We start from the raw sequence: 55,479 nt of genomic DNA, 5'->3' as shown, positions 1-55,479 counted from the left end.
TGACGATCTGGCGCACGGTGTCGTAGACGATCTTTTCGCCTTCGGAGGTGTTGCCATCGTTGATGACCTTGGCCTTGTCGATCAGTGTGATCCGGTCCTGGCCTGCGTTGTACTGGATGGTCACGGCATAGGCCTGGACGATAGGCTTGGTCGCCGAAGGCTTCTGCTCGTAATAGGCCAGGTTGCCGACCGAGGTGAAAACATCGACTTCGCCCTGGGCATTGCGTGTGATGGTCACGGTGTTGCCGGTGATCTTCATCGAGCCCTGGGTGATGATGACATTGCCCTTGTAGGTGGCAACACCCTGCTTGTCGTCGAGCTGCGCATCGTCCGACTGGATATGAATCGGCTGGTCACGGTCTGTGGGCAGGGACCAGGCGCTCGCGCTTCCCAGTGCTGCGCCCAGGCCGAGCAAGAAAGGAAGAGTTTTAACGAGCCTCATACTGTCCTCTTACGTTGGACAGCAGGTCCATCCTGCCGTCGTTCAAATACGCTTTCATCCCTTTGGCCGTAGTGACACCGCCGCCGGCGTCGATTCTAACGGCTTGCTCGGTCTGCGCATATTGCTTCTGTGGGAATACGGTCATTCGAGTGCTGGTAATGACAGTCGAACGTTTCTTTTCATCGGTACGCGATACACGCACATCGTCGATCAGCTCGACCTGCTCGCCGCCGGGTGAGACTTCACCGCGCGCGCTCTGCACGTGCCACGGGAACGCCGTGCCACGGTACATCTGCAGGTCCGGCCGGGTCAGCAGGGTGACATCGGAGGCCTTGACGTGTTCGACCTTGTCGGCCGTCATTTCGTACTGCACCTTGCCGTCGGGCAGGTACTGCACGCTGCGCGCGTTCAGGGCGTAGTAGTCGATGGCGGTTTCGTCAGGCATCACGGCAGGTTGTTCCATGAAGCTCTCGGGGCTGACATTCCAGTAGCCGACCGCCGCCAGCAGGAATGCCAGCACGCCGAGTATCAGGAAGGTCCGAATTTTTTTGCTGAGCATGAGCGAAGTCTACAAGTAGGCGGCGTGGGCCGCTTCAAGGTTGCCCTGGGCGTTCAGGATCAGCTCGCAGAACTCGCGTGCTGCCCCTTCACCGCCCCGGGCGCAAGTGACGCCGTGGGCGTGCTGGCGAACGAAGCCGGCGGCATTGGCCACGGCCATCCCCAGGCCGACGCGGCGAATGACAGGCAAGTCTGGCAGATCATCCCCCAGGTAGGCGACCTGTTCGTAGCCAAGGTTCAGTTCGCCGAGCAACTGGTCAAGCACCACCAGCTTGTCTTCGCGGCCCTGGTACAAATGGGCGATGCCCAGGTTTTTGGCGCGACGCTCGACCACCGGGGTCTTGCGCCCGCTGATGATGGCCGTGCTGACGCCCGAGGCGATCAGCATCTTGATGCCCTGGCCGTCGAGGGTATTGAAGGTCTTGAATTCGCTGCCGTCTTCCAGGAAGTACAGGCGGCCATCGGTCAGCACGCCATCGACATCGAAAATCGCCAGCCTGATCTTGCTGGCGCGTTGCAGCAGTTCGTCGCTCACGGTGCGGGTCTCCATTACATGACTCCTGCGCGCAGAAGATCCTGCAGGTTGAAAGCGCCTGTGGGGCGGTCGTGTTCGTCGACCACGATCAGCGCGCTGATCTTGTGGTCTTCCATGATTTTCAGGGCCTGGGCGGCGAGCATGTCGGCGCGCGCGGTCTTGCCGTGCACGGTCATGACTTCGTCGACGGTGGTCCGGTGGATGTCGATCGGACGGTCCAGGGTGCGGCGCAGGTCGCCGTCGGTAAACACCCCGGCCAGCCGGCCGTCGTCTTCGAGAATGGCCGTCATGCCCAGGCCCTTGCGGGTCATTTCCAGCAAGGCATCACGCAGTGGGGTGCCGCGCTTTACCTGGGGGAGGGCGTCGCCACTGTGCATCACATGCTCGACCTTGAGCAGCAGGCGCCGCCCCAGCGCGCCGCCGGGGTGTGAGAACGCGAAGTCTTCAGCGGTGAAGCCGCGCGCATCGAGCAGGGCCACGGCCAGGGCATCGCCCATGACCAGCGCGGCGGTGGTCGAGGAGGTGGGGGCCAGGTTCAGCGGGCAGGCCTCCTGTTCGACGCGGGCATTGAGGTTGACGTCGGCTGCCTTGGCGAGGGTGGACCCGGGGTTGCCGGTCAGGCTGATCATCCGGATGCCCAGGCGCTTGATCAGCGGCAGCAGAGTGACGATTTCGCTGGTGGTGCCCGAGTTGGACAGGGCCAGGATCACGTCATCGCGGGTGATCATGCCCATGTCGCCATGGCTGGCTTCGGCTGGATGAACGAAGAACGCCGTGGTGCCGGTGCTGGCCAGGGTGGCGGCGATCTTGCGGCCAATGTGCCCTGACTTGCCCATGCCGACCACGACCACGCGGCCCTTGCTGCCCAGAATCAGTTCGCAGGCACGTACGAAATCGGCATCGATCTGGCCCAGCAGGCCGTCGATGGCCTCGATCTCGAGGCGGATGGTGCGCTGTGCGGAATGAATCAGGTCGTGGGTCAGGCTCATGTCTGAAATCGGTCAGCCGGGGAAAAGCCCGGGATTATAGCGGTAATATCGCTGGCGCTCACGCTCTGATCGTTGCGTGCCTGATCAAGATGGGCGTGGCCGCGAAACCGCAGCGCTTGTCGAGGGGTCTGACCTGCATCGTAACAGCATGTGAACACGAGCACGGGACGTCGGTTCTGCGCTTGGGTGACGTGATGCTGCGGTGGTATAGTTCGCGGCTTGTCCGGCCCGACCTTGTCCTCTTTGCCTCCTGCACAGTGGCCACGCGCAGGGACGAGGCCGTATTGCCAGGAGTTTAAATGAGTGCCGATGACGCTTATGCGGTCGAGTTGAAGGGCGTTACCTTCAAGCGCGGTGCCCGCAACATTTTCAGTGATGTCGATATCCGTATTCCCCGGGGCAAGGTCACGGGGATCATGGGGCCTTCAGGGTGTGGCAAGACCACGCTGCTGCGCCTCATGGGTGCCCAGTTGCGTCCCGATGCCGGTCAGGTATGGGTCAATGGCCAGAACCTGCCCGAGCTGTCGCGTGGCGATCTGTTTGATGCCCGCAAGCAGATGGGCGTGCTGTTCCAGAGCGGTGCGCTGTTCACTGACCTGGATGTGTTCGAGAACGTCGCCTTTCCCCTGCGTGTTCATACCGAGCTGCCTGAGGACATGATCCGCGACATCGTCCTGCTGAAGTTGCAGGCCGTTGGCCTGCGCGGTGCAGTCGAGCTGATGCCCGATGAACTGTCCGGCGGGATGAAGCGACGTGTGGCGCTGGCACGGGCCATTGCGCTGGATCCACAGATCCTCATGTACGACGAGCCGTTCGTCGGTCAGGACCCGATCGCCATGGGGGTGCTGGTGCGGCTGATTCGTCTGCTCAACGACGCGCTGGGCATCACCAGTATCGTGGTGTCGCATGACCTGACCGAAACGGCCAGCATTGCCGATTACCTCTATGTCGTCGGAGACGGCCAGGTCCTGGGGCAGGGCACGCCTGAAGCGCTGATGAACTCGGATAACCCGCGCATTCGTCAGTTCATGACCGGCGAGCCGGATGGCCCGGTGCCTTTTCATTATCCCGCGCCGGATTTTCGCGAAGACCTGTTGGGGAAGCGCTGATGCGCAACAAATCAATCATGGAGCGCGTGCGCCTGCTCGGGCGCTCGGCCATCGATATCGTCACGGTGATGGGACGCTCCGGCATTTTCCTGGTCAATGCCCTGCTGGGGCGTGGCAACGTCAGCGGCGGTTTCCAGTTGCTGGTTCGCCAGCTGTATTCGGTCGGCGTGCTGTCGCTGGTGATCATTGTCGTGTCCGGCATGTTCATCGGCATGGTGCTGGCCCTGCAGGGGTTCAGCATTCTGACCAAGTATGGTTCCGAACAGGCGGTGGGGCAGATGGTGGCCCTGACCCTGCTGCGCGAGCTGGCTCCGGTGGTGGCTGCGTTGTTGTTCGCCGGTCGTGCAGGGTCTGCCCTGACCGCCGAGATCGGCAACATGAAGGCCACCGAGCAGTTGTCGAGCCTGGAAATGATCGGTGTCGACCCGCTCAAGTACATCGTGGCGCCCCGCTTGTGGGCCGGCTTTATTTCATTGCCCATACTGACAGTGATCTTCAGTGTGGTCGGTATCTGGGGTGGCTCATGGGTGGCCATCGACTGGCTGGGAGTCTATGAGGGTTCCTTCTGGTCCAACATGCAGAACAGTGTTTCGTTTGTCGACGATGTGCTCAATGGCGTTCTCAAAAGCGTCGTATTTGCCTTGGTAGTGACCTGGATCGCGGTATTCCAGGGTTACGATTGCGACCCCACCTCCGAAGGGATCGGTCGGGCTACGACAAGGACTGTGGTGTACGCCTCGCTGGCTGTGCTTGGCCTGGACTTTATTCTGACCGCCTTGATGTTTGGAGATTTCTGATGCAAAACCGCGCCATCGAAACCGGTGTCGGCCTGTTCCTGCTGGCCGGCATCCTGGCCCTGCTCCTGCTGGCGTTGCGCGTCAGCGGCCTGAGCGCCAGTGCGACCAGTGACACCTATAAACTTTATGCCTACTTCGACAATATTGCCGGTTTGACTGTCAGAGCCAAGGTCAGCATGGCCGGCGTGACCATCGGCCGGGTAACGGCGATCGATCTGGATCGCGACACCTTTACCGGCCGGGTGACCCTGGAAGTCCAGAAGAAGGTGGATAACCTGCCGCTGGATTCCACGGCGTCGATCCTGACGGCGGGCCTGCTGGGCGAGAAGTACATTGGTATCAGCGTAGGCGGCGATGAAGGCCTGCTCAAGGATGGCGGTACGATCCATGACACCCAGTCGTCGCTGGTGCTTGAGGACCTGATCGGAAAATTCCTGCTCAATACAGTGAGTAAAGAAGCCAAATGAGGAGCTTGTCCATGATTTCTACCCTGCGTCGCGGTCTGCTGGTTCTGCTGGCCATGATGCCGCTGCTGGCCAGTGCAGCGGCTGCCCCGTCTGCCCATGATCTTGTGGAGCGCACCACCCGCGAGCTGCTCAGCGATCTGTCTGCCAACAAGGAGCAATACAAGGCCAGCCCCGGAGCGTTCTACGATGCGCTGAACCGTATCGTGGGTCCCGTGGTGGACGCCGATGGCATCTCGCGCAGCATCATGACCGTCAAGTACTCGCGTAACGCCACGCCTGCGCAGATGCAGCGCTTCCAGGAAAACTTCAAGCGCAGCCTGATGCAGTTCTATGGCAATGCGCTGCTGGAATACAACAACCAGGGCATCACCGTGGCACCGGCCAAGGACGAAAGCGGCGACCGCACCAGTGTCGAGATGCAGGTCAAGGGCACTAACGGTGCCGTTTATCCGGTCTCTTACACCCTGGAGAAAATCAAGGGTGAGTGGAAAGTGCGCAACGTCATCATCAATGGCATCAACATCGGCAAGCTGTTCCGTGACCAGTTCGCCGACGCCATGCAGCGCAATGGCAATAACCTGGACAAGACCATCGACGGCTGGGCCGGCGAGGTGGCCAAGGCCAAGCAGGAAACCGACAAAGCGACAGGCCAGGGCGCGCAATGACCGAGACGGCCGTACGTCTGGCCGGTGCCGGTGAGTTGCGCCTGGACGGCGTGCTCGATTACCGGTCCGGCCCGCAGCTGCGCAAGCAGGGCGCTGCCCTGATTCGCTCCAGCTCGCTGGACAGCCTGGTCATCGACTGCTCCGGCGTCGAGAAATCCAGCAGCGTCGGGCTGGCGCTGCTGCTGGCGTTCATGCGCGACGCGCATGAGGCCGGCAAGTCGGTCAGTGTCCATTCGCTGCCTGACGATATGCGCAAGATTGCCGAAGTCTCAGGAGTGAGCGAGCTTTTCGGCACTCAATCGTCAACCGCCTGATCGCAAGCCCCCGGTCGCCACTCTTTGATGAGGGTTCGCATCGCAGGGGCTTTTTTGTATCATGGCCGACCCGCGCGCACCGAGCGCCGAACGAGGTTAAGCATGCAGGCTGTCGAAGTGAAAAGCTTCCTTGAAGGAAAGCTGCCCGATATCAATGTGGAAGTCGAAGGCGAAGGCTGCAACTTCCAGCTGAATATCATCAGTGACGAGCTGGCCGCCCTGAGCCCCGTCAAGCGTCAGCAACAGATCTACACACATTTGAACCCCTGGATCGCCGATGGCAGCATCCATGCGGTCACCATGAAATTCTTCAGCCGCGCGGCCTGGGCCGAGCGCGCCTGACCTTACGGGTGTCGAAACTGCAATGGACAAACTGATTATTACCGGCGGCGTCCGGCTGGACGGCGAAATTCGCATTTCCGGCGCCAAGAACTCGGCCTTGCCGATTCTGGCGGCGACCTTGCTGGCCGATGGGCCGGTCACGGTCCAGAACCTGCCACACCTGCATGACATCACCACCATGATCGAGCTGTTCGGTCGCATGGGCATTGAGCCGGTGATCGACGAGAAACTCAGCGTCGAAATCGACCCGCGCACCATCAAGACCCTGATCGCGCCGTACGAACTGGTGAAAACCATGCGTGCCTCGATCCTGGTGCTGGGCCCGATGGTCGCCCGTTTCGGTGAGGCCGAAGTGGCCCTGCCGGGCGGTTGCGCCATTGGCTCGCGACCGGTCGACCTGCACATCCGTGGCCTGGAAGCCATGGGCGCGATCATCGATGTCGACGGTGGCTACATCAAGGCCAAGGCGCCTGAAGGCGGCCTGCGTGGCGCGCACTTCTTCTTCGATACCGTCAGTGTGACCGGGACCGAGAACATCATGATGGCCGCCAGCCTGGCCCGTGGTCGTTCGGTCCTGCAAAACGCGGCACGCGAGCCTGAAGTGGTCGACCTGGCCAACTTCCTGATCGCCATGGGCGCCAATATCCAGGGTGCGGGCACCGACACCATCACCATCGATGGCGTCGAGCGTCTGCATTCGGCCACCTACCGGGTCATGCCCGACCGTATCGAGACCGGCACCTATCTGGTGGCGGCGGCGGCCACCGGTGGTCGCGTCAAGGTCAAGGACACCGATCCGACTATCCTTGAGGCGGTACTGCTCAAGCTGCAGGAAGCGGGCGCCGAGGTCACCACCGGCGAAGACTGGATCGAGCTGAACATGCACGGTCGTCGTCCCAAGGCCGTCAACATCCGCACCGCGCCGTACCCGGCATTCCCCACCGACATGCAGGCGCAGTTCATCTCGCTCAACGCCATTGCCGAAGGCACCGGTGCCGTGATCGAGACGATCTTCGAAAACCGCTTCATGCACGTGTATGAAATGCACCGCATGGGCGCGCAGATCCAGGTCGAAGGCAATACTGCGATCGTGACCGGAACCGACGTGCTCAAGGGCGCACCGGTCATGGCCACCGACCTGCGGGCTTCTGCCAGCCTGGTGATTTCGGCGCTGGTCGCCGAAGGCGACACGCTGATCGACCGCATCTATCACATAGACCGCGGCTATGAGTGCATCGAAGAAAAACTGCAAATGCTGGGCGCGAAGATCCGTCGCGTTCCGGGCTAGTCGACAACGGCCTCTCTCGAGGCCGTTGCTTTGCGCGCCGGTGTGATTTCTAATGCGTGACCCGGTTTGTTGCGTTTTGCGCGCCTGCAGGCCGGGCAAGCCCTGGGGACACCCGGGCATGAGTTTCCTGATAAGGACTTACGTTTTCCATGTTGACCATCGCATTGTCCAAGGGCCGCATCCTCGATGACACCCTGCCGCTGCTTGCTGCAGCCGGCATCGTGCCCACCGAGAATCCGGACAAGAGCCGCAAGCTCATCATTCCCACGACCCAGGACGATGTCCGCCTGTTGATCGTGCGCGCCACCGACGTGCCGACCTATGTCGAGCACGGCGCGGCCGACCTGGGGGTCGCCGGCAAGGACGTGCTGATGGAATACGGCGGCCAGGGGCTGTACGAGCCGCTGGACCTGAACATTGCCCGTTGCAAGCTGATGACTGCCGGTGCCATCGGTGCCGTCGAGCCCAAGGGGCGCCTGCGGGTGGCCACCAAGTTCGTCAATGTCGCCAAGCGCTATTACGCCGAGCAGGGCCGCCAGGTCGACATCATCAAGCTGTACGGCTCGATGGAGCTGGCGCCGCTGATCGGTCTGGCCGACAAGATCATCGATGTGGTCGACACCGGCAACACCTTGCGCGCCAATGGTCTTGAACCCCAGGAAATGATCGCGCACATCAGTTCGCGCCTGGTGGTCAACAAGGCTTCCATGAAGATGCAGCACGCCCGCATCCAGGCCCTGATCGACACCCTGCGCCAGGCGGTCGAATCCCGACACCACGGCTGACCTTCCTGCGCGGCATTCGCCGCGTCCAGCTATCCGTGTCATAGCCAAATTTCTCAGGTGTCAGCGCGGATAGCTTGGTAGCTTATGGCACCTGAGCATCCGCCAATCACTGAGGCCCTCGCTATGACCACGTCCACTGCAATACGCCGACTCGATGCTGCCGACCCGGATTTCGCTCGACATCTGGATCATCTGCTGAGCTGGGAAAGCGTGTCCGACGACTCGGTCAACCAGCGGGTACTGGACATCATCAAGGCCGTTCGCGAGCGTGGCGATGCTGCGCTGGTGGAATTCACCCAGCGTTTCGACGGACTTGAAGTGGCCTCGATGGCCGACCTGATCCTGCCGCGCGAGCGCCTTGAACTGGCCCTGACCCGCATCAGCGATGCCCAGCGCCAGGCCCTGGAAGTGGCCGCCGAGCGCGTGCGCAGCTACCACGAACGGCAGAAGCAGGACTCCTGGAGCTACACCGAGGCCGATGGCACGGTGCTGGGCCAGAAAGTCACGCCGCTGGACCGTGCCGGCCTGTACGTGCCGGGCGGCAAGGCGTCGTATCCCTCTTCGGTGCTGATGAACGCCATCCCCGCCAAAGTGGCCGGCGTGACTGAAGTGGTCATGGTGGTGCCGACCCCGCGCGGTGAAATCAACGAACTGGTGCTGGCCGCCGCCTGTATCGCCGGCGTCGACCGGGTCTTCACCATCGGGGGCGCCCAGGCCGTCGCAGCCCTGGCCTATGGCACGCAAAGCGTACCCAAGGTCGACAAGGTCGTCGGCCCCGGCAATATCTATGTGGCCACGGCCAAGCGCCATGTCTTTGGCCAGGTCGGCATCGACATGATCGCCGGGCCTTCGGAAATCCTTGTGGTCTGCGATGGCCGGACCGATCCGGACTGGATCGCCATGGACCTGTTTTCCCAGGCCGAACATGACGAAGACGCCCAGGCCATCCTGGTCAGCCCTGATGGCGAGTTTCTCGACCGCGTGGCGGCCAGCATCGCCAGGCTGCTGCCGGGCATGGACCGCGCCACCATCATCGAGACCTCGATCAACGGCCGTGGCGCGCTGATCAAGGTGGCCGACATGCAGCAGGCCATCGACGTGGCCAACCGTATCGCGCCCGAGCACCTGGAATTGTCAGTGGAAGACCCGCAGGCCTGGCTGCCGCAGATCCGCCATGCCGGCGCGATCTTCATGGGCCGTCACACCAGCGAGGCGCTGGGCGACTATTGCGCCGGTCCCAACCACGTATTGCCGACGTCCGGCACTGCGCGCTTTTCTTCGCCACTGGGCGTGTATGACTTCCAGAAGCGCTCTTCGATCATCTTCTGCTCGCCGCAAGGCGCGTCCGAGCTGGGCAAGACCGCCTCGGTACTGGCGCGTGGCGAATCGCTGAGTGGCCATGCCCGCAGCGCCGAATACCGCATCACCGACACCGACTGGCAACCCGTGCGCACCGAGCAAGGCAAATAACATGAGCAGATTCTGGAGTCCCTTCGTCAAGAGCCTGGTGCCCTATGTGCCGGGCGAGCAGCCCAAGCTGACCAAACTGGTCAAGCTCAACACCAATGAAAACCCCTATGGCCCCTCGCCCAGGGCGCTGCAAGCCATGCGCGCCGAACTGGGCGACGACCTGCGTCTGTACCCGGACCCCAACAGCGACCTGCTCAAGCAGGCGGTGGCCCGTTATTACCAGGTGCCGGCCAGCCACGTGTTCCTGGGCAATGGCTCGGATGAGGTGCTGGCGCACATTTTCCACGGCCTGTTCCAGCACGACCTGCCGCTGCTGTTCCCGGACATCAGCTACAGCTTCTATCCGGTGTACTGCGGCCTGTATGGCGTGGCGCATGAAACCGTTGCGCTGGATGAGCAGTTCCAGATCCGGCCGCAGGACTACGCCCGGCCCAACGGCGGGATCATCTTCCCCAACCCGAATGCGCCCACCGGCTGCCTGCTGGCGCTGGAGGCGGTCGAGCAGATTCTCAAGGCCAGCCCGGATTCGGTGGTCGTGGTGGATGAAGCGTACATCGATTTTGGCGGTGAAACGGCCATTGCCCTGGTGCAGCGTTATCCGAACCTGCTGGTCACCCAGACCCTGTCCAAGTCGCGCTCGCTGGCCGGTTTGCGGGTGGGGCTTGCGGTCGGGCATCCCGACCTGATCGAGGCGCTGGAGCGGGTCAAGAACAGCTTCAACTCCTACCCGCTGGACCGTCTGGCCATTGTCGGGGCGACGGCGGCGTTCGAAGACCAGGCGCACTTCGACACCACACGCAATGCGGTGATTGCCAGCCGCGAAATACTGGTCGAGCAGTTACAGGCCAAGGGTTTCGAGGTGTTGCCGTCGGCCGCCAACTTCATCTTTGTTCGCCATCCGCAACACGATGCGGCCGGCCTGGCCGCCACCCTGCGCGAGCAGGGCGTGATCGTGCGTCACTTCAAGCAGGCGCGCATCGCCCAGTTTCTGCGCATCAGCATCGGCACGCCCGAGCAGAACCAGGCGCTGCTGGACGGCTTGAGCGGCCTCTGAGGCGCTGGCCCGTCGATTATTCGGCGGGCTGCGCTGGCGCTGCTGCAGGCGCCGGAGGCGGGCGGATGCCCACTTCGGCGCTCAGGCGGATTTCCTTGTTGTTGCGCATCACGTTGAGGGTGATCTTGTCCTTGGGGCGGGTGCGCGCCACCTGGTTCATCGAGCGCCGCCCGTCGCTGGCCGGCTCGTTATTGATCGCCAGAATCACATCGCCCAATTGCAGGCCGGCTTTCTGTGCCGGACCGTCACGAAAAATCCCCGACACCACGATGCCCGGCCGGTCCTTGAGCCCGAACGATTCGGCCAGCTCTGCCGTCAACGGCTGCACCTCGATCCCCAGCCAGCCACGGATGACCTGGCCGTGCTCGATGATCGACTTCATGACCTCCATGGCCAGCTTGGTCGGGATGGCAAAGCCAATGCCTTGCGAGCCGCCGGACTTGGAAAAGATCGCGGTGTTGATGCCGGTGAGGTTGCCGCTGGCATCGACCAGGGCGCCGCCGGAGTTGCCGGGGTTGATGGCCGCGTCGGTCTGGATGAAGTCCTCGTAGGTGTTCAGGCCCAACTGGTTGCGCCCGGTGGCACTGATGATGCCCATGGTCACGGTCTGGCCGACGCCGAACGGGTTGCCGATGGCCAGGGCGACATCGCCGATGCGGATGCCGTCGGAGCGGGCGATGGTCATCGCCGGCAGGTTCTTAAGGTCGATCTTGAGCACTGCCAGGTCGGTTTCCGGGTCGCTGCCGATGACCCGGCCGATGGTCTCCCGGCCATCCTTGAGGGCCACGATGATCTGGTCGGCGCCGCTGGTCACGTGGTTGTTGGTCAGGATGTAGCCTTCCGGGCTCATCAGCACACCCGAGCCCAGGCTGGACTCCATGCGCTTCTGCTTGGGCTGGTTGTCGCCGAAGAAGCGCCGGAACTGCGGGTCTTCGAACAGCGGGTTGGTCTTGGACATCTTGGTGGTATAGAGATTGACCACCGCAGGGGCCGCCGCACTGACCGCATCGGCGTAAGAGGAGGGGCCTTGCACGACCTGGGTCGTCTGGGGGGCCTGTTGCAGATTGACATCCATGCTCGGCAAGCCGACCCATTGAGGGTAACGCTGGATGATCAGCAGGGCGATCAGTACGCCTGCCAGCAATGGCCAGCCATAAAAGCGCAGTGCCTTGAGCATTGAGTGAGGTCCTGAGGGTGCGGGCGCAGAAATTTTTAGCGGGGGTACGCCATAATGGCGGGCATTATACGAGCACCGCGTGCGCTGTCTCGCACTTCGTGTGCAATAAATGATGTCGCCTTGCCGGCTTGCGTGTCTCTGGTCGACGCCAAGCCACTCACAGAGGAATCCTTGCATGGCCGTAGCCCTCAGTACCCTGGTCGAAGAAGCCGACCGTTACCTCAACAGCGCCCGCATCCAGGATTACTGCCCCAACGGCCTGCAGGTCGAAGGGCGCCCCCAGGTCATGCGCATTGTCAGCGGCGTGACCGCCAGCCAGGCCCTGCTGGACGCTGCCGTCGAGGCCCAGGCAGACCTGATCCTGGTCCACCATGGTTATTTCTGGAAAGGCGAAAACCCGTGTGTGGTCGGCATGAAGCAGCGCCGGCTGAAAACCCTGCTCAAGCACGACATCAGCCTGCTGGCCTATCACCTGCCGCTGGATGTCCACGCGGAGGTCGGCAATAACGTCCAGCTGGCGCGGCAACTGGACATCACCGTCGAAGGCCCGCTGGACCCGGAAAACCCACGCGTGGTCGGGCTGGTCGGCTCACTGGCCGAACCACTCAGTGCGCGTGATTTTGCCCGGCGGGTCGAGGACGTGCTGGGGCGCGAGCCCTTGCTGATCGAGGGCCAGTCGATGATCCGTCGGGTTGGCTGGTGCACCGGGGGCGGTCAGGGCTATATCGATCAGGCGATCCTGGAAGGCGTCGACCTGTTCCTGAGCGGCGAGGCGTCCGAGCAGACCTTTCACAGCGCCCGCGAGAACGGCATCAGCTTCATTGCCGCCGGTCATCATGCGACCGAGCGCTATGGGGTGCAGGCGCTGGGTGATTATCTGGCCCGACGCTTTGCGGTGGAGCACACCTTCATCGACTGCCCCAATCCGATCTGAAGCCTGTGTCCATAGGCGCACGGGTTGGCGATCATGAGGATGCAAAACGAGAAGCTATATCGTTAGATCGTTTCGATCTATCCGCGCCGCTGAAGACCCGCTGCCCGGCATGATAAAGTGCGCGGCTCGAATACGGCCCGCAGGCCGCCGCGGGACTTGGGCCCGCCCCGAATCCCGGTCCACAACGAATGCAATCCGTGAGTAGCCATGGTTGACAAACTGACGCATCTGAAACAGCTGGAGGCGGAAAGCATCCACATCATCCGCGAGGTCGCCGCCGAGTTCGATAACCCGGTGATGCTGTACTCGATCGGCAAGGATTCGGCCGTGATGCTGCATCTGGCACGCAAGGCCTTTTTCCCGGGCAAGCTGCCGTTTCCGGTGATGCACGTCGATACCCGGTGGAAATTCCAGGAGATGTACAGCTTCCGCGACAAGATGGTCGAGGAAATGGGCCTGGAGCTGATCACCCACGTCAACCCCGAGGGTGTGGCGCAGGGCATCAACCCCTTCACCCACGGCAGTGCCAAGCACACCGACATCATGAAGACCCAGGGCCTCAAGCAGGCGCTGGACAAGTACGGCTTCGATGCCGCCTTCGGCGGTGCGCGCCGCGACGAAGAAAAGTCCCGGGCCAAGGAGCGGGTCTACTCGTTCCGCGACAGCAAGCACCGCTGGGACCCGAAGAACCAGCGTCCGGAGTTGTGGAACGTCTACAACGGCAAGGTCAACAAGGGCGAGTCGATCCGCGTCTTCCCGCTGTCGAACTGGACCGAGCTGGACATCTGGCAATACATCTACCTCGAAGGCATCCCGATCGTGCCGCTGTACTTCGCCGCCGAGCGTGAAGTGATCGAGAAGAACGGCACGCTGATCATGATCGACGACGAGCGCATCCTCGAGCACCTGTCCGAGGAAGAAAAAGCCCGCATCGTCAAGAAGAAGGTGCGTTTCCGTACCCTGGGCTGCTACCCGTTGACGGGCGCGGTCGAGTCGCAGGCCGAGACCCTGACCGACATCATCCAGGAAATGCTCCTGACCCGGACGTCCGAGCGCCAGGGCCGCGTCATCGACCACGATGGCGCAGGCTCCATGGAAGACAAGAAACGTCAAGGCTACTTCTAATTTCAGGGTTACCTCATGTCGCACCAATCCGATCTGATCAGCGAGGACATCCTCGCCTACCTGTCCCAGCACGAGCGCAAGGAACTGCTGCGCTTCCTGACCTGTGGCAACGTCGATGACGGCAAGAGCACCCTGATCGGGCGCCTGCTGCATGACTCCAAGATGATCTACGAGGACCACCTCGAAGCCATCACCCGCGATTCGAAAAAGAGCGGCACCACCGGCGAAGACATCGATCTGGCGCTGCTGGTCGACGGCTTGCAGGCCGAGCGCGAGCAGGGCATCACCATCGACGTGGCGTATCGCTACTTCTCGACGGCCAAGCGCAAGTTCATCATTGCCGACACCCCGGGCCACGAGCAGTACACCCGCAACATGGCCACCGGCGCCTCGACGTGCGACCTGGCGATCATCCTGGTCGATGCCCGCTACGGCGTGCAGACCCAGACCCGCCGGCACAGCTACATCGCCTCGTTGCTGGGCATCAAGCACATCGTCGTGGCCATCAACAAGATGGACCTCAAGGGCTTTGACGAGCAGGTCTTCGAGTCGATCAAGGCCGATTACCTGGCGTTTGCCGATGCCATCGAGCTGAACCCGAGCAGCCTGCACTTCGTGCCGATGTCGGCGCTCAAGGGCGACAACGTGGTCAACCGCAGCGAGCGTTCGCCGTGGTACACCGGCCCTGCGTTGATGGAAATCCTCGAAACCGTCGAAGTGGCTGCCGATCGCAACTTCACCGACCTGCGTTTCCCGGTGCAGTACGTCAACCGCCCGAACCTGAACTTCCGTGGTTTTGCCGGCACCCTGGCCAGCGGTATCGTGCACAAGGGCGACGAGGTCGTGGTCCTGCCGTCGGGCAAGAGCAGCCGCGTCAAGTCCATCGTCACCTACGAAGGCGAGCTGGAGCAGGCCGGCCCCGGCCAGGCCGTGACCCTGACCATGGAAGACGAGATCGACATCTCCCGTGGCGACCTGCTGGTGCATGCCGACAACGTGCCGACGGTCTCCGACCAGTTCGATGCGATGCTGGTGTGGATGGCCGAAGAGCCGATGCTGCCGGGCAAGAAGTACGACATCAAGCGCGCCACCAGCTATGTGCCGGGCTCGATTGCCAGCATCACCCACAAGGTCGATGTGAACACCCTGGAGCACGGCACCGCCAGTGCCCTGCAACTCAACGAGATCGGCCGGGTCAAGGTCAGCCTCGATGCCGCCATCGCGCTGGACGGCTATGACAGCAACCGCACCACCGGTGCCTTCATCGTCATTGACCGCCTGACCAACGGCACCGTCGGTGCCGGCATGATCATTGCGCCACCGGTGCTGCCGCATGGCACTCACGGCCAGCACGGTGAGCTGGCGCATGTGTCGACCGAAGAGCGTGCCCTGCGCCTGGGGCAGCAACCGGCTACGGTATTGTTCAGCGGCCTGTCCGGCGCCGGCAAGAGCACCCTGGCCTATGCCGTGGAGCGCAAGCTGTTCGACATGGGCCGCTCGGTCTATGTGCTCGATGGCCAGAACCTGCGTCACGACCTGAACAAGGGCTTGCCACAGGACCGCGCCGGCCGTACCGAGAACTGGCGTCGTGCCGCGCACGTGGCGCGTCAGTTCAACGAAGCCGGCCTGTTGACCCTGGCCGCGTTCGTGGCCCCCGATGGGGAAGGTCGTGAGCAGGCCAAGGCCCTGATCGGCAAGGAGCGCCTGATCACCGTGTATGTCCAGGCTTCTCCGCAGGTCTGCCGCGAACGTGACCCGCAGGGCCTGTATGCCGCCGCTGGCGACAACATCCCGGGCGAGTCCTTTGCCTATGACGTGCCACTCAATGCCGACCTGGTGCTCGACACCCAGAGCCTGAGCGTCGAGGAATGCGTCAAACAGGTGCTGGACCTGCTGCGCAGCCGCGGCGCGATCTGACGCCGCGATCTGCTTTAGCCAGGAGGAATGTAGCGCCCGCTTCCCGGCTAAAGCCGCTCCTGCGGACCAGGCGGAGCGCCATCCGCCCAGTCCGACACAAAAAAGCCCCCGTGCCGCAAGGCCGGGGGCTTTTTCGTATGACCGGTCAACCGATCATTTTTTCAAGCCGTATTGCGCGTCCAGCATGCCGGGGGCATTGGGCGTCTTGGGCGCGTAGTCCTTGGGCGCCTCGGTGTAGCGTGGCGGGGTCAGGCGATCACGCGGCGTCGGGTGAGCCTCCGGGTGCAGCGAGGCCAGCAGGCGCTGACGCGTCAGTTCATCGAGGGCAAGACGGTTGGCGCTCTCGGCGAGATGCTCCTGGACTTCCTGATACTGGTGGTTGAGCTTCTGGATCAGGGTAGCGGTGCTGTTGAAGTGGGTGACCACCTCATTCTGATAGGTATCGAAACGTTCCTGCACGTCATCCAGCTGACGCTGGGTGCTGTTGGGAACGGTATTGGGCAGCAGACGCGCGACCAAAAAACCAATGACGACACCGGCCACCAGGGCAAGAGTCGGCAACAACCAAACTAAGAGCGAGTGTTCCACGAGTCCTTCCTCTATAAACGGCTTTGCTTTACGTTAACGGCTCGAACCTGCGCTGTATAGCCGCGACGCGTCGCCGATATGCCAGCCACAGACATTCAGCTAGACGAGTCGACCCATTTCGGGGTCACGGAGTTCTGTTTACCCATGCGCGAAACCCCAGTCTTCATCGACGGCCCGCAAGGTCCGCTCGAAGCACTTTATCAGGACCTGCCCGATGCCAGGGGCGTGGCGCTGATCTGTCATCCTAACCCGATTCAGGGCGGAACGATGCTCAACAAGGTCGTTTCGACCCTGCAGCGCGCCGCACGCGATGCAGGTCTGATCACCTTGCGCTTCAACTACCGAGGTGTCGGCGCCAGTGCCGGCACCTCGGTGGCAGGTGGTGAAGAAATCGACGACGCCCAGGCCGCCGCGCACTGGTTGCGTGCACAGCAACCTGACTTGCCCATGACGCTGTTCGGTTTTTCGTTTGGCGGCTATGTGGCCGGCAGCCTCAGTGGCCGCCTTGAAGAGCAGGGCCAGGCCCTTGAGCAACTCTTTCTGATCGCACCGGCGGCCGGGCGCTTCAAGGCGCACGCCGACGTGGCCCGACAGGCACCGCTGACCATTATCCAGCCCGATGCCGACGAGGTCATCGAGCCTGAGGTGGTGTATGCATGGTCGGGTGCACTGCAACGCCCCCATGAGCTGCTGAAAGTGGCAGAATGCGGACACTTCTTTCACGGCAAGCTGACCGATCTGAAGGATCTGGTCATGCCCCGCCTTGCGAACCGATCACAGCCCACAGCTTAAGCGACCTGCCATGACCACTCGTATCCTGACCGGCATTACCACGACCGGTACTCCCCATCTGGGTAACTACGCCGGTGCCATTCGCCCGGCCGTGCTTGCCAGCCGCCAGCCCGGCGTCGACTCGTTCTATTTCCTGGCCGACTACCACGCCCTGATCAAATGCGATGACCCGCTGCGCATCCAGCGCTCGCGTCAGGAAATTGCAGCCACCTGGCTGGCGTCCGGCCTGGACGTGGAGCGAGTGACGTTCTATCGGCAGTCCGATATTCCGGAAATCCCCGAGCTGTGCTGGCTGCTGACCTGCGTCGCGGCCAAGGGCCTGCTCAATCGTGCGCACGCCTACAAGGCCTCGGTCGATCGCAACGTCGAAACCGGTGAGGACCCCGATGCCGGCATCAGCATGGGCCTGTACAGCTACCCTGTGCTGATGGCGGCCGACATCTTGATGTTCAACGCCAACAAGGTGCCGGTCGGTCGTGACCAGATCCAGCACGTGGAAATGGCCCGTGACATCGGCCAGCGCTTCAACCACCTGTTCGGCAATGGCAAGGAATTCTTCGCCATGCCCGAAGCGCTGATCGAAGAGAGCGTGGCCACGCTGCCGGGCCTGGATGGCCGCAAGATGTCCAAGAGCTACGACAACACCATCCCGCTGTTCAGCAGCAGCAAGGAACTCAAGGACGCCGTCTCGCGCATCGTCACTGACTCGCGTGCGCCCGGCGAGGCCAAAGACCCGGACAGCGCGCACCTGTTCACGCTTTACCAGGCCTTCGCCACGGCCGAGCAAAGTGCCGCACTGCGCGCCGAGCTGCTTGATGGCCTGGGTTGGGGCGAGGCCAAGGCGCGTCTGGTCAGCCTGCTCGACAGCGAGCTGGGCGAGGCTCGGGAAACCTACCACCGACTGATTGCACGCCCCGCCGACCTCGAAGACATCCTGCTTGCCGGCGCACAGAAGGCCCGGCGCATTGCCACCCCGTTCCTGGAAACCCTGCGTGAAGCGGTAGGCCTGCGCTCGTTCCGCAGCGTGGCGCAAAGCGCTGAAGGCACCGAAAGCGGCAAGAAGAAGGCCGCCAAGGCCGCTCGCTTTGTCAGTTTCCGTGACGAGGACGGCCGCTTCCGTTTCCGCCTGCTGGCCGCTGACGGTGAGCAATTGCTGTTGTCGCGTGCCTTTGCCGATGGCAAGGCGGCAGGCGCTGTCAGCAAGCAACTGCAACAGGGTGGCGAGCTGGACCTGCGCGCACAGGACGACCGCTTCAGCCTGTGGCTCGACGGCGAATGCGTGGCCGACAGCCCGCTGTTCAGCGGCACCGATGCACGTGACAGCGCGATCGAGACCCTCAAACTGGCACTCGCTCCTGCACAGGACTGATTGCCATTCCCCGGGGCCGTCGCTACAGTGACGGCCCGTTTTTCAGCCCCGCCGATGACTATGACCACGCCCCTAGAACGATATCAAGCCGACCTGAAACGCCCGGACTTCTTTCATGATGCCGCTCAGGAAAACGCTGTGCGTCATTTGCAGCGTTTGTATGAAGACCTGATCGCCGCCCAGGACAGCAAGCCTGGCCTGTTTGGCAAGCTGTTCGGCAAGAAAGAGCCGCAAGTGGTCAAGGGCCTGTATTTCTGGGGCGGAGTAGGGCGCGGCAAGACCTATCTGGTCGACACCTTCTTCGATGCGCTGCCGTTCAAGGAGAAAACGCGCACGCACTTTCACCGCTTCATGAAGCGGGTGCACGAAGAGATGAAGACCCTCAAGGGGGAGAAAAACCCGCTCACGATCATTGCCAGGCGGTTTTCCGACGAAGCGCGGGTGATCTGCTTCGACGAGTTCTTCGTCTCCGACATTACCGATGCCATGATCCTGGGCACGCTGATGGAAGAACTGTTCAAGAATGGCGTCTCGCTGGTGGCCACCTCGAACATCGTGCCTGACGGCCTGTACAAGGACGGCCTGCAGCGTGCGCGCTTCCTGCCGGCCATTGCCCTGATCAAGCAGCACACCGAAGTGGTCAACGTCGACAGCGGCGTCGACTATCGTCTGCGCCATCTGGAGCAGGCCGAGCTGTTCCACTTCCCGCTCAACGATGCCGCCCACGAAAGCCTGCGCGCCAGCTTCAAGGCGCTGACCCCCGATTGCGCCGAAACCGTCGAAAACGACGTGCTGATGATCGAGAACCGGGAAATTCGTGCGGTGCGCACCTGTGACGACGTGGCCTGGTTCAATTTCCGCGACCTGTGCGACGGTCCGCGCAGCCAGAACGACTATATCGAGCTGGGCAAGATCTTCCATGCCGTGCTGCTCAGCAATGTGGAGCAGATGAGCGTGACCACCGATGACATCGCCCGCCGGTTCATCAACATGGTTGACGAATTCTACGACCGCAACGTCAAGCTGATCATCTCTGCCGAGGTCGAGCTCAAGGACCTGTACACGGGGGGGCGCCTGAACTTCGAGTTCCAGCGCACCCTCAGCCGCCTGCTGGAAATGCAGTCGCACGAATTCCTGTCTCGTGCGCACAAGCCATAACCACGCGCAGATTGCTCGCAGGACCGGCTTTAGTCGGGAACGATAGCGCATCATTCCCGGCTAAAGCCGGCCCTACGGTTTGCCCTAAGCGGCCTGCTGAAACTGTTGCCGGTACTGGTTAGGTGACAGTTCGGTGTGCTGGCGGAACAGACGGGCAAAGAAACTGGCGTCGTCGTAGCCGACTTCGTAGCTGATGGTCTTGATGCTCTTGCGCGTGGCCGACAGCAGCCCCTTGGCGGTTTCGATACGCAGGCGCTGCAGGTAGTGCAGCGGCTTGTCACCGGTGGCGCTCTGGAAGCGGCGCATGAAATTGCGGATGCTCATGCCGTGTTCGCGCGCCACGTCTTCAAAGCGGAACTTGTCGGCGAAGTGCTCTTCGAGCCAGTGCTGGATCTGCAGGATGGTCATGTCCTGATGCAGTTTCTGTCCGCCAAAGCCGATCCGGCCGGGCGAATAGTTGCGCCGCACTTCGTAAAGAATGTCGCGGGCCACGGCCTGGGCCACGTTTGCCCCGCAGAATCGCTCGATCAGGTAGATATACAGGTCGCACGCCGAGGTGCTGCCGCCGGCGCAGTACAGGTTGTCGGCATCGGTGATGTGCTTGTCCTGATTGAGCTGCACCTTGGGAAAGCGTTCGGCGAACTCATTGAAGAAACGCCAGTAGGTGGTCGCTTCCTTGCCGTCGAGCAGGCCGGTGGCGGCCATCCAGAACACCCCGCTGGCTTCGGCGCACAAGACGGCGCCCCTGGCGTGCTGTTCGCGCAGCCAGGGCAGGATTTGCGGATAGCGCTGGCTCAGGGCGTCGAAATCGTCCCAGAAGGCCGGCAAGACGATGATATCGCTTGATTCCAGGCCGCCGTCGACCGGCAACATGACATCGCTGAAGCTGTTGACGGGCTGGCCGTCGGGGCTGACCAGCCGGATTTCGAAGGACGGCTTGATGCCGTGGCCCAGTTGCTTGCTGTAGCGCAGGCTGGCCAGGTGAAAGAAATCCTTGGCTTGCATCAGGGTCGAGGCGAATACCCGGTCGATAGCCAGGATGCTCACGCGCCGGAGCACGGCGGTTGATTGAGTTGGCATGATCTTTTGTTCTTATAAGGAATAGTGGTCAAACTGCGGCTGAATCGTCTTATGTTTTGCCGGTCCTGTCCAGCCTCGATCCCCGGTGTCGCTCGTGCGTGTCCAGAGGCTTTGGCAAGGCGGTGCTGCATGAGAAATTCAGGTTGAGCTTATCGACGCAGTCTGTATAATTGCGCACCTCTTGGTGGCCGGCGTGATGCCCCGTCCATTGAAGATCCTGCCGTATACGGACGCGCTGACCCGAGCCCCCGATAGCGTCTGTTTCCGGCCGACTTTGGTGAGCCCTGTTGGCTTGTCAAGGAATGCACTGTTCAGTAAGCTCCGCCGTCTCATATTTTCAGGCGGCCCCTGAGGCTATAAAGAATGAAAACTTTTACTGCTAAACCGGAAACAGTTCAGCGCGACTGGTTCGTCGTCGATGCTGCTGGCCAGACCCTGGGTCGTCTGGCCACCGAAATCGCGAGCCGTCTGCGTGGCAAGCACAAGCCTGAGTACACCCCTCACGTTGACACCGGCGACTACATCGTCGTGATCAACGCCGAGCAAGTGCGTGTCACCGGTGCCAAAGCTTCCGACAAGATCTACTATTCTCACTCCGGTTTCCCGGGCGGGATCAAATCGATCACTTTCGAAAAGCTGATCGACAAGGCTCCTGAGCGTGTACTCGAGACCGCGGTCAAAGGCATGCTGCCGAAGAACCCGCTGGGTCGCGACATGTATCGTAAGCTGAAAGTCTATGCGGGCGCTGTTCACCCTCATACTGCTCAGCAGCCCCAAGAACTGAAGTTTTAACGGAATAGTTGATTATGTCGGCGACTCAAAATTACGGCACTGGCCGTCGCAAGACCGCAACCGCTCGCGTTTTCCTGCGTCCGGGTACTGGTAACATCTCGATCAACAACCGTTCGCTGGACGTGTTCTTCGGTCGTGAAACTGCCCGCATGGTAGTTCGTCAGCCGCTGGAGCTGACCGCCACCGTCGAGAAGTTCGACATCTACGTCACCGTTATCGGTGGCGGCGTAAGTGGCCAGGCTGGCGCAATCCGCCACGGCATCACTCGCGCTCTGATGCAGTACGACGAAACCCTGCGCCCTGCACTGCGCAAGGCCGGTTTCGTGACTCGCGATGCCCGTGAAGTTGAACGTAAGAAAGTCGGTCTGCGTAAAGCGCGTAAGCGTCCGCAGTACTCGAAGCGTTAATTCGCTTTCTGCGTTCCGAAAAAACGCCCGCTTCTTACGAAGCCGGGCGTTTTTTTATGCCTGTGATTTGGCGGCCAACTCAAAGGCTGCACGGCTGTAACCCTGTAGTTACAGCCATGCAGCCTTTTCGGCGCGTGTGGTCGTCTTGTAGATGGAAGGGGCTTTTTTTGCCGGCTCAGGCCTCGGCCAGCGACTAGATTATCAAGGGTCGGGCCTTTGCGTTTGCAGGTCTTGCACTGCACGGGAGAGGGTGCAATGAGCAATGACTCCATCCATCCGGATGCGCTCCATCACAATCAGCCTGGGCCAGATCCGCTCGACCCGGGCGCGATCAACCCGCAACGACGCCGCTTTCTGGTTGCCAGTACGTCAGTCGTCGCGGTGGCGGGGCTGGCAGGTGCTGCGGTGCCGTTCGTAGGGTCGTGGTTTCCCGGCGCCAGGGCCAGGGCAGCCGGCGCGCCGGTAAAGGTCAATATCGACAAGCTCGAGCCAGGCCAGCAAATGGTGGCCGAGTGGCGCGGCCAGCCGGTCTTCATCCTGCGCCGCACGCCACAGGTGCTTGACGGCCTGAAGGCGCTTGCCGGCCAGTTGGCAGACCCCGAGTCCGCCGAGTCGGTGCAGCCTGACTATGTCGACCGTCTGACCCGCTCGATCAAGCCGCAGGTCCTGTTGCTGGTCGGCTTGTGCACGCATCTGGGCTGTTCGCCGACCTTTCGTCCCGAAGTGGCCCCGGCCGACCTTGGCAAGGACTGGCCGGGCGGCTATTTCTGTCCGTGTCATGGCTCGCGCTACGACCTGGCCGGACGGGTCTACAAGGCACAGCCCGCGCCGCTTAACCTGCCGGTGCCTCCTCATCACTATGAGTCCGAGACCGTCATTGTCATTGGCGTCGATCAGGAGGGTGCGTCATGAGTCGCTTCATGAAGTGGATCGATGCGCGGTTTCCGGTCACGCGGGTGTTCGAAGAGCACTTGAGCAAGTATTACGTCCCGAAAAATTTCAACATCCTGTACATCTTCGGCTCCCTGGCACTGGTGGTGCTGATCAACCAGTTGCTGACCGGCATCTGGCTGACGATGTATTACACGCCAACGGCCGAGGCGGCCTTTGCCTCGATCGAATACCTCATGCGCGATGTCGATTACGGCGCCATCCTGCGCCAGATGCACTCTACGGGGGCGTCGGCGTTTTTCATCGTGATCTACCTGCACATGTTTCGCGGGTTGCTCTACGGGTCGTACCAGGCGCCGCGCGAGCTGGTGTGGATCTTCGGCATGTTCATCTATCTTGCGTTGATGGCCGAGGCGTTCATGGGCTATCTGTTGCCGTGGGGGCAGATGTCCTACTGGGGTGCGCAGGTCATCACCTCCCTGTTCGGCGCCATCCCGGTGATCGGCGAAGGCCTGACCCAGTGGATTCGCGGTGACTACCTGGTGTCCGGGATCACGTTGAATCGCTTCTTTGCCTTGCATGTCATTGCGCTGCCGCTGGTGATCCTGGGGCTGGTAGTGCTGCACATCCTGGCGTTGCATGAGGTGGGCTCGAACAACCCTGACGGGATCGACATCAAGAAGTACAAGGACAAGAACGGCATTCCGCTCGATGGCATTCCCTTTCATCCTTACTACACCGTGAAGGATATCTTCGGTGTGGCGGTGTTTCTTTTTGTGTTCTGCCTTGTGGTGTTCTTTTTCCCGGAAATGGGCGGCTACTTCCTGGAAAAGCCCAATTTCGAGGTCGCCAATGCCTTCAAGACGCCCGAGCACATTGCGCCGGTGTGGTACTTCACGCCGTTCTACGCCATCTTGCGCGCCATCCCGGACAAGCTCATGGGTGTCATGGCGATGGGGGCGGCCATCGCCGTGCTGTTCGTATTGCCATGGCTGGACCGCAGCCCGGTGCGCTCCATGCGCTACAAGGGCTGGCTGAGCCGTGTGTGGCTGTTGGTGTTTTGCGTGTCTTTCGTCACCCTGGGGGTGCTGGGCATGGAGGTGCCGACGCCAGGACTCACCCTGTTGGCGCGGGTCTGCACGGTCCTGTATTTCGCGTACTTCATACTGATGCCGTTCTACACCCGGCTTGAGCACACCAAGCCGGTTCCTGAGAGGGTGACGGGCTGATGAGCAGGCTATGGGTGGTGTGGGTGCTGGTCCTGGTTCCGGTATTGTCTTTGGCGGCCGTGCCAGGCCCGCAGGCGCTGGCGCCGGTCAGGATCGATGTGTCCGACCAGGCAGCCCTGCAGGATGGCGCGCGTACCTTTGTCAATTACTGCATGGGCTGTCACAGCGCCCGGTACCAGCGCTACGAGCGGGTGGCCGATGACCTGGGGATAGCCCATGAAGTGATGCTCGACAAACTGGTCTTTACCGGCGCCCGGATTGGCGATCACATGAACAGCAGCATGCGCCCGGCCGATGCCAAGGCCTGGTTCGGCGTCGAGCCGCCGGACCTGACCCTGGTGGCGCGCGTGCGCGGGACGGACTGGCTGTACCATTACCTGCGTTCGTTCTATCAGGATCCGGCGCGACCGACAGGGGTCAACAACCTTGTATTGCCCAATGTCAGCATGCCCAATGTGCTGGAGCACCTGCAGGGGCGCCAGGTTCTGGATTGCAAGGTGGCGGATGCCGGCACGCCGCAACAGACCTCATCGCTTGAGGCCTGTAACCGCCTGGTCGTGGTGTCCGGCACCGGTCGTCTGAGCGCCGAGCAGTTCGACGACATGATCAGGCACCTGGTGACCTTTCTGGCTTACTCGGCCGAGCCGCTCAAGCTTGAGCATCGACGCATCGGGACCTGGGTCCTGTTGTACCTGGCGGTTTTCATCATCCTGGCCTGGCTGCTCAAGCGCGAATACTGGAAGGGTATACACTGAATGGTATGCCTGGACGGCCCAAGGGCGCGTGTCCTGCGGTGTTCATATGAAGTAATGATTGCAGCGTCGACAGTCGGCAGCGCAAGATTGCCAAATTCTTTGCTGTAAATAAGCTATCTTGTCGCCCGCGAAGCGATCAACAGCGCAGGCCTCCGAGGAGGTTTTTGCGTGTCTGTTCCATCCATTTTTACAAGCGAGGAGGATCACCATGGGCGTGACCAACCGGTTGGCCTGTTATTCCGACCCCGCCGACCACTATTGTCATCGTGTACGCATCGTGCTCGCCGAGAAAGGTGTCACGGCCGAGATCATCGACGTTGTGGCCGGCCGGGTGCCGTCGCAACTGGCCGAGGTCAATCCCTATGGCACCTTGCCGACCCTGGTCGACCGGGATCTGGCGCTGTATGAGCCTGGTGTGGTGATGGAGTACCTGGAAGAGCGTTACCCGCATCCGCCGTTGATGCCGGTGTATCCGGTGGCCAAGGCCAACACGCGTCTGCTGATGCACCGTATCCAGCGTGACTGGTGCGCACTGGTGGATCTGATTCTGGATCCGCGAAGCAAGGAGAGTGCACGTGTGCAGGCTCGCAAGGAGCTGCGCGAGAGTCTGACCGGGGTGTCGCCGCTGTTCGCGGAGAAACCTTTTTTCCTCAGTGACGAGCAAAGTCTCGTTGATTGCTGTCTATTGCCCATACTCTGGCGTTTGCCGGTGTTAGGCATCGAATTGCCTCGGCCTGCCAAGCCGTTGCTCGACTATATGGAGCGCCAGTTCGTACGTGAGGCATTTCAGGCAAGCCTGTCTGCTGCCGAACGTGAAATGCGCTAAGGCTTAAGGAGCCGTTGATGAACTCCAGTCGCCCTTATCTGATTCGTGCTCTTTATGAGTGGATTGTGGATAACGATTGCACCCCGCATGTGCTGGTCAATGCGGAATACCCCTCCGTGCAGGTCCCCCAGGGATTTGCCAATGATGGCCAGATTGTCCTGAACGTTTCACCCACTGCCGTGCGTCATCTGCATATGGATAACGAGGCGGTCAGTTTCGAAGGCCGCTTTGGCGGTGTGCCGCATACGTTGTACGTCCCGGTTGGCGCGATACTGGGCATTTATGCCCGGGAGAATGGCCAGGGGATGGTCTTTGATCTGGAGCCGTCCCTGGACGAGCACGATGTCGACGAGATCGACATGGAAGACGATGCACCACCGCCGGACAACGAGCCACCGCGCCCAAGCGGCAGGCCCAGTCTGAAAGTGGTGAAATAAAAAAAGGCGATCCAGTGGATCGCCTTTTTTATTGCAGGTGCCTCGATCAGTCGATGTATTCGAACAGCCTGACGATCTTCTGTACGCCCGACACGCCTTGTACCAGGTTGGTCGCGCGGTTGGCTTCGTCCTGGGTCACCAGGCCCAGCAGGTAGACAATGCCGTTCTCGGTCACCACCTTGATGCGTGAGCCAGGAATCGAATTGTCGGTGAGCATCTGCGACTTGATCTTGGTGGTCAGCCAGGCATCGTTATTGCGAGCCAGCAGGGACGACGGCGGCAGGATCTGCAGCTCGTTATTGACCTTCTTGACCCGCTGCACGGAGGCCGCAGCCTGTTCGGCGATGGTCTTGAGTTCGGCGCGCGGGGTCTGGCCGGCCAGCAGCACAATGCCGTTATAGCTGGTCACCACGACATGCGAGCCTTCGGCCAGGTCAGGGTGTGCCTTGGAGATATTCACCGCAGCCTTGGTTTCGATCAGCGAGTCATCGATCTTGCTGCCGATGGTGCGCGTGCCGCGATCATCCTCGATCGGGTTGTCGCGGGTGGCGGTCAGTACCGAGCTGCAACCGCTCAGGCCAAGGCACAGGGCCAGCAAGGCCAGACTGATTCGATTAGGGGTCATTCTTCACTCCCGAACAATTGGCTGTCGATCAGATCGCAAAGGCAATGGATCGCCAGCAGGTGGACTTCTTGAATGCGAGCCGTGACTTTGGCCGGTACGCGGATTTCCACGTCTTCAGGCAGCAGCAGCGAAGCGACATCGCCACCGTCGTGCCCGGTCAATGCTACGACAACCATTTCGCGATCATGTGCGGCCTGGATGGCTTGAATAATGTTCGCCGAGTTGCCGCTGGTGGAAATGGCCAGCAGCACATCCCCTGGCTGGCCAAGGGCGCGGATCTGCTTGGAGAACACTTCGTTGAAGCTGTAGTCGTTGGCAATCGAGGTGATGGTCGAGCTGTCGGTGGTCAGTGCGATGGCCGGCAGGCTGGGCCGTTCACGCTCGAAGCGGTTGAGCAGCTCCGATGAAAAATGCTGGGCGTCGCCTGCCGAGCCGCCGTTGCCGCACGACAGCATCTTGCCCTCGTTGAGGAGGGCGTTGACCATGACCTGGCTGGCCAGCTCGATGTGGGGTGCCAGGACGTCCATCGCCTGTTGCTTGGTGTCGATGCTGGCCTGGAAGAGCCGGCGAATACGCGATTGCATGTCCATCTAAGTAACCTTGGTTAGAGCATCAGGCGGCTATTGGTGCCGCTGTCGCAGGTGCCCGGCAATGCCTTTGTGCGCTCTGTATGGCAGGGCGTGCGGGCCTGGGTGTCGGGGGCGCGGGATAGTCGAGGGTGGTGTCGGCCTGTTCAACTGTCGAAGGCGTTCCTGAGCCAGTTCAGGGGGACTGCCTGGTCAGGTTCACCCTCGATCGCCAGTACATCGAAGCGACAGGGATGTTCGGCCCAGTGCGGCGCCTGTTGCAGGAACAGCTGCGCCGCCATGACGAGCTTTTCCTGCTTGCGTGCATCGACGCTTTGCAGTGCGCCGCCCCAGCCTTTGTAGCGCCGGTAACGAACCTCGACGAATACTACTGTATCGCCGTCGAGCATGACCAGATCAAGCTCGCCGCGTCGACATGACCAGTTCGTCTCGATCAGGGTCAAACCTTGTTGCAGCAGGTACCGCAGGGCCCAGGCTTCCGCCTCGCGCCCTGCAGGGGTGCCGCCTGATTTCAAGGCGCGGTGTCCGGCAGGCGCTGGACCTGGCCATTGACAAACTCGGCCCAGGGCAGTTGGCGCTCGATGCGGCGATTGGGGTTCAGGCTCAGGCTGCCGGACAAGCCCTCCAGGCGGCTGTCAGGCAAGGCCTTGAGCTGGCCCAGGCGTGGGGCCAGGCGATAGGCATCTACACCCATGGCATACAGGCGCCCCAGGCTGCCGGAGGCTTGTGGCCACTGGGCGACGACCTGCTGGCGCAATGGGTCGTTGGCGTTGAGCAGCCAGGGCGTGTCGCAGAAACGCACGCCATTGAGGTCGTTGTACTGGGCCTGGTCGTTGCTGTTGGTGAACAGCTGCGAGGTGGCGTAGACCGGCACGTCGCCAGCGTACTGGAAGACCATGGTCGGCTTGATCTGCTGGGCCTGTTGCGGGGTGGCGACCAGGAACATGAAGTCGATTTCCTGGCTGCGCGACGGCTGTGCGGCCACCTGGGCGCCGGTGGCACTCTGCAGGCGCTGGGCGCGGCCTTCGCTGGAGCGCAACTTGAACATGTCGGCGATCTGGCGGGCCAGGTCGACCGGCTGGTCGATGCGTTCTACGGCCAGCAAGGTGCCGCCCTTGGCGCGCCAGCTGTTATTGAAGGCGGCCAGGACACGGTCGCCCCATTCGCCCTTGGGCACCATGGCCACGGCGGTGCGTTTGCCGTCTGCCCAGGCGCGGCGAGCTACTTCGCGGGCTTCGTCCTCGGCGGCCAGGCCGAACTGGAACAATTCCTGCGGGCCGGAGGTGGCGCTGTCGCTGTAGTTGAGCGCCAGGGTAGTGATCGGCAGGGTCGGGCGGGCGCTGAGCTGCTTGACCAGGTCCTTTTCCAGCGGGCCGACAACCAGTTGGACGCCGGCCGCCTGGGCCTGGCGATAGAACTCATCCATTGAAGTCAGGCGCGAGCTGTCGAAGATCTGAATGGCAGGCGGGTTCTGGCCGGCCTGCTGGGCCTGGTAGTGCGCCGCCAGGAAGCCTTCGCGCAGCGCCTTGGCAACATTGGCCAGTTGACCTTCCTGGGGCAGTAGCAGGGCGATGCGGGTCAGCGGTTCGCTGGTCAGCGAGCGCAATTGTGCCAGCGCTGCCGGCAGTTGTTGGGCGCCGGGGTGCTGAGGGTTCTGGGCTTTCCAGGCGTCGATGGCGGCCTGTTGCTGCTCCAAGGTGCCGGCGCCCTTGAGTGCGCGGGCCAGATTCAGCCAGGCGCCGAAATCATCGTTAGTGGTCGCTTGCAATTGCTCGACCGGCAAGGTGGACAGCATCTTCCAGATGGCGTCGTTGTTGGCGACAAGGTCGTTGCCTTGCAGCAGGGGGCCTGCAAATACGCGCTCGCGCACCGCGGGCAGGATCTGGCCGTCCAGCTCCAGGGCGCGGGCATGAACGGTGTGGGTGCGCACTTGTTGCTCGACCGACAGTTCGCCCAGGCGCTGCAGGCTCGGGTGGGTCAAGGCGGCAAGGGCGGCCTTGGGCTGGTTGCGGCCCAGGGCCAGCTCTGCCGACAGCGTGCTGGCAAACACCTGCAGGCCCGGTGGCAGTTGGTCGAGCTTGACCTGTTCGAGCAGCTGCGCTGCGCGGCCCGGGTTGCCCTGGCGGTTGGCCAGGTCAGCGGCACTCAGGCGCAGGGTAGAGGCTTTTTCGGGGGTGTTGGCCGCCGCCGCCTGTTCCAGCAACTGTTCGATGCTGGCATCGGGAGTGCGAGGCAGCTCTCCGAGGCTGGAGGTGGGTGAGCCAGTGGTACAGGCGGCCAGTAAGGCGACGAGACCGAGGGCAGAGAACAGCCGCAGACAAGCGATCATGGATGTGTTCCTGATACTCAAGCAAATTAACGGGCAATTGTACCCAAGCACTGGCCAGGGTGCGACTTTGAAGGCGTGCAAGGGTCTGACGGGGATGGCGCTCGGGGCGTCACGCGCTTTATAGGAGGTGGGTGTACTGCAATCATGCCTTTACTTCCTTTTGCAGGCTTGCCGGTGTGCGACCCCGTCCAAAGCTTTTGTAGCCTGTACAATGCTTCTTTTTATAGATCGCTTGGAGTCATCATATGAGGTGTGCGCTTTGACTGTTCAGGTCGCTTCGAATTCCGCCGCCGGCTCGCTTTATGTCGTGGCCACGCCCATCGGCAATCTGGACGACATGAGTGTGCGGGCGCTGAAGGTTCTGCGTGAAGTCGCGCTTATTGCCGCTGAGGATACACGCCATTCCATGCGATTGATGCAGCACTTTGGCATAGCAACGCCATTGGCGGCCTGTCATGAGCATAACGAGCGTGCCGAGGGCAGCCGCTTCATCGAGCGCCTGCTGGCGGGCGACAATGTGGCGTTGATTTCCGATGCGGGTACGCCTCTGATCTCGGACCCAGGCTATCACCTGGTGCGCCAGGCGCGTGCGGCCGGTATTGCCGTGGTGCCGGTGCCCGGTGCCTGCGCGCTGATTGCCGCCTTGTCGGCCGCCGGGCTGCCGTCGGACCGTTTCATCTTCGAGGGTTTTCTGCCGGCCAAGGCGACAGGACGCCGGTCGCGCCTGGAGCAGCTCCTTGAAGAGCCGCGCACGCTGATTTTCTACGAGGCCCCGCACCGCATTCTGGAATGCCTGCAGGACATGGAGGCGATTTTTGGTGCCGAGCGCCCGGCCTTGCTGGCGCGCGAGCTGACCAAGACCTTCGAGACGCTCAAGGGGCTGCCACTGGCGCAGTTGCGCGCATTCGTCGAGGCCGACAGCAACCAGCAGCGCGGTGAGTGTGTGGTGCTGGTCGCCGGCTGGAGCGCGCCCGAGGGCGAAGAGGCGGTCAATGCCGAAGCGCGCCGGGTGCTGGACTTGCTGTTGCAGGACCTGCCGGTCAAGCGGGCGGCCGCGCTGGCCGCTGAAATCACCGGGGTGCGTAAAAACCTGCTTTATCAGTTAGCGCTTGATAAGCAAAAGGAAAAATAAAGCACTTTTGTGACTGCCACGCGCCGGTCCAGGCTTTTAAAGCTTGTTCTTGCCGGCGTGTGCCGCTAACCTTGGCGGCGGAGAGTCGATTGGACAGTCGCTGCCTCTTGTTGTTCCGCAACAAGGGGGGGAGGAAAGTCCGGGCTCCATAGGGCGGAGTGCCAGGTAACGCCTGGGAGGCGTGAGCCTACGGAAAGTGCCACAGAAAATAACCGCCTAAGCACTTCGGTGCCGGTAAGGGTGAAAAGGTGCGGTAAGAGCGCACCGCACGTCTGGCAACAGTTCGTGGCAAGGTAAACCCCACTCGGAGCAAGACCAAATAGGGTTCCTAGGCGTGGCCCGCGCTGGAACCGGGTAGGTTGCTAAAGACGTCCAGTGATGGCCGTCGTAGAGGAATGACTGTCCTCGACAGAACCCGGCTTACAGATCGACTCTCCACCTCCTTCCATCTGCTTTTTTGGCAGGCGTGACCGGTTCGCAAATATCAGAAAAATTTTCGAACTTCACAAAACACTTTAACTTCTACTCTCAATTTCCTGATTTCTCGCTGATTAGTCTGCGAGCGGATCGCCTGATACATATCTCCTCATCCAATACCACTCCTAAATCTCCGTTATGTAAGGGTTTTCCTTAGGGGTTCGCCTTGACGGTGTGGTGGGCGCGTTCCTATAGTGTGCGCAAGTGGCAGAAAGTGGCACGAAGTGGGTTTTTCCAGTGCGAGAAGGTAGAATTCGGAGACTTCGCCTGTGTTTCGTGGTGCCAACGCAATCAACCTCGACGCCAAGGGACGTCTCGCCATGCCGAGTCGTTACCGTGACGAGCTCGATTCGCGCAGTGGTGGCCAATTGATCGTGACCATTGATGCTATCGATCCCTGCTTGTGTATTTACCCGCTGTCCGAGTGGGAACTGATTGAGGCGAAGCTGCGTGAGCTCGCCACCTTCCGAGAAGAAAATCGTCGTCTTCAGCGGCTATTGATCGGCAATGCAGTCGATCTGGAGCTTGATGGCAGCGGGCGATTGCTTGTACCGCCACGTTTACGCGTACATGCCAAGTTGGATAAGCGCGTGATGTTAGTTGGCCAGCTAAACAAGTTTCAAGTGTGGGACGAGGACGCCTGGAACGCTCTTGCTGAGGCGGACCTGGCGGCTATTCAACAACCTGGCGCGATGCCTGATGATTTACGTGACCTGATCCTGTGACTATGAATGGCGGTTTTACCCACACCACCGTACTGCTGGAAGAAGCAGTAGAGGCCCTGGCCGTACGTGCCGATGGCTGCTATCTCGATGGCACGTTTGGTCGTGGCGGTCACAGTCGTCTCGTGCTTGGGCATCTGGGTCCGCACGGAAGGCTGCTGGGCTTCGACAAGGACCCGCAAGCGATTGCCACAGGGCAAGCGCTGGCGGCCGAAGACGGCCGCTTTGTCATTGTGCAGCGCAGTTTTGCCGAACTGGGCGCCGAGGTGCGTGCGCGTGACCTGCATGGCAAGGTCAGTGGCGTACTGCTGGACCTGGGCGTTTCCTCGCCACAGCTGGATGACCCCGAGCGCGGTTTCAGCTTCATGAACGACGGCCCTCTGGACATGCGCATGAATCCGGGGCTGGGCATCAGTGCCGCCCAGTTTGTCGCCACTGCACCCTCTGAAGAGCTGGCCCGCGTGTTCAAGGAATATGGCGAAGAGCGGTTTGCCCGGCGCATGGCCAATGCCGTGGTCGAGCGTCGCCAGGTCACGCCCTTTACCCGCACCGCCGACCTGGCCGAAGTACTCAAGGTCGCCAACCCGGCCTGGGAAAAGGGCAAGCACCCCGCCACGCGTGCCTTCCAGGGGCTGCGCATTCACGTCAACAATGAACTGGGTGATCTGGAGGCCGGCCTTGAGGCGGCCCTCGATGCGCTGGAAATCGGCGGTCGGCTGGTGGTGATCAGCTTCCATTCGCTGGAAGACCGCATCGTCAAGCTGTTCATGCGCAAGCTGGTCAAGGGTGAAGCCGACAACCTGCCGCGCAACCTGCCGATCAAGTCCGTGCCCTTCGAGCCGAAAGTCCGCCTGATCGGCAAGGCACAGTTCGCGTCTGAAACCGAAACCCGTGCCAATCCACGCTCGCGCAGCGCCGTCATGCGTGTCGCGGAGAAGTTGCGTTGAGCCGCCTGTTCTTCAAACCGTTGCCAGGCGGCAGCTTTTTCATGCTGCTGCTGTTCATTGCCGTATTGGTATCGGCCATTGGCGTGTCCTACAGCGCCCACTGGAACCGCCAGTTGCTCAACTCGCTGTACGCCGAGATGAGCGTACGTGACAAGGCGCAGGCCGAATGGGGACGCCTGATCCTGGAGCAAAGCACTTGGACCGCCCATAGCCGCATCGAGAACCTGGCCACCGAGCAACTGAAGATGCGCATCCCCAGTGCCGCTGAAGTACGGATGGTCGCCCCATGATGAAACTTGAAGGGGCGCTGTATCCCTGGCGTTTCCGCGTGGTGGTCGGGTTGCTGGTGTTGTTGGTGCTCGCCATCTGCTGGCGCATTGTCGACCTGCAGGTCATCGACCACACCTTCCTGCAGGAGCAGGGCGATGCCCGCAGCCTGCGGCATATTCCGATTCCGGCCCACCGTGGCCTGATCACCGACCGCAATGGCGAGCCGCTGGCCGTCAGTACGCCGGTGACCACCTTGTGGGCCAACCCCAAGGAAATGCTCCAGGACCGTAGCAAGTGGCCGATGCTGGCCCAGGCCCTGGGGCAGGACCCCAAGGCACTCACCGAGCGTCTCGAGTCCCAGGCCACCAAGGAATTCATCTATCTGGTGCGCGGCCTGACGCCCGAGCACGGCCAGGCGGTGCTTGATCTCAAGGTGCCCGGTGTATACGGCATCGAAGAGTTCCGGCGCTTCTATCCGGCCGGGGATGTCACCGCGCACATGGTCGGCTTCACCGATCTGGACGACCATGGTCGCGAAGGCGTCGAGCTGGCCTACGACGACTGGCTGGCCGGCGTGCCCGGCAAGCGACAGGTCATCAAGGACCGGCGCGGGCGACTGATCAAGGACGTGCAGGTCACCAAGAACGCCAAGGCCGGCAAGACCTTGGCGTTGTCTATCGACCTGCGCCTGCAATACCTGGCGACCCGCGAGCTGCGCAACGCGATCATCGAGAACGAAGCCAAGGCCGGCAGCCTGGTGATCATGGACGTCAAGACCGGGGAAATCCTGGCCATGGTCAACAGCCCGACCTACAACCCCAACAACCGTCGCACCATGGTGCCGGCCGCCATGCGCAACCGGGCGATCATCGACGTGTTCGAGCCCGGCTCGACCATGAAACCGATCTCCATGAGCGCAGCGTTGGAAAGCGGCCGCTGGAAGCCGACCGACAAGGTCGAAGTGTATCCCGGCACCCTGCAGATCGGTCGCTACACCATTCGTGACGTGAGCAAGAGCGAAGGGCCGGTACTGGACCTGACCGGTATCCTGATCAACTCCAGTAACGTGGGGATGAGCAAGGTGGCCTTCGATGTCGGCGGTGAAAACCTGTTCCGCACCATGCAGCGCATGGGCTTCGGTCAGTACACTGGCCTGGGCTTCCCGGGCGAGCGGGTCGGCAACCTGCCCAACTACCGTGAATGGCGCAAGGCTGAAACCGCCACGCTGTCCTACGGCTATGGCGTCTCGGTGACGGCCCTGCAACTGGTGCATGCCTACGGCGCCCTGGCCAACGACGGTCGCATCGTGCCACTGAGCATCCTCAAGAGCAGCGCCGAGCCGACCTCGGTGCAGGCGATTCCGCAAGCCACGGCCAAGACCCTGCACACCATGTTGCAGGCAGTGATCGAAGACACCCGCGGCGTCTACCGCGCCCGCGTGCCGTCCTATCACGTCGGTGGCAAGAGCGGTACGGCCCGCAAGACCTCCATTGGCACCAAAGGCTATGCCGAAAACTCTTACCGCTCGCTGTTCGCCGGTTTCGGGCCGATGAGCAACCCGCGTTACGCCGTGGTCGTGGTCATCGATGAGCCCAGCAAGGGTGGCTACTACGGTGGCCTGGTCTCGGCGCCGGTGTTCAGCAAAGTGATGTCCGGCACGTTGCGCCTGATGAATATCCCGCCTGACAACCTGGCGCCGGAGCAGGTCAATACGGCGCCGGTCGCCAAAGGAGGGCGTGGCTGATGGCTTTCAATCTGAGCAAGATCTTCCCGAGCACCGATCGCGATCCGTTCATTCGCGAACTGACCCTGGACAGCCGCAAGGTGCGTCCGGGTGATCTGTTTCTGGCCGTGCCGGGCCTGAAGGTCGACGGTCGCGAGCATATTGCCGATGCCCTGCATCGTGGTGCTGCCGCCGTGGCCTACGAATCCGAAGGCACCAGCGTGCTGCCACTGACCGACGTGCCGCTGATCCCGGTGCGCGGCCTGGCCGGGCAACTCTCGGCCATTGCCGGGCGCTTTTACGGCGAGCCGAGCCGCAGCCTGAACCTGGTTGGCGTTACCGGCACCAATGGCAAGACCAGCGTCACCCAACTGGTGGCCCAGGCGCTGGACCTGTTGGGCCAGCGCTGTGGCATCGTCGGTACGCTGGGCACCGGTTTCTATGGCGCACTCGAAAGCGGCCGGCATACCACGCCTGACCCGATTGCCGTACAAGCCACCCTGGCCGATCTCATGCAGGCGCACGCGCGCGCCGTGGCCATGGAAGTGTCGTCCCACGGGCTGGAGCAAGGCCGGGTCAAGGCCCTGGAATTCGACGTGGCGGTGTTCACCAACCTGTCGCGCGACCATCTTGATTACCACGGCACCATGGAGGCCTATGGTGCGGCCAAGGCCCGGCTGTTTGCCTGGCCGGACCTGCAATGCCGGGTGATCAACCTGGACGACGCCTTCGGTCGCGAGCTGGCCGACGCGCCACACCGCGGGCGTCTGATCACCTATAGCCTGCTGGACAGCAGCGCTTCGCTGTATTGCCGCGAAGCGCAGTTCGACGATCACGGCGTGCGTGCGACCCTGGTGACTTCCCACGGCGAGCATTTCCTGCGCAGCAGCCTGCTGGGCCGCTTCAACCTGAGCAACGTGCTGGCTGCAATCGGTGCCTTGCTGGGCCTGAACTACGCCCTGGACGAAATTCTCAAGGTCCTGCCGAAGCTCGAAGGCCCCGTCGGTCGCATGCAGCGCCTGGGCGGGGGCAGCCAGCCGCTGGTGGTGGTCGATTACGCCCACACCCCCGATGCCCTGGAAAAGGTCCTCGAAGCGCTGCGCCCGCATGCGCGTGGCCGTCTGTTGTGCCTGTTCGGCTGTGGCGGTGACCGTGATCGCGGCAAGCGCCCGCTGATGGCCGAAGTGGCCGAACGCCTGGCCGATGAGGTCCTGGTTACCGACGACAACCCGCGCAGCGAAGCGCCAGCGCAGATCTTCGACGACATCCGCAGTGGCTTTGGCGCTGCCGATCAGGTGCATTTCATCGAAGGCCGTGGCCGGGCCATCGCGCAGTTCATCGCCGCCGCCCAGGCGGACGATGTGGTGCTGCTGGCCGGCAAGGGGCATGAGGACTACCAGGAGATCGATGGTCAGCGCCAGCCGTTCTCCGACCTTGAAGAGGCCACCAGGGCCCTGGCTGCATGGGAGGCCACACATGCTTGAGCCCTTGAGCTTCAGTCAACTGCTCACGCCGCTGGATGCCCGCCGCGTCGGTGACGACTGCCATTTTTCCGGGGTCAGCATCGACAGCCGCAGCCTTGTGCCGGGTCAGTTGTTCGTGGCCCTTACCGGGCCGAATTTCGACGGTCACGATTACCTGCAACAGGTGGCGGCCAAGGGCGCAGTGGGTGCACTGGTCGAGCGCGAAGTCCCGGGCGTGGCCCTGCCGCAACTGGTGGTGCTCGACACCCGCAAGGCCCTGGCGCAACTGGGGGCGCTCAATCGCAATGCTTTCATTGACCGGCCCGTGGCGGCCGTTACCGGCTCCAGCGGCAAGACCACGGTCAAGGAAATGCTCGCCAGCATCCTGCGCACGCGCGGTCCGGTGCTCGCTACCCGTGGCAACCTGAACAACGATTTGGGCGTACCGTTGACCCTGCTGGAACTGGCCGCCGAACACTGCGCAGCGGTCATCGAGCTGGGCGCTTCGCGGGTCGGTGAGATTGCCTACACCGTCAGCCTGGCCAAGCCGCATGTGGCCATCCTGACCAACGCCGGTACCGCCCACGTGGGTGAGTTCGGCGGTCCCGAGCGCATTGTCGAGGCCAAGGGCGAAATCATCGAAGGCCTCGATGCCCTGGGCGTAGCCGTGCTCAACCTGGACGACAAGGCCTTCCCGATCTGGCACAAGCGCGCCGGCGAGCGTCAGGTGCTGAGCTTTGCCCTGAACAACCCGCAAGCCGACTTCCACGCCAGCCACCTGCAGCGCGATGCCCGCGGTTGCCCGGGTTTCACGTTGCACAGCCCGCAGGGTGCAGTTGGCGTGCAATTGAACCTGCTGGGTACGCATAACGTGGCCAACGCCCTGGCAGCGGCCGCTGCCGCGAGTGCCCTGGGCGTCGGCCTGGATGGCATCGTGGCCGGTCTGGCGGCCATGCAGCCGGTCAAGGGCCGCGCCGTGTCGCAGATCGCCGCCAACGGCCAGCGAGTCATCGACGACACCTACAACGCCAACCCGTCCTCGATCAACGCGGCAGTCGATCTGCTTGGCGGCTTCGAGGGGCGCAAGGTGCTGGTACTGGGTGACATCGGCGAGCTGGGCGACTGGGCCGAGCAAGGCCACCGCGAGGTTGGTGCCTACGCCGCCGGCAAGGTTGATGCCCTGTATGCCACCGGCTCCCTGATGCAGCACGCGGTCAATGCCTTCGGCGCGCAGGCGCGCCACTTCGCCAGCCAGGCCGAGCTGATTGCTGCGCTGGCGGACGAACACGATTCAAACACCACTTTACTGATCAAGGGATCGCGCAGTGCCGCCATGGAAAACGTCGTGGCGGCCTTGTGCAGTTCCAGCCTGGAGAAACATTGATGCTGTTGCTGTTGGCTGAATTTCTACAACAGTTCTACAAAGGCTTTGCCGTCTTCCAATACCTGACCTTGCGCGGGATTCTGGGCGTGCTCACCGCCCTGAGCCTGTCGCTGTGCCTGGGCCCCTGGATGATCCGCACCCTGCAGACCCGCCAGATCGGCCAGTCAGTGCGCAATGACGGCCCGCAGTCGCACCTGTCCAAGTCCGGTACGCCGACCATGGGCGGTGCCTTGATCCTGTCGTCGATTGCCGTCAGCACCTTGCTGTGGGCCGACCTCACCAACCGTTATGTCTGGGTCGTGCTGCTGGTCACCCTTTTGTTCGGCGCCATCGGCTGGGTCGACGACTACCGCAAGGTGATCGAAAAGAATTCGCGCGGGCTGCCGAGCCGCTGGAAGTACTTCTGGCAATCGGTGTTCGGCCTGTGTGCGGCCATATTCCTTTACGTCACGGCGCAATCGCCGGTCGAAACCACGCTGATCGTGCCGATGTTCAAGGACATGCACTGGCAGCTGGGCGCGGTCTTCTTTGTGGTGCTGACCTACCTGGTCATCGTCGGCTCCAGCAATGCGGTCAACCTGACCGACGGCCTGGACGGCCTGGCCATCATGCCGACGGTCATGGTCGGCGGCGCGCTGGGCATCTTCTGCTACCTGTCGGGCAACGTGAAGTTTGCCGAATACCTGCTGATTCCCTACGTGCCGGGTGCCGGTGAACTGATCGTATTCTGCAGCGCCCTGATCGGCGCGGGCCTTGGGTTTCTGTGGTTCAACACCTATCCGGCCCAGGTCTTCATGGGCGATGTCGGCGCACTGGCGCTGGGGGCTGCGCTGGGCACCATCGCGGTGATCGTGCGCCAGGAAATCGTGCTGTTCATCATGGGCGGTGTGTTCGTGATGGAAACCCTGTCAGTGGTCATTCAGGTGACGTCCTTCAAGCTGACCGGTCGCCGTGTGTTTCGCATGGCGCCCATCCACCACCACTTTGAACTCAAAGGCTGGCCAGAGCCACGGGTGATCGTCCGCTTCTGGATCATCACGGTGATCCTGGTGCTGTTCGGCCTTGCCACGCTGAAACTGAGGTAGACACGAGTGTCTTTGATCGTTACCGACCAGTTCCGCATCGTTGTCGGCCTCGGCAAGAGCGGCATGTCCCTGGTTCGCTTTCTGGCGAAGCAGGGCGTGGCCTTTGCCGTGGCCGATACCCGGGACAATCCACCGGAGCTGGCGACCTTGCGCCGCGATTATCCGCAGGTGGACGTGCGTTGTGGCGAGCTGGACGTCGAGTTCCTGTGCCGTGCCAGCGAGCTGTATGTCAGCCCCGGCCTGGCCCTGGCCACCGAAGCCTTGCAACAGGCCCAGGCCCGTGGCGTGAAGCTGTCCGGCGACATCGAGCTGTTCGCGCGTCATGCCCGGGCGCCGATCGTGGCCATTACCGGTTCCAACGCCAAGAGCACCGTGACCACACTGGTCGGTGAAATGGCGGTCGCGGCCGGCAAGCGCGTGGCCGTGGGTGGCAACCTGGGCACACCGGCACTGGACCTGCTTGACGACACGGTCGAGCTGTACGTGCTCGAACTGTCCAGCTTCCAGCTGGAAAGCACCGATCAACTGAATGCCGAAGTGGCCACCGTGCTGAACATCAGCGAAGACCACATGGACCGCTACAGCGGTCTGCCGGCCTATCACCTGGCCAAGCACCGGATCTTCCGTGGCGCCCGCCAGGTGGTGGTCAATCGCCAGGATGCCCTGTCGCGGCCGCTGGTTCGCGAAGATGTACCGTACTGGACCTTTGGCCTGAACACGCCGGATCTGCGCGGTTTCGGTCTGCGTGAAGAGCACGGCGAAAAACACCTCGCGTTCCAGTTCGATCTGTTGCTGCCGGTCAGTGAACTCAAGGTCCGTGGCGCACACAATCAGGCCAATGCCTTGGCGGCGCTGGCGCTGGGGCATGCGGCCGGCCTGCCCATGGATGCCATGCTGGCCAGCCTGCGCACCTTCAGCGGCCTTGAACACCGTTGCCAGTGGCTGCGCGAACGCGCCGGGGTGCAGTACTACAACGACTCCAAGGCCACCAATGTCGGTGCCGCCCTGGCGGCCATCGAAGGCCTGGGAACTGACATGCACGGCAAGCTGGTGCTGGTCGCCGGCGGCGATGGCAAGGGCGCCGATTTCAGCGGCCTGCGTGCCGCTGTGGCGGCGCATTGCCGGGCCGTGGTCCTGCTGGGCCGCGATGCCGGGCTGATTGCCCAGGCACTGGGGGATGCCGTACCGCTGGTGCACGTCGCCACCCTTGAAGAAGCGGTGTTGCGCAGTGCGGCGCTGGCGCAAGCGGGCGATGCCGTACTGCTGTCGCCGGCCTGCGCCAGCCTGGACATGTTCAAGAACTATGAAGAGCGCGGGCGCCTGTTCGCCCGGGCCGTGGAGGAGCTGACATGATTTTCGGCATCCTCAAGCCTTATCCGTCGCCGCTGATCAGCGGCCGGGGCATTGACGTCGACTTTCCGATGCTGGCGGGCTGTCTGGCCTTGCTGGGGCTGGGCCTGGTGATGATCACCTCGTCCTCCTCGGAAGTGGCTGCCGCCCAGTCGGGCAATACGCTGTACATGATGACCCGTCACCTGGTCTACCTGATCATCGGCCTGGGGGCGTGTGGCGCCACCATGATGGTGCCGGTCGCGACCTGGCAGCGCATGGGCTGGCTGATGCTGGCTGGCGCGTTCGGCCTGCTGCTGCTGGTACTGGTGCCTGGCATCGGGCGCGAGGTCAACGGCTCGATGCGCTGGATCGGTTTCGGTGCGTTCAACGTCCAGCCTTCGGAGATCGCCAAGGTCTTCGTGGTGCTGTTCCTGGCCGGTTACCTGGTGCGTCGCCAGCAGGAAGTGCGCGAAAGCTGGATGGGCTTTTTCAAGCCCTTCATCGTCTTGCTGCCCATGGCCGGCCTGCTGCTGATGGAACCGGACTTCGGCGCCACCGTGGTGATGATGGGCGCGGCGGCCGCAATGCTGTTTCTGGGCGGGGTCGGGCTGTTCCGCTATTCGCTGATGGTGGTGCTGGCGGTGCTGGCAGTGTTCGTCCTGGTGCAGGCACAGCCCTACCGCATGGCGCGCCTGACCAACTTCACCGACCCGTGGGCCGACCAGTTCGGTTCCGGCTACCAGTTGACCCAGGCGCTGATTGCCTTCGGGCGTGGCGAGTGGCTGGGCGTGGGCCTGGGCAACAGCGTGCAGAAGCAGTTCTACCTGCCTGAAGCGCACACCGACTTTGTCTTCTCGGTGCTGGCCGAGGAGCTGGGCGTGGTGGGCTCGCTGCTCACCGTGGGCCTGTTCCTGTTCGTCAGTATCCGTGGCATGTACATCGGCTACTGGGCCGAGCGCGCCAAGCAGTTCTTCGGCGCCTACACCGCCTATGGCCTGTCGTTTCTGTGGATCGGCCAGTTCCTGATCAACATTGGCGTGAACGTCGGCCTGCTGCCGACCAAGGGCCTGACCCTGCCGTTTCTCAGCTATGGCGGCAGCTCGCTGGTGATCTGCTGCGCCAGCCTCGGGCTGTTGCTGCGCATCGAGTGGGAGTCGCGCAACAACATGGGCAGCGAAGAGGCGGAATTCAACGAAAGCGATTTTGCCGAGGAGTCACCCAATGGACGCTAACGTGCTGATCATGGCCGGTGGCACCGGCGGGCACGTGTTCCCGGCGCTGGCGTGTGCGCGCGAGTTGCAGGCGCGCGGCTACAAGGTGCACTGGCTGGGAACGCCCCGCGGCATCGAGAACGAACTGGTGCCCCAGGCCGGCCTGACCCTGCATCGCATCGATGCCAGCGGTTTGCGTGGCAAGGGCAAGCTGTCGTTGCTCAAGGCGCCCCTGATGCTGCTCAAGGCGTTGTGGCAGGCACGCAAGGTGATGCGCCAGCTCAAGCCGGCCTTCGTCGTCGGTTTCGGTGGCTATGTCACAGGTCCCGGCGGCCTGGCGGCGAAGCTGGCCGGCGTGCCGCTGGTGATCCACGAGCAGAACGCCGTGGCCGGCACGGCCAACCGCAGCCTGGCCTCGTTCGCCAGCCGCATCTGCGAGGCGTTTCCCGACACCTTTGCCGCCTCTGACAAGCGCCGTACCACCGGCAACCCGGTGCGTACCGAGCTGTTCTTCGAAACCCCGCGCCAGCCACTGGCCGGGCGTAAGGCGCGCCTGCTGGTCTTGGGCGGCAGCCTGGGCGCCGAGCCCTTGAACAAGCTGTTGCCCGAGGCCCTGGCCCTGATTGCCGAGGACATCCGCCCCGAGGTGTTTCACCAGACCGGCAAGCAGCACGACCAGGTCACCGCCGAGCGCTACCGCGCCACAGGCGTCGAGGCACAGGTCGCGCCGTTCATCCAGGACATGGCCCAGGCCTATGCCTGGGCCGATCTGGTGGTGTGCCGCGCCGGTGCCCTGACGGTCAGCGAACTGGCGGCCGCCGGCCTGCCGTCGCTGCTGATCCCGCTGCCGCATGCGATCGACGATCACCAGTCGCGCAATGCCGATTATCTGGCTCGCGAAGGCGCCGCCTTCGTGATGCCGCAAGCGACCACTGGCGCCACCGACATGGCCAGCCGCCTGAAAGAGGTTTTGATGCAACCCGAACAATTGAACACCATGGCCCGCACCGCTCGCCGCCTGGCCAGGCCTGATGCCACCCGCACCGTTGTCGATGTCTGTGTGGAGGTGGCCCGTGGTTGAGAATCAGCGCGCCATGCCGCAGCCTGAAATGCGCCGTATCCGTCGTATCCACTTCGTCGGTATCGGCGGTGTCGGCATGTGTGGTATCGCCGAAGTGTTGCTGAACCTGGGCTATGAAGTGTCCGGCTCGGACCTGAAGAACTCGGCGGTCACCGACCGGCTGACGGCCTTCGGTGCCCAGATATTCATCGGTCACCAGGCCGAGAACATGGCCGGTGCCGATGTGCTGGTCGTGTCCAGCGCGATCAATACTTCCAACCCGGAAATCGCCACGGCGCTGGAGCGCCGCATTCCCATCGTTCCGCGTGCCGAGATGCTGGCCGAACTGATGCGCTATCGCCACGGCATTGCCGTGGCCGGTACCCACGGCAAGACCACCACCACCAGCCTGCTGGCCTCGGTGTTCGCCGCCGGTGGCCTGGACCCGACCTTCGTGATCGGTGGCCGGTTGAACGCCGCCGGCACCAATGCGCAACTGGGCACCAGCCGTTACCTGATCGCCGAAGCCGATGAAAGCGACGCCAGCTTCCTGCACCTGCAGCCGCTGGTGGCCGTGGTCACCAATATCGACGCCGATCACATGGCGACCTACGAAGGCGACTTCAACAAGCTGAAGAAGACCTTCGTCGAATTCCTGCATAACCTGCCGTTCTACGGCCTGGCCGTGGTGTGCATCGATGACCCCGTGGTGCGCGAGATCCTGCCGCAGGTCAAGCGCCCGGCGGTCACCTATGGTTTCGACGAGTCTGCTGACGTGCGGGCCATCAATGTCCGCCAGGAGGGCATGCGCACCTTCTTTACCGTCCTGCGTCGCGACCGCGAGCCGCTGGATGTCTCGGTGAACATGCCGGGCAGACACAACGTGCTCAACTCGCTGGCGACCATCGCCATTGCCACCGATGAAGGCATCAGCGACGAGGCCATCGTGCAGGGGCTGTCGGGCTTCCAGGGCGTCGGCAGGCGCTTCCAGGTGTACGGCGAGCTGCCGGTCGAGGGCGGCCATGTGATGCTGGTCGACGATTACGGTCACCACCCGCGCGAAGTGGCGGCGGTCATCAACGCCGTGCGTGGCGGCTGGCCGGAGCGTCGTCTGGTGATGGTCTATCAGCCACACCGTTTCAGCCGTACCCGCGACCTGTATGACGATTTTGTCCAGGTACTGGCCGAGTCCAATGTGCTGTTGCTGATGGAAGTCTACCCGGCCGGCGAAGAGCCGATTCCGGGCGCTGACAGCCGCAACCTGTGCCACAGCATCCGCCAGCGCGGCCAGTTGGACCCGATTTATATCGAGCGCGGCGCCGAGCTGGCGCCGCTGGTCAAGCCGCTGCTGCGTGCCGGTGACATCCTGCTGTGCCAGGGGGCCGGCGACATCGGCGGTCTGGCACCGCAACTGCTGCGCAGCCCGCTGTTTGCCGGTGCTGTGGCCGCGCCCACCGAAGGCAAGCTGAAATGACTGACCTGAACGCCGCCTCGTTGCACTCGACCCTGGCGCCGAAAGACTTCGGCCGGGTCGCTGTGCTGTTCGGTGGCAAAAGCGCCGAGCGTGAGGTTTCGCTGAAGTCCGGCGCGGCTGTGCTGGAGGCCCTGCTGAGCGCCGGCGTGGATGCGTTCGGGATCGATGTGGGCGATGACCTGCTGCAACGGCTGGGCCGTGAGAGGATCGATCGCGCCTTTATCGTGTTGCACGGTCGTGGCGGCGAAGACGGCACCATGCAGGGCTTTCTGGAGTGCCTGGGCATCCCTTATACCGGTAGTGGCGTATTGGCTTCGGCGCTGGCGATGGACAAGCTGCGCACCAAGCAGATCTGGTCTAGCCTCAGCTTGCCGACGCCCTTGCACGCCGTGCTGCGCAGCGAAAATGACTGTATTTGTGCAGCGACGGAACTGGGCTTGCCTTTGATCGTCAAACCGGCCCATGAGGGTTCAAGTATCGGGATGGCGAAGGTGGGTGATGTACAACAACTGATCGCCGCCTGGAAAACCGCCAGCACCTATGATTCGCAGGTGCTGGTCGAGCAATGGATCGAAGGTCCCGAGTTCACCGTGGCGTGTCTGCGTGGTCAGGTTCTGCCACCGATCGGCCTGGGTACACCGCATGCTTTCTACGATTACCAGGCCAAATACCTGGCTGACGATACCCAGTACCGGATTCCGTCAGGGCTCGATGCCGAGCAACAGCAGGCGCTCGAAACGTTGACTGCAAGCGCTTGTGAGGCGCTCGGGGTGACAGGCTGGTCCCGTACCGATGTCATGCAGGACGCTCAGGGCCGGTTCTGGTTGCTGGAGGTCAATACCGTCCCCGGCATGACCGACCACAGCCTGGTGCCCATGGCTGCGCGTGCGGCAGGGCTGGATTTTCAGCAACTGGTGTTGGCGATTCTGGCCGACAGCGTTCAGGCGAGGGGTTAAGGCATGAACGGCGCTTCGGCACGTCAGCAACCACCGGTTCCCGGCCGCAAGCCGGTACCGCGTGGTGCAAGCCGGATGGTGGCCAAGGAACCGCTGTCGGCACGTGTGCCCAGGCCCGGTACGGGGTTCCTGAAGTACCTGCTGTGGCCGGTGCTGCTGGTGGGGTTGGGGTACGGCACCTATGAGGGCGCGCAACGCCTGCTGCCTTACGTGGACCGCCCCATCAGCCGCATCAACGTGCAGGGCGACCTGAGCTACATCAGCCAGCAGGCGGTGCAGCAGCGTATCGCGCCTTATGCGGCTGCGCGCTTCTTCACCATCGACCTGGCCGGCATGCGCACCGAGCTTGAACAGATGCCATGGATTGCCCATGCCGAAGTGCGCAGGGTCTGGCCGGATCAGGTGGTGATCCGCCTCGAGGAGCAATTGCCGGTGGCACGCTGGGGCGATGAAGCACTGCTCAATAACCTGGGCCAGGCCTTTACGCCACGCGAACTGTCCAATTACGAACACCTTCCCCAGTTGTTCGGCCCGCAGCGGGCCCAGCAGCAGGTGATGCAGCAGTACCAGGTGTTGAGTCAGATGTTGCGTCCGATGGGGTTTTCCATCGTACGCCTTGAGTTGCGTGAGCGGGGCAGCTGGTTTTTGACCACGGGCGCAGGCGCCGCAGGCCCTGGCATCGAGTTGTTGCTGGGTCGCGATCATCTGGTCGAGAAGATGCGCCGCTTCATTTCGATCTACGACAAGACACTCAAAGAACAAATAACGAATATTGCACGCGTTGATCTGCGTTATTCCAACGGCCTTGCGGTCGGATGGCGTGAGCAGGCAGCGCCGACGGCGGTGAAGCCCGCTGTCGCGAAGAATTGACTAGAGGCAGAACCATGGCAAATGTGCAAAGCGGCAAAATGATCGTCGGGCTGGATATCGGTACCTCCAAGGTGGTGGCGCTGGTAGGCGAAGTCGCGGCCGATGGTTCGCTGGAAATCGTCGGAATTGGCAGCCACCCTTCGCGAGGCCTGAAAAAAGGCGTCGTGGTCAACATCGAATCCACTGTGCAGTCGATTCAGCGCGCTATCGAAGAAGCACAACTCATGGCGGGCTGCCGTATCCACTCGGCCTTTGTCGGCGTGGCAGGCAGCCACATCCGCAGCCTCAACTCGCATGGCATCGTCGCCATCCGCGACCGCGAAGTCAGCTCGGCCGACCTTGAGCGTGTGCTCGATGCGGCCCAGGCCGTCGCCATTCCTGCCGACCAGCGTGTCCTGCACACCCTGGCGCAGGATTATGTGATCGACAACCAGGAAGGCGTGCGCGAGCCACTGGGCATGTCGGGTGTGCGCCTGGAAGCCAAGGTGCATGTGGTCACCTGTGCGGTGAACGCTGCGCAGAACATCGAGAAGTGCGTACGCCGCTGCGGCCTGGAAGTCGACGACATCATTCTTGAGCAACTGGCATCGGCCTACGCGGTGCTGACCGACGACGAGAAAGAGCTGGGCGTGTGCCTGGTGGACATCGGTGGCGGCACCACCGATATCGCGATCTTCACTGAAGGCGCGATCCGCCACACGGCCGTGATCCCGATTGCCGGCGACCAGGTCACCAACGACATTGCCATGGCGTTGCGTACCCCGACCCAGTATGCCGAGGAAATCAAGATTCGCTACGCCTGTGCTCTGGCCAAGCTGGCCGGTGCCGGCGAAACCATCAAGGTACCGAGCGTGGGCGATCGCCCGCCTCGCGAGCTGTCGCGTCAGGCCCTGGCCGAAGTGGTCGAACCTCGTTACGACGAGCTGTTCACCCTGATCCAGGCCGAGCTGCGCCGCAGCGGTTATGAAGATCTGATCCCGGCGGGCATCGTGCTGACCGGCGGGACCTCGAAAATGGAAGGTGCGGTCGAACTGGCCGAGGAAATCTTCCACATGCCGGTACGCCTGGGCGTGCCGCATAGTGTCAAGGGATTGAGTGACGTCATCCGCAATCCGATTTATTCCACGGGCGTAGGCCTGTTGCAGTACGGTTTGCAGAAACAGTCCGACGGCATTTCGCTGTCCGGCCTGGGCGTGAGCAGCAGCAACTATGGCGATGAACCAAAGGCTCCCGTGCTAGAGCGCTTCAAGCGTTGGGTTCAGGGTAATTTCTAAGTTCAACGCTTCAAAGTGGTAGCGGGCAGCAACAACTAGAGAGCTGAAGGAGAGGGAAAATGTTCGAACTCGTAGACAACGTCCCGCAGAGCCCGGTAATCAAGGTTATCGGTGTAGGTGGTGGTGGTGGCAACGCCGTCAATCACATGGTCAAGAGCAGCATCGAAGGCGTCGAATTCATCTGCGCCAACACCGATGCTCAAGCACTGAAAAACATCGGTGCGCGTACCATTCTGCAACTGGGTGCCGGCGTGACCAAAGGTCTCGGTGCCGGTGCCAACCCTGAAGTGGGCCGTCAGGCCGCACTGGAAGACCGCGAGCGTATCGCGGAAGTCCTGCAGGGCACCAACATGGTCTTCATCACCACGGGCATGGGCGGCGGTACCGGTACCGGTGCGGCGCCAATCATTGCCGAAGTGGCCAAGGAGATGGGCATCCTCACCGTTGCGGTGGTGACGCGTCCATTCCCGTTCGAAGGCCGCAAGCGCATGCAGATCGCCGACGAAGGCATTCGCATGCTGGCTGAAAGCGTCGACTCGTTGATCACCATTCCCAACGAGAAGCTGCTGACCATCCTGGGCAAGGACGCCAGCCTGCTGTCAGCGTTCGCCAAGGCTGACGATGTACTGGCCGGTGCCGTTCGCGGTATCTCCGACATCATCAAGCGTCCCGGCATGATCAACGTCGACTTTGCCGACGTACGTACCGTGATGAGCGAAATGGGCATGGCCATGATGGGTACCGGCTGCGCCAGCGGTCCGAACCGTGCGCGTGAAGCGACCGAAGCGGCCATTCGCAACCCGCTGCTCGAAGACGTCAACCTGCAAGGTGCGCGCGGCATCCTGGTCAACATCACAGCAGGTCCTGACCTGTCGCTGGGTGAGTACTCGGACGTGGGCAGCATCATCGAGGCTTTCGCCTCCGACAGCGCCATGGTCAAGGTCGGTACCGTCATCGATCCGGACATGCGCGACGAACTGCACGTTACCGTCGTGGCCACAGGCCTGGGCGCGCGCATCGAGAAGCCGGTCAAGATCATCGACAACACCCTGCAAAGTGCAGCGCCGCAAGCGCCCGTGCACCAGCAGGCCGTCCGCGAGCCGGCTGCCGTCAACTACCGTGATCTGGACCGTCCGACCGTAATGCGCAATCAGGCGCATGCCGGTGCGACAGCAGCGACTAAGCTGAACCCTAACGATGATCTGGACTATCTCGATATCCCGGCCTTCCTGCGTCGTCAGGCCGATTGATTATGTCTATCAGGGGGATTCGGGTAATTGGTGTTCAGCAAAGGCTGGGTCTGCTATTATCCCCAGCCTTTGTTGATACCCGTTCGCAACTAGCGCTGAAGCGGCCCATGCCATGATCAAACAACGTACCCTGAAAAATATCATCCGTGCCACAGGCGTCGGTCTGCATTCCGGGGAAAAGGTTTACCTGACCCTGAAGCCCGCACCTGTGAACACCGGTATCGTGTTTTGCCGAACCGACCTGGACCCTGTCGTGCAGATCCCTGCGCGTGCGGAAAATGTCGGCGAGACCACTTTGTCGACCACCCTTGTCCAGGGTGATGTCAAGGTCGATACGGTCGAGCACCTGCTGTCGGCCATGGCGGGCCTGGGCATCGACAACGCCTACGTCGAACTGTCCGCCTCCGAAGTGCCGATCATGGACGGCAGTGCCGGACCTTTCGTGTTCCTGATCCAATCGGCCGGCCTGCAAGAGCAGGACGCTCCGAAGCAGTTCATTCGTATCCTGCGTGAAGTCTCGGTCGAGGAGGGCGGCAAACGCGCCACTTTCGTGCCTTTCGAAGGCTTCAAGGTCAGCTTCGAGATCGACTTCGATCACCCGGTATTCCGTGATCGGACTCAAAGCGCCAGCGTGGACTTTTCCAGCACTTCCTTCGTCAAGGAAGTCAGCCGCGCCCGCACCTTCGGCTTCATGAGTGACATAGAGTACCTGCGCAAGCACAACCTGGCGCTCGGCGGCAGTGTCGAAAACGCCATCGTGGTCGACAAGGAAGGCGTATTGAACGAAGACGGCCTGCGTTACGAGGACGAATTCGTCAAGCACAAGATCCTGGACGCCATCGGCGACCTGTACCTGCTGGGCAACAGCCTGATCGGCGAATTCCGTGGCTTCAAGTCTGGCCATGCGCTGAACAACCTTCTGCTGCGCACACTGATCGAACAGAAAGATGCCTGGGAAGTCGTGACTTTCGAGGATGCCAGTACCGCCCCTATTTCCTATATGCGGCCTGTCGCGGCGGCATAAAGGTAAAAAGCTTTACTCTCTTTCCTTTCTTTTGAGGCCGCCTTCGGGCGGTCTTTTTTTGTTGCTTTTTTCTGGTCGCGAAGCTGAAACGGCCTCGGGGCAATCGTTATTGATGCCTAACGCCGTCGGTCAGTGGCTGGCCTTGCCGTGGCTGGCCAGGCGTTCCAGGGCGGCCCGCAGCTTGGGGTCGCTGATGCCTTCGGCGGTGGCCTGGATGTTCTGCGCCGCGTTCATCGAAAGGTCGATGGTATGGGTCGCAGCCCCTTGTTGCACATGCGGTGGCTGCACCTTGAACAGAATGCGCGTCAGGTTGGCGAACTCGTCGAGCAGCACCAGTTGGCGCTGCAGGCGCCGTTGTTGATAACGCAGGCGTGTGGCCCAGTGGCCGTCGGTGACCACCAGCAACAGACAGCCTTCGCGCCAGGAGGCCACATGGCAATGCGCCCGTGCGGCCGGTTGCAGCTGGCTCTCGATCAGGCGCTGCAAATGGCTCAGGCGCTCGGCCTGGCGGATCAATGCCCGCAGTGGCTTGGCATCGCGCAGCAATACGGCGGGTTGTCGGGCATTGATAGGGCGAAAAGCCATTGTCTGCAGGACCAAGGGTTACAAGGCGGCAATCTTAACAGAAAGTGTCATGGTTCCCGCATGGCCGGGGATCGCTTCAGTGGGTTGCCCGGTCCAGGCAAGTTTCACCTTTTGGCAGGGTTGAAGTGGGCCAGAAAGCCCCCATTGAACCTGTGCCCCGTTACAGCGCTGTTGCCAGCATCGTGGAATAACGCCACTTTCCTCACCACCGTTTCCGGGTAGAATGCTCGTTCGCATGCGACCATGAGGGTCGCACGGGCGACTCACGGGGCCGCCCTCCATTCCTATGTGTGGAAGATCCTGTCGATATGTTTGCGCCTTTGTTAAAAAAACTTTTTGGAAGCAAGAACGAGCGTGAAGTCAAGCGCATGCTCAAGACGGTACAGATCGTCAATGCCTTCGAAGAGCAAATGGTGGCCCTTTCGGATGAGCAACTGCGCGCCAAGACCGAAGAGTTCAAGGCCCGCATAGCCAAAGGCGAAACCCTCGATCAACTGCTCCCTGAAGCCTTCGCCGTGGCCCGTGAGGCCGGCAAGCGCGTCATGGGCATGCGTCACTTCGACGTCCAGCTGATTGGCGGCATGACCCTGCACGAAGGGCAGATCGCCGAGATGCGTACTGGTGAGGGCAAGACCCTGGTCGGTACCCTGGGTGTCTACCTCAATGCCCTGTCCGGCAAGGGCGTGCACGTGGTCACGGTCAACGACTACCTGGCCCGTCGTGATGCCAACTGGATGCGGCCGCTGTATGAGTTCCTCGGCCTGACCGTCGGCATCGTCACCCCGTTCCAGCCGCCCGAAGAAAAGCGCGCCGCCTATGCGGCCGACATTACCTACGGCACCAACAACGAGTTCGGTTTCGACTACCTGCGCGACAACATGGCCTTCAGCATGGAGGACAAGTTCCAGCGCGAACTCAACTTCGCGGTGATCGACGAAGTCGACTCGATTCTCATCGACGAAGCCCGTACCCCGCTGATCATCTCCGGCCAGGCCGAAGACAGCTCGCGCCTGTACACCGAGATCAACCGCCTGATTCCGACGCTCAAGCAGCATGTCGAGGAAGTCGAAGGCCAGGTCACGCAGGAAGGCCACTACACCATTGACGAGAAGACCCGCCAGGTCGAACTCAATGAGGCCGGTCACCAGTTCATCGAAGAGATGCTCACCACCGCCGGCCTGCTGGCCGAAGGCGAGAGCCTGTACTCGGCGCACAACCTGGGCCTGCTGACCCATGTGTATGCCGGCCTGCGTGCGCACAAGCTGTTCAACCGCAACGTCGAGTACATCGTCCAGGATGGCCAGGTGCTGCTGGTCGACGAGCACACCGGCCGTACCATGCCGGGTCGTCGCCTGTCCGAGGGCCTGCACCAGGCCATCGAGGCCAAGGAAAACCTCAATATCCAGGCCGAAAGCCAGACCCTGGCCTCGACCACGTTCCAGAACTACTTCCGCCTGTACAACAAGCTGTCGGGCATGACCGGCACCGCCGACACCGAAGCGTTCGAGTTCCACCAGATCTACAACCTGTCGGTCATGGTCATTCCGCCGAACAAGCCGTTGGCGCGCAAGGACTTCAACGACCTGGTGTACCTGACCGCCGAAGAGAAGTACGCGGCCATCGTCGCCGACATCAAGGCGTGCCTGGCTGAAAACCGCCCGGTGCTGGTGGGTACCGCGACCATCGAGACCTCCGAGCACATGTCGGCGCTGCTGCGCAAGGAAGGCATCGACCACAAGGTGCTCAACGCCAAGTTCCACGAGAAGGAAGCCGAGATCATTGCCCAGGCCGGCCGCCCCGGCGCGCTGACCATCGCCACCAACATGGCCGGTCGCGGTACCGACATCCTGCTGGGTGGCAACTGGGAAGTCGAAGTCGCCAACCTGGAAGACCCGACGCCCGAGCAGATCGCGCAGATCAAGGCCGACTGGCAGAAGCGTCACCAGCAAGTGATCGAGGCCGGTGGCCTGCATGTGATCGCTTCCGAGCGCCACGAATCGCGGCGTATCGACAACCAGTTGCGTGGCCGTGCCGGTCGCCAGGGGGACACCGGCTCCAGCCGTTTCTACCTGTCGCTCGAAGACAGCCTGATGCGCATCTTCGCCTCCGACCGGGTGAAGAACTTCATGAAGGCGCTGGGCATGCAGTCCGGCGAAGCGATCGAACACCGGATGGTCACCAACGCCATCGAAAAGGCCCAGCGCAAGGTCGAAGGCCGCAACTTCGATATCCGCAAGCAATTGCTGGAATTCGACGACGTGTCCAACGAGCAGCGCAAGGTGATCTACCACATGCGCAACAGCCTGCTGGCGGCCACCAATATCGGCGACACCATTGCCGACTTCCGCCAGGAAGTGCTGAACAACCTGATCAGCCAGCACATCCCGCCGCAATCGCTGCCCGAGCAGTGGGACGTGGCGGGCCTTGAAGCCTCGCTGAACTCGGACTTCGCCGTGAAGCTGCCGATCCAGCAGTGGCTCGACGAAGACGATCACCTGCACGAAGAGACGCTGCGCGCCAAGCTGCTCGAGGAGCTGCTCAGCGCCTACAACGAGAAGGAAGAGCAGGCCAGTGCCGATGCCCTGCGCACCTTCGAGAAGCAGATCCTCTTGCGTGTGATCGACGACCTGTGGAAAGACCACCTGTCGACCATGGACCACCTGCGCCACGGTATCCACCTGCGCGGCTATGCGCAGAAGAACCCGAAGCAGGAGTACAAGCGCGAGTCGTTCACCCTGTTCCAGGAGCTGCTCGACTCGATCAAGCGCGACACCATTCGTGTGCTGTCTCATGTCCAGGTGCGTCGCGAAGACCCCGAGGAAGAAGAGGCGCGCCTGCGCCGCGAGGCCGAAGAGCTGGCCGAGCGCATGCAGTTCCAGCATGCCGATGCGCCGGGCATCGAGCAGGTAGCGACCGAAGACAGCGAAGAACTCGCCGTTGCCGCCGCCGATCCGGTGCGCAACGACCAGAAGCGCGGCCGTAACGAGCTGTGCTGGTGCGGTTCGGGCAAGAAGTTCAAGCACTGCCACGGTCAGATCGGCTAAGCCGCTGCCCGTTGACACCACGCCGCGACCGGCTCTTGCCGTCGCGGCGTTTTTCCATTGATCGCCGTACCGATACGGCGCAGATAAAGCTCAAGGAGCGCACGCATGGCTGTTGGTCTTGGTCCTTTGCCTACATTGCACCCGGTTGCCGGTTTTGAACTGGGTATCGCCTCGGCCGGTATCAAGCGACCCGGGCGCAAGGACGTGGTCGTGATGCGCTGTGCCGAAGGCTCCAGCGTGGCCGGTGTATTCACCCTTAATGCCTTCTGCGCCGCGCCGGTGATCCTGGCCAGGCAGCGCGTGCAGGGCACCGTTCGCTACCTGCTGACCAACACCGGCAATGCCAACGCCGGCACCGGCGAGCCAGGCCTGGCCGCGGCCCGTCGTACCTGCGAAAAGCTGGCCGGGCTGACCGGCGTGCCGGCCGAGGCCGTGCTGCCATTTTCCACCGGTGTGATCGGTGAACCGCTGCCGGTGGAAAAGATCGAAGGCGCCCTGCAAGCGGCGCTGGATGATCTGTCGGTGAACAACTGGGCGGCTGCCGCCACCGGCATCATGACCACTGACACCCTGCCAAAAGGCGCCAGCCGCCAGTTCCAGCACGACGGCGTGACCGTGACCGTGACCGGTATCAGCAAGGGCGCCGGCATGATCCGGCCGAACATGGCGACCATGCTCGGTTACATCGCCACCGACGCCAAGGTGGCGCAGAACGTCCTCAAGGACCTGATGCTCGACGGCGCCAACAAGTCGTTCAACCGCATCACCATCGATGGCGACACCTCGACCAACGACTGCTGCATGCTGATCGCTACAGGCCAGGCCGACCTGCCGGAAGTGACCGAAGCCAGCGGTCCGCTGTTCGAGGCCTTGAAAAAGGCCGTTTTTGAAGTGTGCATGGAGGTGGCCCAGGCCATCGTGCGCGACGGCGAGGGCGCGACCAAGTTCGTCACCGTCCAGGTCAACGGCGGCGGCAACCACCAGGAGTGCCTGGACGTCGGCTATGCCGTGGCGCATTCGCCGCTGATCAAGACCGCACTGTTTGCCTCGGACCCTAACTGGGGCCGTATCCTGGCCGCTGTCGGTCGCGCTGGCGTACCGGAACTGGACGTCAGCCTGATCGACGTATTTCTGGGCGAAGTGTGTATTGCCAGCCAGGGCTGCCGTTCGGCCAGCTACACCGAGGCCCAGGGCGCCGAGGTCATGGCCCGCGAAGAAATCACCATCCGTATCGAGCTGGGCCGGGGTGATTGCAGCGAAACCATCTGGACCACCGACCTGTCGCACGAATACGTGAAAATCAACGCCGAATACCGTACCTGACCCGCCGCACAGCCGCTCCTGATCTTTTGCAGGAGCGGCTTCAGCCGCGAACCTGCAAAAGAGGAAACCGTGCAATGAAACGTATCCATGTAGTGGCGGCCGTGATTCGCGGCCACGATGGCAGGATTCTCATCGCCCGGCGCGCTGATACCCAGCACCAGGGCGGCCTCTGGGAGTTTCCCGGCGGCAAGGTCGAGGAGGGCGAAGCACCCCGGCTCGCACTGGTCCGGGAGTTGCGCGAAGAGCTGGGCATCGAGGTCGAGGCGGCGCGCCCGCTGATCAAAGTGCAGCACGACTACCCCGACAAGCATGTCTTGCTGGATGTCTGGGAGGTATCAGGTTTCAGCGGCGAACCACACGGCGCCGAAGGCCAGCCCCTGGCCTGGGCCACATCACGCGAATTGCCCGATTACGAATTTCCGGCGGCCAATCAGCCGATCGTTGCGGCGGCCCGTCTGCCCGACCAGTACCTGATCACCCCTGAAGGCCTGGAAAACGGTGAGCTGCTGCGCGGTATCCAGCGCGCCGTGGCCCAGGGCGCAAGGCTGATCCAGCTGCGGGCACCGGGCGGCTATGACCCGGCCTACCGTGACCTGGCGGTGGACGCGGTGGGCCTGTGCGCCGGCAAGGCGCAACTGATGCTCAAGGGTCCTCTTGAATGGCTGGGTGACTTTCCGGCCGCTGGTTGGCACCTGACGGCTGCGCAGTTGCGCAAGTACGCCAGCCGCGGCCGGCCATTCCCGGCCGAGCGCTGGCTGGCGGCGTCATGCCATGACGCTGAAGAGCTGGCGCTGGCTGAACAGATGGGTGTGGATTTCGTCACCCTGTCCCCTGTGCAGCCAACCCAGACCCATCCCGAGGCCCAACCGCTGGGTTGGGAGCAGGCCACGCACCTGATCGCAGGCTTCGGCAAGCCGGTGTTCCTGCTCGGCGGCGTCGGCCCCGACCAGCGCCAGCAGGCCTGGGACAGCGGCGCACAAGGCGTGGCCGGCATCCGCGCCTTCTGGCCGTAGCGCGTCTACTGCGGCTTGGGCGCCGCC

The 55,479-nt window shown here is 62.3% G+C and carries 56 protein-coding genes and 1 other RNA gene (2 of these 57 only partly in view); 44 read left to right on the top strand and 13 right to left on the bottom strand.

Going from position 1 to position 55,479, the window contains the following annotated elements; all coding sequences use genetic code 11:
- The 4 genes in view from lptA to DGA31_RS02280 are tightly spaced (at most 9 nt apart) and all read right to left on the bottom strand, a layout consistent with a single transcriptional unit that may run on beyond the window.
- Positions 1–442, bottom strand: the 5' portion of a protein-coding gene (gene lptA / locus DGA31_RS02295) for a lipopolysaccharide transport periplasmic protein LptA (RefSeq protein WP_056834150.1). 104 nt of this gene lie to the left of the window's left edge; only the first 442 of its 546 coding nucleotides appear in the window; it begins with the start codon at positions 440–442; the stop codon falls past the left edge of the window.
- On the bottom strand, positions 429–1,001 hold the full coding sequence (gene lptC, locus DGA31_RS02290; protein ID WP_056834151.1) for an LPS export ABC transporter periplasmic protein LptC: 573 nt from the start codon (positions 999–1,001) through the stop codon (positions 429–431). Before lptC ends, lptA begins: the two co-directional genes overlap by 14 nt.
- Before the next feature lie 9 nt (positions 1,002–1,010).
- Positions 1,011–1,550 carry a KdsC family phosphatase gene (locus tag DGA31_RS02285; RefSeq protein WP_109511394.1) on the bottom strand — a complete coding sequence of 180 codons (540 nt, stop codon included), beginning with the start codon at positions 1,548–1,550 and terminating at the stop codon, positions 1,011–1,013.
- Complete coding sequence (locus DGA31_RS02280; RefSeq protein ID WP_109511393.1) at positions 1,550–2,524, bottom strand: KpsF/GutQ family sugar-phosphate isomerase; 975 nt, start codon at positions 2,522–2,524, stop codon at positions 1,550–1,552. Before DGA31_RS02280 ends, DGA31_RS02285 begins: the two co-directional genes overlap by 1 nt.
- A gap of 299 nt (positions 2,525–2,823) precedes the next feature.
- Between DGA31_RS02280 and DGA31_RS02275 the strand changes: the two genes are divergently transcribed.
- From DGA31_RS02275 to hisC, 10 genes are all read left to right on the top strand, one after another.
- Positions 2,824–3,633 carry an ATP-binding cassette domain-containing protein gene (locus tag DGA31_RS02275; protein ID WP_056834156.1) on the top strand — a complete coding sequence of 270 codons (810 nt, stop codon included), beginning with the start codon at positions 2,824–2,826 and terminating at the stop codon, positions 3,631–3,633.
- Entirely contained in the window at positions 3,633–4,430 is a 798-nt protein-coding gene (mlaE, locus tag DGA31_RS02270) for a lipid asymmetry maintenance ABC transporter permease subunit MlaE (protein ID WP_056834157.1), read from the top strand. Before DGA31_RS02275 ends, mlaE begins: the two co-directional genes overlap by 1 nt.
- Positions 4,430–4,897 carry an outer membrane lipid asymmetry maintenance protein MlaD gene (mlaD, locus tag DGA31_RS02265; RefSeq protein ID WP_056834159.1) on the top strand — a complete coding sequence of 156 codons (468 nt, stop codon included), beginning with the start codon at positions 4,430–4,432 and terminating at the stop codon, positions 4,895–4,897. The genes mlaE and mlaD overlap by 1 nt, the downstream gene beginning before the upstream one ends.
- Before the next feature lie 11 nt (positions 4,898–4,908).
- Positions 4,909–5,562 (top strand): MlaC/ttg2D family ABC transporter substrate-binding protein, encoded by a 654-nt coding sequence (locus DGA31_RS02260; RefSeq protein ID WP_056834161.1) that lies wholly within the window; start codon positions 4,909–4,911, stop codon positions 5,560–5,562.
- Positions 5,559–5,876, top strand: coding sequence for an STAS domain-containing protein (locus tag DGA31_RS02255; protein ID WP_056834163.1), 318 nt, complete (start codon positions 5,559–5,561; stop codon positions 5,874–5,876). Before DGA31_RS02260 ends, DGA31_RS02255 begins: the two co-directional genes overlap by 4 nt.
- A gap of 102 nt (positions 5,877–5,978) precedes the next feature.
- On the top strand, positions 5,979–6,218 hold the full coding sequence (locus tag DGA31_RS02250; protein ID WP_056834165.1) for a BolA family protein: 240 nt from the start codon (positions 5,979–5,981) through the stop codon (positions 6,216–6,218).
- 22 nt (positions 6,219–6,240) lie between these two features.
- Positions 6,241–7,506: a UDP-N-acetylglucosamine 1-carboxyvinyltransferase gene (murA, locus tag DGA31_RS02245; protein ID WP_056834167.1), complete on the top strand. Its 1,266-nt coding sequence runs from the start codon at positions 6,241–6,243 to the stop codon at positions 7,504–7,506.
- Positions 7,507–7,655: 149 nt separating this feature from the next.
- A complete protein-coding gene (hisG, locus tag DGA31_RS02240) occupies positions 7,656–8,291 on the top strand; it encodes an ATP phosphoribosyltransferase (protein WP_109511392.1) in 636 nt (211 codons plus the stop codon).
- 123 nt (positions 8,292–8,414) lie between these two features.
- Entirely contained in the window at positions 8,415–9,761 is a 1,347-nt protein-coding gene (gene hisD / locus DGA31_RS02235) for a histidinol dehydrogenase (RefSeq protein ID WP_109511391.1), read from the top strand.
- 1 nt (position 9,762) lies between these two features.
- On the top strand, positions 9,763–10,815 hold the full coding sequence (gene hisC / locus DGA31_RS02230) for a histidinol-phosphate transaminase (protein ID WP_109511390.1): 1,053 nt from the start codon (positions 9,763–9,765) through the stop codon (positions 10,813–10,815).
- A 16-nt stretch (positions 10,816–10,831) separates the two neighbouring features.
- Here hisC and algW read toward each other — a convergent pair whose 3' ends face one another.
- Positions 10,832–11,992 (bottom strand): Do family serine endopeptidase AlgW, encoded by a 1,161-nt coding sequence (gene algW / locus DGA31_RS02225; protein ID WP_056834175.1) that lies wholly within the window; start codon positions 11,990–11,992, stop codon positions 10,832–10,834.
- Between the two features lie 175 nt (positions 11,993–12,167).
- Here algW and DGA31_RS02220 point away from each other — a divergent pair, with 175 nt between their 5' ends.
- From DGA31_RS02220 to cysN, 3 genes are all read left to right on the top strand, one after another.
- The gene (locus DGA31_RS02220) at positions 12,168–12,926 is read left to right on the top strand and encodes a Nif3-like dinuclear metal center hexameric protein (RefSeq protein ID WP_109511389.1); all 759 of its coding nucleotides are present in this window, start codon (positions 12,168–12,170) and stop codon (positions 12,924–12,926) included.
- A 207-nt stretch (positions 12,927–13,133) separates the two neighbouring features.
- The gene (cysD, locus tag DGA31_RS02215; protein ID WP_056834179.1) at positions 13,134–14,051 is read left to right on the top strand and encodes a sulfate adenylyltransferase subunit CysD; all 918 of its coding nucleotides are present in this window, start codon (positions 13,134–13,136) and stop codon (positions 14,049–14,051) included.
- 15 nt (positions 14,052–14,066) lie between these two features.
- Positions 14,067–15,968: a sulfate adenylyltransferase subunit CysN gene (cysN, locus tag DGA31_RS02210; protein ID WP_056834181.1), complete on the top strand. Its 1,902-nt coding sequence runs from the start codon at positions 14,067–14,069 to the stop codon at positions 15,966–15,968.
- Positions 15,969–16,121: 153 nt separating this feature from the next.
- On the opposite strand, the gene DGA31_RS02205 is transcribed toward cysN, so the two are convergent.
- On the bottom strand, positions 16,122–16,556 hold the full coding sequence (locus DGA31_RS02205; RefSeq protein ID WP_056834183.1) for a Z-ring associated ZapG family protein: 435 nt from the start codon (positions 16,554–16,556) through the stop codon (positions 16,122–16,124).
- 144 nt (positions 16,557–16,700) lie between these two features.
- Here DGA31_RS02205 and DGA31_RS02200 point away from each other — a divergent pair, with 144 nt between their 5' ends.
- The 3 genes from DGA31_RS02200 to zapE are packed head-to-tail and all read left to right on the top strand — an operon-like array spanning position 16,701 to position 19,875.
- A complete protein-coding gene (locus DGA31_RS02200) occupies positions 16,701–17,348 on the top strand; it encodes an alpha/beta hydrolase (protein WP_109511388.1) in 648 nt (215 codons plus the stop codon).
- Between the two features lie 10 nt (positions 17,349–17,358).
- Positions 17,359–18,717, top strand: coding sequence for a tryptophan--tRNA ligase (locus DGA31_RS02195; protein WP_056834187.1), 1,359 nt, complete (start codon positions 17,359–17,361; stop codon positions 18,715–18,717).
- Between the two features lie 60 nt (positions 18,718–18,777).
- Positions 18,778–19,875: a cell division protein ZapE gene (gene zapE / locus DGA31_RS02190; RefSeq protein WP_056834189.1), complete on the top strand. Its 1,098-nt coding sequence runs from the start codon at positions 18,778–18,780 to the stop codon at positions 19,873–19,875.
- An 84-nt stretch (positions 19,876–19,959) separates the two neighbouring features.
- Here zapE and DGA31_RS02185 read toward each other — a convergent pair whose 3' ends face one another.
- The gene (locus DGA31_RS02185) at positions 19,960–20,856 is read right to left on the bottom strand and encodes a GlxA family transcriptional regulator (RefSeq protein WP_161959136.1); all 897 of its coding nucleotides are present in this window, start codon (positions 20,854–20,856) and stop codon (positions 19,960–19,962) included.
- Positions 20,857–21,318: 462 nt separating this feature from the next.
- Here DGA31_RS02185 and rplM point away from each other — a divergent pair, with 462 nt between their 5' ends.
- The 7 genes from rplM to DGA31_RS02150 all read left to right on the top strand — a co-directional run bounded on the left by rplM (position 21,319) and on the right by DGA31_RS02150 (position 26,292).
- Positions 21,319–21,747 (top strand): 50S ribosomal protein L13, encoded by a 429-nt coding sequence (gene rplM, locus DGA31_RS02180; RefSeq protein WP_056834193.1) that lies wholly within the window; start codon positions 21,319–21,321, stop codon positions 21,745–21,747.
- 14 nt (positions 21,748–21,761) lie between these two features.
- Complete coding sequence (gene rpsI / locus DGA31_RS02175) at positions 21,762–22,154, top strand: 30S ribosomal protein S9 (protein WP_056834195.1); 393 nt, start codon at positions 21,762–21,764, stop codon at positions 22,152–22,154.
- Positions 22,155–22,409: 255 nt separating this feature from the next.
- The gene (gene petA, locus DGA31_RS02170) at positions 22,410–23,066 is read left to right on the top strand and encodes a ubiquinol-cytochrome c reductase iron-sulfur subunit (RefSeq protein ID WP_082481219.1); all 657 of its coding nucleotides are present in this window, start codon (positions 22,410–22,412) and stop codon (positions 23,064–23,066) included.
- Positions 23,063–24,274, top strand: coding sequence for a cytochrome b (locus DGA31_RS02165; protein WP_056834197.1), 1,212 nt, complete (start codon positions 23,063–23,065; stop codon positions 24,272–24,274). The genes petA and DGA31_RS02165 overlap by 4 nt, the downstream gene beginning before the upstream one ends.
- A complete protein-coding gene (locus tag DGA31_RS02160) occupies positions 24,274–25,029 on the top strand; it encodes a cytochrome c1 (RefSeq protein WP_056834198.1) in 756 nt (251 codons plus the stop codon). The genes DGA31_RS02165 and DGA31_RS02160 overlap by 1 nt, the downstream gene beginning before the upstream one ends.
- 208 nt (positions 25,030–25,237) lie before the next feature.
- Complete coding sequence (locus tag DGA31_RS02155; protein WP_056834200.1) at positions 25,238–25,855, top strand: glutathione S-transferase N-terminal domain-containing protein; 618 nt, start codon at positions 25,238–25,240, stop codon at positions 25,853–25,855.
- 17 nt (positions 25,856–25,872) lie between these two features.
- On the top strand, positions 25,873–26,292 hold the full coding sequence (locus DGA31_RS02150) for a ClpXP protease specificity-enhancing factor (protein ID WP_109511386.1): 420 nt from the start codon (positions 25,873–25,875) through the stop codon (positions 26,290–26,292).
- 46 nt (positions 26,293–26,338) lie between these two features.
- Here the strand turns inward: DGA31_RS02150 and DGA31_RS02145 are convergent, their stop codons facing one another.
- From DGA31_RS02145 to DGA31_RS02130, 4 genes are all read right to left on the bottom strand, one after another.
- The gene (locus tag DGA31_RS02145; RefSeq protein WP_109511385.1) at positions 26,339–26,917 is read right to left on the bottom strand and encodes a BON domain-containing protein; all 579 of its coding nucleotides are present in this window, start codon (positions 26,915–26,917) and stop codon (positions 26,339–26,341) included.
- A complete protein-coding gene (locus DGA31_RS02140) occupies positions 26,914–27,507 on the bottom strand; it encodes a phosphoheptose isomerase (protein ID WP_056834206.1) in 594 nt (197 codons plus the stop codon). The genes DGA31_RS02145 and DGA31_RS02140 overlap by 4 nt, the downstream gene beginning before the upstream one ends.
- Positions 27,508–27,650: 143 nt before the next feature.
- Entirely contained in the window at positions 27,651–28,019 is a 369-nt protein-coding gene (locus DGA31_RS02135; protein WP_109511384.1) for a YraN family protein, read from the bottom strand.
- Positions 28,016–29,833, bottom strand: a complete 1,818-nt coding sequence (locus DGA31_RS02130) for a penicillin-binding protein activator (RefSeq protein WP_109511383.1) — start codon at positions 29,831–29,833, stop codon at positions 28,016–28,018. Before DGA31_RS02130 ends, DGA31_RS02135 begins: the two co-directional genes overlap by 4 nt.
- A 259-nt stretch (positions 29,834–30,092) precedes the next feature.
- Between DGA31_RS02130 and rsmI the strand changes: the two genes are divergently transcribed.
- The 18 genes from rsmI (at position 30,093) to lpxC (ending at position 49,487) form a co-directional block, all read left to right on the top strand.
- Positions 30,093–30,965, top strand: coding sequence for a 16S rRNA (cytidine(1402)-2'-O)-methyltransferase (rsmI, locus tag DGA31_RS02125; RefSeq protein ID WP_056834213.1), 873 nt, complete (start codon positions 30,093–30,095; stop codon positions 30,963–30,965).
- An 81-nt stretch (positions 30,966–31,046) separates the two neighbouring features.
- Positions 31,047–31,404: RNase P RNA component class A (gene rnpB / locus DGA31_RS02120), an RNA gene on the top strand.
- 307 nt (positions 31,405–31,711) lie between these two features.
- Complete coding sequence (gene mraZ / locus DGA31_RS02115; RefSeq protein WP_056834215.1) at positions 31,712–32,167, top strand: division/cell wall cluster transcriptional repressor MraZ; 456 nt, start codon at positions 31,712–31,714, stop codon at positions 32,165–32,167.
- 2 nt (positions 32,168–32,169) lie between these two features.
- The gene (rsmH, locus tag DGA31_RS02110) at positions 32,170–33,111 is read left to right on the top strand and encodes a 16S rRNA (cytosine(1402)-N(4))-methyltransferase RsmH (protein ID WP_109511382.1); all 942 of its coding nucleotides are present in this window, start codon (positions 32,170–32,172) and stop codon (positions 33,109–33,111) included.
- Positions 33,108–33,401, top strand: a complete 294-nt coding sequence (gene ftsL, locus DGA31_RS02105; protein ID WP_056834219.1) for a cell division protein FtsL — start codon at positions 33,108–33,110, stop codon at positions 33,399–33,401. The genes rsmH and ftsL overlap by 4 nt, the downstream gene beginning before the upstream one ends.
- Positions 33,401–35,125 (top strand): peptidoglycan D,D-transpeptidase FtsI family protein, encoded by a 1,725-nt coding sequence (locus DGA31_RS02100; protein WP_193551488.1) that lies wholly within the window; start codon positions 33,401–33,403, stop codon positions 35,123–35,125. The genes ftsL and DGA31_RS02100 overlap by 1 nt, the downstream gene beginning before the upstream one ends.
- Entirely contained in the window at positions 35,125–36,588 is a 1,464-nt protein-coding gene (locus DGA31_RS02095) for a UDP-N-acetylmuramoyl-L-alanyl-D-glutamate--2,6-diaminopimelate ligase (RefSeq protein WP_109511380.1), read from the top strand. Before DGA31_RS02100 ends, DGA31_RS02095 begins: the two co-directional genes overlap by 1 nt.
- Positions 36,581–37,951, top strand: a complete 1,371-nt coding sequence (locus DGA31_RS02090) for a UDP-N-acetylmuramoyl-tripeptide--D-alanyl-D-alanine ligase (protein WP_109511379.1) — start codon at positions 36,581–36,583, stop codon at positions 37,949–37,951. Before DGA31_RS02095 ends, DGA31_RS02090 begins: the two co-directional genes overlap by 8 nt.
- On the top strand, positions 37,951–39,036 hold the full coding sequence (gene mraY / locus DGA31_RS02085; protein ID WP_109511378.1) for a phospho-N-acetylmuramoyl-pentapeptide-transferase: 1,086 nt from the start codon (positions 37,951–37,953) through the stop codon (positions 39,034–39,036). Before DGA31_RS02090 ends, mraY begins: the two co-directional genes overlap by 1 nt.
- A 6-nt stretch (positions 39,037–39,042) precedes the next feature.
- Positions 39,043–40,389 carry a UDP-N-acetylmuramoyl-L-alanine--D-glutamate ligase gene (murD, locus tag DGA31_RS02080; RefSeq protein WP_109511377.1) on the top strand — a complete coding sequence of 449 codons (1,347 nt, stop codon included), beginning with the start codon at positions 39,043–39,045 and terminating at the stop codon, positions 40,387–40,389.
- A complete protein-coding gene (gene ftsW / locus DGA31_RS02075) occupies positions 40,386–41,600 on the top strand; it encodes a putative lipid II flippase FtsW (RefSeq protein WP_056834231.1) in 1,215 nt (404 codons plus the stop codon). The genes murD and ftsW overlap by 4 nt, the downstream gene beginning before the upstream one ends.
- Positions 41,590–42,660 carry an undecaprenyldiphospho-muramoylpentapeptide beta-N-acetylglucosaminyltransferase gene (gene murG / locus DGA31_RS02070; protein ID WP_109511376.1) on the top strand — a complete coding sequence of 357 codons (1,071 nt, stop codon included), beginning with the start codon at positions 41,590–41,592 and terminating at the stop codon, positions 42,658–42,660. Before ftsW ends, murG begins: the two co-directional genes overlap by 11 nt.
- 13 nt (positions 42,661–42,673) lie before the next feature.
- Positions 42,674–44,113 (top strand): UDP-N-acetylmuramate--L-alanine ligase, encoded by a 1,440-nt coding sequence (gene murC, locus DGA31_RS02065; RefSeq protein WP_177339441.1) that lies wholly within the window; start codon positions 42,674–42,676, stop codon positions 44,111–44,113.
- The gene (locus DGA31_RS02060) at positions 44,110–45,069 is read left to right on the top strand and encodes a D-alanine--D-alanine ligase (RefSeq protein ID WP_109511375.1); all 960 of its coding nucleotides are present in this window, start codon (positions 44,110–44,112) and stop codon (positions 45,067–45,069) included. Before murC ends, DGA31_RS02060 begins: the two co-directional genes overlap by 4 nt.
- Positions 45,070–45,072: 3 nt before the next feature.
- Positions 45,073–45,939, top strand: a complete 867-nt coding sequence (locus DGA31_RS02055) for a cell division protein FtsQ/DivIB (RefSeq protein ID WP_056834239.1) — start codon at positions 45,073–45,075, stop codon at positions 45,937–45,939.
- Positions 45,940–45,953: 14 nt separating this feature from the next.
- Positions 45,954–47,213, top strand: coding sequence for a cell division protein FtsA (gene ftsA / locus DGA31_RS02050; protein ID WP_056834241.1), 1,260 nt, complete (start codon positions 45,954–45,956; stop codon positions 47,211–47,213).
- A gap of 59 nt (positions 47,214–47,272) precedes the next feature.
- A complete protein-coding gene (gene ftsZ, locus DGA31_RS02045; RefSeq protein WP_056834242.1) occupies positions 47,273–48,463 on the top strand; it encodes a cell division protein FtsZ in 1,191 nt (396 codons plus the stop codon).
- A 112-nt stretch (positions 48,464–48,575) separates the two neighbouring features.
- A complete protein-coding gene (gene lpxC / locus DGA31_RS02040; protein WP_056834244.1) occupies positions 48,576–49,487 on the top strand; it encodes a UDP-3-O-acyl-N-acetylglucosamine deacetylase in 912 nt (303 codons plus the stop codon).
- A 129-nt stretch (positions 49,488–49,616) separates the two neighbouring features.
- Here the strand turns inward: lpxC and DGA31_RS02035 are convergent, their stop codons facing one another.
- Positions 49,617–50,072: a DciA family protein gene (locus DGA31_RS02035; protein ID WP_056835302.1), complete on the bottom strand. Its 456-nt coding sequence runs from the start codon at positions 50,070–50,072 to the stop codon at positions 49,617–49,619.
- A 308-nt stretch (positions 50,073–50,380) separates the two neighbouring features.
- Between DGA31_RS02035 and secA the strand changes: the two genes are divergently transcribed.
- The 3 genes from secA to DGA31_RS02020 all read left to right on the top strand — a co-directional run bounded on the left by secA (position 50,381) and on the right by DGA31_RS02020 (position 55,452).
- Positions 50,381–53,116, top strand: a complete 2,736-nt coding sequence (secA, locus tag DGA31_RS02030; protein ID WP_109511374.1) for a preprotein translocase subunit SecA — start codon at positions 50,381–50,383, stop codon at positions 53,114–53,116.
- Positions 53,117–53,221: 105 nt separating this feature from the next.
- Positions 53,222–54,439: a bifunctional glutamate N-acetyltransferase/amino-acid acetyltransferase ArgJ gene (argJ, locus tag DGA31_RS02025; protein WP_109511373.1), complete on the top strand. Its 1,218-nt coding sequence runs from the start codon at positions 53,222–53,224 to the stop codon at positions 54,437–54,439.
- A gap of 74 nt (positions 54,440–54,513) precedes the next feature.
- Entirely contained in the window at positions 54,514–55,452 is a 939-nt protein-coding gene (locus DGA31_RS02020; RefSeq protein WP_109511372.1) for a Nudix family hydrolase, read from the top strand.
- Between the two features lie 5 nt (positions 55,453–55,457).
- Here the strand turns inward: DGA31_RS02020 and DGA31_RS02015 are convergent, their stop codons facing one another.
- Positions 55,458–55,479 carry the end of a cob(I)yrinic acid a,c-diamide adenosyltransferase gene (locus tag DGA31_RS02015; protein ID WP_109511371.1) on the bottom strand. Its footprint extends 557 nt past the window's final position, so 22 of the gene's 579 nt are visible here — the last part of the coding sequence; the start codon falls outside the window, past its right edge; the stop codon is at positions 55,458–55,460.

The organism is Pseudomonas ovata, assembly GCF_003131185.1.
Classification (GTDB): Bacteria; Pseudomonadota; Gammaproteobacteria; order Pseudomonadales; family Pseudomonadaceae; genus Aquipseudomonas; species Aquipseudomonas ovata.
Note: the sequence above shows the minus strand (reverse complement) of the source record. Positions and strands in the feature narration are given on the sequence as shown.

What these genes read in the sequence shown, in the direction of transcription:
- petA (WP_082481219.1), top strand. Translation starts at nt 22,410, where the DNA reads ATGAGCAATGACTCCATCCATCCGGATGCGCTCCATCACAATCAGCCT.
- DGA31_RS02165 (WP_056834197.1), top strand. Translation starts at nt 23,063, where the DNA reads ATGAGTCGCTTCATGAAGTGGATCGATGCGCGGTTTCCGGTCACGCGG.
- DGA31_RS02145 (WP_109511385.1), bottom strand. Translation starts at nt 26,917, where the DNA reads ATGACCCCTAATCGAATCAGTCTGGCCTTGCTGGCCCTGTGCCTTGGC.
- DGA31_RS02250 (WP_056834165.1), top strand. Translation starts at nt 5,979, where the DNA reads ATGCAGGCTGTCGAAGTGAAAAGCTTCCTTGAAGGAAAGCTGCCCGAT.
- DGA31_RS02160 (WP_056834198.1), top strand. Translation starts at nt 24,274, where the DNA reads ATGAGCAGGCTATGGGTGGTGTGGGTGCTGGTCCTGGTTCCGGTATTG.
- lpxC (WP_056834244.1), top strand. Translation starts at nt 48,576, where the DNA reads ATGATCAAACAACGTACCCTGAAAAATATCATCCGTGCCACAGGCGTC.
- rpsI (WP_056834195.1), top strand. Translation starts at nt 21,762, where the DNA reads ATGTCGGCGACTCAAAATTACGGCACTGGCCGTCGCAAGACCGCAACC.
- DGA31_RS02095 (WP_109511380.1), top strand. Translation starts at nt 35,125, where the DNA reads ATGGCTTTCAATCTGAGCAAGATCTTCCCGAGCACCGATCGCGATCCG.
- lptC (WP_056834151.1), bottom strand. Translation starts at nt 1,001, where the DNA reads ATGCTCAGCAAAAAAATTCGGACCTTCCTGATACTCGGCGTGCTGGCA.
- ftsA (WP_056834241.1), top strand. Translation starts at nt 45,954, where the DNA reads ATGGCAAATGTGCAAAGCGGCAAAATGATCGTCGGGCTGGATATCGGT.
- hisC (WP_109511390.1), top strand. Translation starts at nt 9,763, where the DNA reads ATGAGCAGATTCTGGAGTCCCTTCGTCAAGAGCCTGGTGCCCTATGTG.
- DGA31_RS02275 (WP_056834156.1), top strand. Translation starts at nt 2,824, where the DNA reads ATGAGTGCCGATGACGCTTATGCGGTCGAGTTGAAGGGCGTTACCTTC.
- DGA31_RS02200 (WP_109511388.1), top strand. Translation starts at nt 16,701, where the DNA reads ATGCGCGAAACCCCAGTCTTCATCGACGGCCCGCAAGGTCCGCTCGAA.
- DGA31_RS02220 (WP_109511389.1), top strand. Translation starts at nt 12,168, where the DNA reads ATGGCCGTAGCCCTCAGTACCCTGGTCGAAGAAGCCGACCGTTACCTC.
- rsmH (WP_109511382.1), top strand. Translation starts at nt 32,170, where the DNA reads ATGAATGGCGGTTTTACCCACACCACCGTACTGCTGGAAGAAGCAGTA.
- DGA31_RS02130 (WP_109511383.1), bottom strand. Translation starts at nt 29,833, where the DNA reads ATGATCGCTTGTCTGCGGCTGTTCTCTGCCCTCGGTCTCGTCGCCTTA.
- DGA31_RS02060 (WP_109511375.1), top strand. Translation starts at nt 44,110, where the DNA reads ATGACTGACCTGAACGCCGCCTCGTTGCACTCGACCCTGGCGCCGAAA.
- DGA31_RS02090 (WP_109511379.1), top strand. Translation starts at nt 36,581, where the DNA reads ATGCTTGAGCCCTTGAGCTTCAGTCAACTGCTCACGCCGCTGGATGCC.
- secA (WP_109511374.1), top strand. Translation starts at nt 50,381, where the DNA reads ATGTTTGCGCCTTTGTTAAAAAAACTTTTTGGAAGCAAGAACGAGCGT.
- mlaE (WP_056834157.1), top strand. Translation starts at nt 3,633, where the DNA reads ATGCGCAACAAATCAATCATGGAGCGCGTGCGCCTGCTCGGGCGCTCG.
- DGA31_RS02150 (WP_109511386.1), top strand. Translation starts at nt 25,873, where the DNA reads ATGAACTCCAGTCGCCCTTATCTGATTCGTGCTCTTTATGAGTGGATT.
- DGA31_RS02285 (WP_109511394.1), bottom strand. Translation starts at nt 1,550, where the DNA reads ATGGAGACCCGCACCGTGAGCGACGAACTGCTGCAACGCGCCAGCAAG.
- rplM (WP_056834193.1), top strand. Translation starts at nt 21,319, where the DNA reads ATGAAAACTTTTACTGCTAAACCGGAAACAGTTCAGCGCGACTGGTTC.
- DGA31_RS02260 (WP_056834161.1), top strand. Translation starts at nt 4,909, where the DNA reads ATGATTTCTACCCTGCGTCGCGGTCTGCTGGTTCTGCTGGCCATGATG.
- murA (WP_056834167.1), top strand. Translation starts at nt 6,241, where the DNA reads ATGGACAAACTGATTATTACCGGCGGCGTCCGGCTGGACGGCGAAATT.
- zapE (WP_056834189.1), top strand. Translation starts at nt 18,778, where the DNA reads ATGACCACGCCCCTAGAACGATATCAAGCCGACCTGAAACGCCCGGAC.
- hisD (WP_109511391.1), top strand. Translation starts at nt 8,415, where the DNA reads ATGACCACGTCCACTGCAATACGCCGACTCGATGCTGCCGACCCGGAT.
- DGA31_RS02035 (WP_056835302.1), bottom strand. Translation starts at nt 50,072, where the DNA reads ATGGCTTTTCGCCCTATCAATGCCCGACAACCCGCCGTATTGCTGCGC.
- DGA31_RS02020 (WP_109511372.1), top strand. Translation starts at nt 54,514, where the DNA reads ATGAAACGTATCCATGTAGTGGCGGCCGTGATTCGCGGCCACGATGGC.
- algW (WP_056834175.1), bottom strand. Translation starts at nt 11,992, where the DNA reads ATGCTCAAGGCACTGCGCTTTTATGGCTGGCCATTGCTGGCAGGCGTA.
- cysD (WP_056834179.1), top strand. Translation starts at nt 13,134, where the DNA reads ATGGTTGACAAACTGACGCATCTGAAACAGCTGGAGGCGGAAAGCATC.
- DGA31_RS02055 (WP_056834239.1), top strand. Translation starts at nt 45,073, where the DNA reads ATGAACGGCGCTTCGGCACGTCAGCAACCACCGGTTCCCGGCCGCAAG.
- ftsW (WP_056834231.1), top strand. Translation starts at nt 40,386, where the DNA reads ATGATTTTCGGCATCCTCAAGCCTTATCCGTCGCCGCTGATCAGCGGC.
- murC (WP_177339441.1), top strand. Translation starts at nt 42,674, where the DNA reads ATGCCGCAGCCTGAAATGCGCCGTATCCGTCGTATCCACTTCGTCGGT.
- ftsZ (WP_056834242.1), top strand. Translation starts at nt 47,273, where the DNA reads ATGTTCGAACTCGTAGACAACGTCCCGCAGAGCCCGGTAATCAAGGTT.
- murG (WP_109511376.1), top strand. Translation starts at nt 41,590, where the DNA reads ATGGACGCTAACGTGCTGATCATGGCCGGTGGCACCGGCGGGCACGTG.
- cysN (WP_056834181.1), top strand. Translation starts at nt 14,067, where the DNA reads ATGTCGCACCAATCCGATCTGATCAGCGAGGACATCCTCGCCTACCTG.
- DGA31_RS02195 (WP_056834187.1), top strand. Translation starts at nt 17,359, where the DNA reads ATGACCACTCGTATCCTGACCGGCATTACCACGACCGGTACTCCCCAT.
- DGA31_RS02140 (WP_056834206.1), bottom strand. Translation starts at nt 27,507, where the DNA reads ATGGACATGCAATCGCGTATTCGCCGGCTCTTCCAGGCCAGCATCGAC.
- DGA31_RS02155 (WP_056834200.1), top strand. Translation starts at nt 25,238, where the DNA reads ATGGGCGTGACCAACCGGTTGGCCTGTTATTCCGACCCCGCCGACCAC.
- DGA31_RS02280 (WP_109511393.1), bottom strand. Translation starts at nt 2,524, where the DNA reads ATGAGCCTGACCCACGACCTGATTCATTCCGCACAGCGCACCATCCGC.
- DGA31_RS02100 (WP_193551488.1), top strand. Translation starts at nt 33,401, where the DNA reads ATGAAACTTGAAGGGGCGCTGTATCCCTGGCGTTTCCGCGTGGTGGTC.
- mlaD (WP_056834159.1), top strand. Translation starts at nt 4,430, where the DNA reads ATGCAAAACCGCGCCATCGAAACCGGTGTCGGCCTGTTCCTGCTGGCC.
- hisG (WP_109511392.1), top strand. Translation starts at nt 7,656, where the DNA reads ATGTTGACCATCGCATTGTCCAAGGGCCGCATCCTCGATGACACCCTG.
- argJ (WP_109511373.1), top strand. Translation starts at nt 53,222, where the DNA reads ATGGCTGTTGGTCTTGGTCCTTTGCCTACATTGCACCCGGTTGCCGGT.
- mraY (WP_109511378.1), top strand. Translation starts at nt 37,951, where the DNA reads ATGCTGTTGCTGTTGGCTGAATTTCTACAACAGTTCTACAAAGGCTTT.
- DGA31_RS02255 (WP_056834163.1), top strand. Translation starts at nt 5,559, where the DNA reads ATGACCGAGACGGCCGTACGTCTGGCCGGTGCCGGTGAGTTGCGCCTG.